Source organism: Serratia sp. CY33525 (assembly GCF_052169115.1).
In the GTDB taxonomy this organism is placed as follows: domain Bacteria; phylum Pseudomonadota; class Gammaproteobacteria; order Enterobacterales; family Enterobacteriaceae; genus Serratia; species Serratia sarumanii.
The window spans coordinates 1-56,542 of record NZ_JBJNLK010000005.1; the positions used below are offsets into that span (position 1 = coordinate 1).

Here is a 56,542-nt window from a genome sequence, read left to right on the forward strand (position 1 = left end):
CGGTGCGCGAAGCGGTGGTGGATGCACGGGCGGTGGGCGACGACAAACGGCTGGTGGCGTGGGTGGTGCCGGCCGCGGACGTGGCGGAAGAAACGCTGGCGGGCGCGCTGCGGCAGCATCTGAGCGCGGCGCTGCCGGACTATATGGTGCCGTCGGCCTGGGTGGTGGTGGCGGCGTTGCCGCTGTCGCCGAATGGCAAACTGGATCGGCGGGCGTTGCCGGAGCCGCAGGGGGCGCAGAGCCAAGCGGCGTACGAAGCGCCGCAGGGTGAACACGAAACGCTGCTGGCGGCGATCTGGCGCGAGCTGCTGAACGTGGAGCGGGTCGGGCGCCATGATAACTTCTTCGAGCTGGGGGGCCACTCGCTGTTGGCGGTACGTCTGACCAACCGTCTGCAGCAGATGGAATGGCAGCTGCCGTTGCAGGTCCTGTTCGCCAACCCGACGCTGCTGGCATTGGCGCAGCAACTGCGGAGAACCGATGAGGCGCTGCCGCCGATCGAGGCTATGCCACGCGGCGCCGCGTTGCCGCTGTCGTTTGCTCAGCAGCGTTTGTGGTTCCTGACGCAGTTGGAAGGCCTGAGTGAAACTTACCATATTCCCCTGGCGCTGAGCCTGCGCGGCGAGCTGGATCTGCCCGCCTGGCGGCAGAGCCTGGATGCGCTCTATGCCCGCCACGAAGCGTTGCGCAGCCGGTTTGTCACCGTCGAGGGGCAGCCGCAGGCGCACATTCTGCCGGCAGACGCGCTGCCGTTGACGGTTCACGATCTGCGTGGGCGGCAGGATGCTCAGAGCCAGGCGCGGAAACTGGCGCAGCGCCTGACGGAGGCGCCTTTTGATTTGACGCAGGGGCCGCTGGTGCGCGCCGCGCTGATCCGCCTGGCGGATGAGGAGCATCTGTTCCTGCTCACCTGTCATCACATCATTTCCGACGGTTGGTCGACCGGCATTCTGCTGCGTGAACTGGGGGCGTTGTACGGCGCATTGCGTCGCGGCGATGCCGATCCGCTGCCGCCGCTGCCGCTGCAATACGCGGATTACGCCGCCTGGCAGCGTCGCTATCTGACGCCGGAGCGGCTGGCGGCGCAGGCGCAATACTGGCGCGAAACGCTGAGCGATGCGCCGGCGCTGCTGACGCTGCCGACCGACCGGCCGCGTCCGACGGTGCAGTCTTTCAGCGGCGGGGAGGTGCCGATCGCGATCGACGCCGAGCTGACGCAGGCGCTGCGGCAGTTCAGCCGGCAGCATGGCGGCACGTTGTTCATGACGGTGCTGGCGGCCTGGAGCCTGGTGCTGGCGCGCATGGCCAGGCAGCAGGAGCTGGTGATCGGTACGCCGGAGGCCAACCGTGGCCGGCTGGAAACCGAATCGCTGGTCGGCTTCTTCGTCAGCACGCTGGCGCTGCGCATCGATCTTCGCGACGATCCGGATCTGCCGACGCTGATCGCGCGGATCCGCCACGCGGTGCTGGCGGCTCGGGAAAATCGCGATCTGCCGTTCGAGCAGGTGGTGGAGCTGGTCAATCCGCCGCGCCACCTGGGTTATACCCCGCTGTTCCAGGTGATGTTGGCCTGGCAGGACGGCTCGGTGCGCGATATCTCGCTGCCTGGGCTGCAGGCCGAGAGCGCCGAGTTGGGCTATCAGATCGCCAAGTATGATTTGACGCTCGATCTGGCGGAGCGCGACGAGCAAATCAGCGGTACGCTGAACTTCGCCACGGCGCTGTTCGACCGCGCTACCGCCGAACGTTACGGCGTTTACCTGGTGCAGGTGCTGCGGGCGATGGCGACAAATGCTACGCAGCCTGCGTCGCATCTCGATCTGCTGCCGGCTGCCGAGCGCGAACTGTTGTTGTACGGCTGGAACCGAACCGCGGAAGTTTATCCGGCGCAGAGCTGTGCCCACGTCCTGTTTGAACAGTGGGTGCAGCGCACGCCGGACGCCGTTGCGGTGGTGAACGATCGGGACAGCCTGAGCTACGCCCAATTGAACGCCCACGCCAACCAACTGGCGCACCAACTCATCGCACAGGGCGTGCGCCCGGGCGATCGCGTGGCCACGTCGCTTGAACGCAGCGTTTCTCTGGTCATCGCCCAGCTGGCGATCCTCAAGGCGGGGGCCGCTTATGTGCCGCTCGATCCGCACCTGCCCGTTGCGCGGCAGGCGTGGATCATCGGCGACAGCGGGGCGTCGTTGATCCTGTGCGATCGCGATATCGACCGCGAGATAGCCGGCGAGATCGCCTGCCTGCGTATCGATCGGCTGCGGCAGAATCCGACCCACGATCCGGCGGTGCCTCGCGCCGGCGGCGCGCCGGCCTACATCATGTATACCTCGGGCTCGACCGGTACGCCTAAAGGCGTCATGGTGACGCACCAAGGCATCCTCCGGCTGGCGATCAACAATCGTTTTGCGTCGTTTGAACGCGGCGATCGCTTCGCTTTCGCCGCCAATCCGGCGTTTGACGCCAGCACGCTGGAAATGTGGGGAGCCCTGTTGAATGGCGCCAGTCTGGCGATCATTGCGCCGGAAGTGTTGACGGAAGCCGAGGCGTTGGCGGCGGCGCTGGCGCGGCAAGGGATTAACGTCTTGTTCCTGACCACCTCGTTGTTTAACCAATATGCCCATAGCATCGCCGCGACGCTGGCGCAGTTGAAATATCTGCTGAGCGGCGGTGAAGCGGCGGATCCGCACGCCTTTGCCCGCATGCTGAAAGAGGCTGGGCCGGTACGGCTGATCAACGCTTATGGGCCGACCGAGTGTACGGTGTTCGCCACGACGGCCACGATCGAGCGAGTGGATCCCTGGCAGCGTTTGCCTATCGGGCGGCCGATCGGCAATACCCGGATTTATCTGCTGGATGAGCACGGGCAACCGGTGCCGCTCGGCGCGACCGGCGAGATCTACATCGCCGGCCCCGGGGTGGCGCTGGGTTATCTCAACCGCGCAGAGTTAACGGCAGAGCGATTCCTGGCGGATCCGTTTAACCCAGGCGAGCGGATGTATCGCACCGGCGATCTGGCGCGCTATCTGGCGGACGGTAATATCGACTACCTGGGACGCAACGATCGGCAGGTGAAAATTCGCGGCTTCCGCATCGAATGCGGTGAGATCGAGGCGCGAGTGGCCGGTCATCCGGCGGTGCGCGAAGCGGTGGTGGATGTCCTCGGCGAAGCGGACAATAAGCGACTGGTAGCCTGGGTGGTGCCGGAGGCTGACGCGGATCGCCAGACGTTGGCGGTGACGCTGCGACAGTATCTGGCGGGGATGTTGCCGGAGTTTATGCTGCCGGCGGCCTGGGTGGCGCTGGGTACGCTACCGCTGACGCCGAACGGCAAACTGGATCGGCGCGCGCTGCCTGAGCCGCAGGAGGACGCCTACGTGCGTGAGGTTTACGCCGAACCTGAAGGCGAACTGGAAACGCTGCTGGCGGGGATCTGGCGCGAGCTGCTGGGCATTGAGCGGGTCGGGCGCCACGATAACTTCTTCGAATTGGGCGGCCACTCGCTGCTGGCGGTGAAGTTGATGGCGCAGCTGCGCCGTGTCGGGCTGAGCGCCGGGGTGCAAACGCTGTTCACCGCGCCGACGCTGTCAACGCTGGCGCAGACGTTGGTCACGCAGCAGGAAGTGAGCGTGCCGGCCAACGGTATCCTGCCGGGCTGCGTAGCCATTACGCCGGAGATGTTGCCGCTGGCGACGCTGAGCCAGCCGGAGATCGACGCGGTGGTGGCGCAGGTGCCGGGCGGTGTGGCCAACGTACAGGATATCTACGCCTTGTCGCCGCTGCAGGAGGGGATTTTGTTCCACCATCTGCTGGCGGAACGGGGCGACCCGTACCAGCTGTCCGCGGTGCTGCGTTTCGACAGCCGTGCGCGCCTGGACGCCTGGCTGGCGGCGATGCAGCAGGTGATCGATCGCCATGACATTCTGCGTACTGCGTTCATCACGCAGGGCGTGTCATCACCGGTGCAGGTGGTGTGGCGCAAGGCCGAGTTGTCGCTGCGAGAACTGCGGCTCAATCCGGCAGAGGGCGAGATCGGTTCGCGGCTGACGGCGTTGTTTGATCCGCGCCGCGTGCGGCCTGATCTGACGCGCGCACCGTTGCTGAGCTTTGTCGCCGCACAGGGGGAAGAAGGCAGTTGGTGCGTGCTCCAGCAATGGCATCACCTGATCGGCGACCACTCGACCCTGGCGGTGATGCAGGAGGAGATCAACCTGATCCTGGCCGGGCGCGGGGACGAACTGGCCAAGGCACCGCCGTTCCGCAACGCGGTGGCGCAGGCAAGGCTCGGCGTCAGCAAGGCCGAACACGAACGGTTCTTCCGCACTATGCTGGCGGATATCGATGAACCGTCGTTGCCGTTCGGCCTGAGCGACGTGCATGGCGAAGGGCGGGATATCTCGACGGCGCACCTGGCTTTACCGCATGCGCTTAACCAACAGCTGCGGCGGCAGGCGCGGCGGCTGGGCGTCAGCCTGGCCAGCCTGTGCCACCTGGCCTGGGCGCAGGTGTTGGCGCGCGCTACCGGCCGCGATGAGGTGGTATTCGGCACCGTATTGTTGGGCCGCATGCAGGCCGGAGACGGGGCGGAACGGGCGCTCGGATTGTTTATCAATACGTTGCCGCTGCGGCTGGATGTCAACGAGGTCGGCGCGGAATCGGCGGTGTTGCAGGCGCACATCCGGCTGAGCGGGCTGTTGGCCCATGAGCATGCGCCGCTGGCGTTGGCGCAGCGCTGCAGCGGCGTCGCCGCGGGCACGCCGCTGTTCAGTGCCTTGCTGAACTACCGGCATAACAGCGGCGAGGACACCGCATTGCCGACCGGCGTGACGCTGCTCGATAGCCAGGAACGCACCAACTATCCGTTCGTGCTGTCGGTCGAGGACGGCGGTGATTCGCTGGGCCTGACGGCGCAGGTCAGGCAGCCGATTGAAGCGCAGCGCGTGTGTGGCTATATGGCGCAGGCGTTGAGCGCATTGGCGCAGGCATTGGAGCAGGCGCCTCAGACACCGGTCTGTGAACTGGAGGTGATGCCGGATGAAGAGTATGCGCTGCAGCTGTGCCGCTGGAATCATACGGCGGAAGCTTACCCGGCGGATACCTGTGTGCACGAACTGTTTGAACAGCAGGCGCGGCTGACGCCGCAGGCCATCGCTTTGATCCAGGATGCGCAACGGCTCAGCTACGCACAGTTGAATGCGCGCGCCAACCGGTTGACGCATCGGCTGATTGAGCGCGGCGTACAACCGGGCGACCGGGTCGCGGTGCGGCTGGCGCGCAGCATCGAACTGGTCTGCGCCCAATTGGCGGTAATCAAGGCCGGGGCGGCGTATGTGCCCATCGATCCGCAACTGCCGGCCGCGCGTCAGGCGTGGATCGCCGATGACAGCGGCGCCTGCCTGATGCTGACGGACGCCATCGGCGACGAGGAGATCCCGCAGCTGACGGTCGAGGATCGCGAAGCTGAAGATCATAACGGTAACCCGGCGTTGCGCGTGTCGAGCGGCGCGACGGCCTACATCATGTATACCTCCGGCTCGACCGGTACGCCGAAAGGCGTCATGACGCCGCACCAGGGGATCACGCGTCTGGTGCGCAACAACCGCTACGCCGCCTTTGACGCCGACGACCGCATCGCCTTTGCCGCCAATCCGGCATTTGATGCCAGCACGATGGAGGTTTGGGCCGCCCTGTTGAATGGCGGTGCGCTGGTGGTGATCGCGCCGGAGGTGATGATGGAGGCCGAGCGTCTGGCGGCCGAACTGCAACGCCATCGCATCACCACGCTGTTCTTGACCACTGCGCTGTTCAATCAGTATGTGCATAGCATCAGCGGCGCACTGGCGCAGTTGAAATATCTGATTAGCGGAGGGGAGAAAGAGGATCCGGGCGCTTATGCGCGGTTGTTGCAAGAGCGGGGGCCGGTGCACATGATCCATGCCTATGGGCCGACGGAGACCACCACCTTTGCGACAACGGCACGTATCGAGCGGGCTGAAGGGGAGGCGCGCTTGCCGATTGGGAAACCGATCGGCAATACCCGCGCTTACTTGCTGGACGCCCGCGGGCGCCCGGTGCCGATGGGAGCGGTGGGGGAATTGCATATCGGCGGCGTGGGGGTGGCGTTGGGCTACCTGAACCGACCGGAACTGACGGCACAGCGCTTCCTGAGCGATCCGTTCAATCCGGTCGGCGGCGGCCGCATGTATCGCACCGGCGATCTGGCGCGTTATTTACCGGACGGCAGTCTTGAATACCAGGGGCGATGCGATCAGCAGATCAAGCTGCGCGGGTTCCGCATCGAACCGGGCGAGATTGAGGTGCAGCTGGCGGCGAGCCCGTGGGTGCGGGAAGCGGTGGTGCAGGTTTGTTCGACGGAACATCATCCGCGCCTGGTCGCCTGGATCGTACCGACGGCCGACGTTGACCGCAGCGCGTTGCAGGGACAGCTACGGGCCTATCTGAGCGAACGTTTGCCGGAGTACATGGTGCCGTCGGCTTATGTTTGGCTGGATGCGCTGCCGTTGACCGCCAACGGCAAGCTGGATCGGCGCGCCTTGCCGGAGCCGGAGCGCGCGGCAGTCGGCATTCGGGAGTATGCGGCGCCTCAGGGGGAGACCGAAACGACGCTGGCGCGGGTATGGTGTGAGCTGCTCGAGATTGGCCAGATAGGGCGCCACGACAATTTCTTCGAGCTCGGTGGCCATTCGCTGCTGGCGGTACGTCTTTCCAGCCAGCTGCGTCAGCAAGGCATCACCTTGCCGGTACAGGCGATCTTCAACCATCCGATATTGACCGAGCTGGCCGAGCGGATAGATCGTCGCAACGCAGAGGCTCCGCTGCGCAAAGCGGTGCCGGCTCGCAGCAGCGGCAGCCGGCCGCCGCTGTTCTTCGTTCCGACCGGCTTTGGCGACCACTCCTACGCGTTTGAATTGGCCAAGGAGATCGACGAGACCTTCCCGGTCTACGCCGTGCCGTGGCCGGCGGTGGAGGAGAAGCCGGCTACCATGTCCGATATGGCCGCCAGCGCCGTGGCGTTGATTCGCGAGGTGCAGCCGCAGGGGCCATACCATCTGGCGGGGTACTCTTCCGGTGGGGTGTTGGCCTATGCCATCGCCGAGCAGCTGCAATCGGCCGGGGAAGCGGTCGCCTTCCTGGGGTTGATCGACACGTTGCGGCCGGTGGAGGCGATGCACAGCCCGGTCCAACTGTTGCTGAACTGGGTGGAGTCAACGCAGGAAAGGCCGGATCCGCAGTTCTGTCAGCAGTTGGCCGAGCTGCCGTTGCCGGAGGCGATCGCGGCCGTGCAACGCGCCGGGATCAAGACTCAGCGTGAGGAAGTGGCCGACGAGGCGGCGCTCTGGCAGCAGCGGCACCACTACGCCAAACTGGTGGAAGCGACCCTGGTGCAGCCCGCATCGCTGAAAATCCATCTGTTCAAGGCGAAGCAGGAGCAGGTTTCCGTCAATTCGCAGAACGCACAGTTCCAGGCGTATTGGCAGAGGATCAAGCAGGCGGGATATTGCCGCGAAGACGCTTCCGCGTTGGGATGGGATAAGCTGCTGCCGCCGGCGACCGTCCGCGTCAGCCAGGTCAACGGCGACCATGTGTCGATGATGGAGCATCCGGTTCATCGGCGTGAGCTGGGGCAACACTTCAATCTGGCGTTGCGCGAGCTCGGACAGGCGTAAGCCGGCGGGATGTATCCGATGAGAAAGCCCTCGCAAGAGGGCTTTTTTTTACCCGTTGGCGGCGGTTTTGACGAGTTCCACCACCAGCGGTGAAAGCTCGCCGCGCAGCGCGGCGCGTTCCGACTGGAACAGCGTGGCGACGTAAAAACGCCGGCCCGGCAGTTCGATGGCGCGCACGTCGCCTTCGGTGTCGTGGCCGCTGACGATCAGCGGGAAGCGCTCAAGATCGGCGACGAATTCCGGATTCACGCCGAAGTTGCAGTGGTAGCCTTCATGGGTGTTCAGGCTGCCGTAGGCCTGCGCGACGCGGGTGTCAGGCTGAAAAACGATGTCGCCGGTTTTTTCCACCAGCGAGCAGCTCAGCGGGGCGATCACCAATCGGCCGCCGCTGTCGGTTTCCGCATGGCCGGCGTCGTGCCAGCCCATCACGTTGCGGGCGTACTCGACGATGGCGTATTGAAAACCGCCGCAGGAGCCGAGGAACGGCACGTCGTTTTCCCGCGCATGGCGGATCGCCATAAAGGCGCCGTCGTCGTAACGATACGGGCTGCCCGGCACCACCCAGATGGCGTCGAAATTTTGCAGGACGTCGGGGGAGGTCAGGGTTTCTGTCGGTAGCCATTGGGGCTGCACGTCGATGTCGAGATGGGCGGCGGTGAGCTGGAGCGCCACGGGGATGGCCTGATGGGCCACGGCTTGCGGGTTGTAATCACCGACCAGAGCAATGCGAACTTGAGCTTTCATCATTTCCTTTCCTGTGCGGGTAAAAAAGGAGATTACAGGAAAGTAGAGTGTCGAGCCGCCGCTTTTTAAACGTGGCGCACAAAAAAGCCCGGCGTTGGCCGGGCTGGAAAAAAGAGGGTCAGTACAGCGAGGGCGCGCCGGCCGGTCGGGTTTTGAAGCGGCGGTGCAGCCACATGTACTGCTCCGGCGCCCGCATGATCTCTTTCTCGATCACTTTGTTCATGTAAGCCGCCGCCGCCTGTTCGTCGCTGAGCGGGTAGTCTTCCAGGGCCGGTTGAATCAGCAGGTCGTAGCCGCGGCCGCCTTCGCGGCGGATCAGCACCACCGGCACCAATGCCGGGTTGGCCATGCGCGCCAGCATGAAGGTGCCGCTGGTGGTGGCGGCCTGATCGACGGCGAACAGCGGCGCGAATACGCTGCCGCGCGGGCCGTAGTCCTGATCCGGCGCGAACCATACCGCCTCGCCGCGCTTGAGCGCGTGCACCATGCCGCGCAGATCCTTGCGATCGATCATCGCCTTGTTGGAGCGCATGCGACCCTTGGTCTGCGCCCACTCCATCGCCTTGTTGTTGTGCGGGCGGTACATCGCCATCATCGGCTGGCACAGGCCCATCGCCCGGCCGCCCAGCTCCAGCGACATAAAGTGCACGCCGATCACCAGCACGCCGCGATCGTCGCGCTGCGCCATTTTGAGGTGGTTGATGCCGGAGACGTTGAACCAGCGCTTGACGCGTTTATCCGACCAGAACCAGGCCATGCCGGTTTCCAGCAGGCCCATGCCGAGCGATTCGAAGTTGCCCACCACTTTGCGCTCACGCTGCGCTTCGTCCATCTCGGGGAAGCACAGTTCGAGGTTGCGGCGGGTAATGGTGACGCGACGCTTAAGAAAACGCATCGAGGTGCGCCCCATCCACACCCCCAGCCGATTGAGCAACGGGTAAGGGAGCTGTACCAGCAGGAACAGCAGGGCCAGGCCGAACCAGGTCAGCCAGTAGCGCGGGTGCAGCAAGGAAAGTTGAAATCTCTTTTGGCGTTTCATAGCAGCTCGTTTATGCGTTAGGGGGTAGCAACCTGTAACGCATAAAGGATCCACTCGATAGCGATACGACTACTCAGACACCCAAGTACGGCCAGGGTTTAGTCGGAATTCCATAATTGACTAAACATTTACATTCGAAGGGCGGTTTGCGCTGCTATCAGGCTTCGGAGGGATAGCTGTTGGCCAGCGGAGGCGGCTCTAGGAACGTGTATGTTAACACAGGGTACGGGGTGTGGCGGAAGAGGGGCATGCGAATATTCTCATTCGCGTTGCCCCCGAGTTGAAGATTGGCGCGTTTTATAGGCTGGGAATGATAATCGCGGCGAAAATCGCAGCGATCACCAGCCATTTCAGCAGGTAGTAACCGCGGCGGTTGCGCGCCTTCAGGCGCTGGCCGGCATCGCGCACCGCGTTGACGTATTTGAAGATGCGGTTGATGCCGCCGGTGCGGTCCTGATCGTCGTTTGGCGAGCTGGCCGCCGACATCAGCGTGGCGCCGACCCAGTGGTTGACCGCCTGCGCCCAGCGCCATTTCATCGGCCGCTCGACGTCGCAAAACAGAATGATGCGCGTCTGATCGGTGGCGTTCTGCGCCCAGTGCACGTAGGTTTCGTCGAAGATCACCGCCTCGCCGTCGCGCCAGCTGTGCTGCTCGCCGTCCACCTCGATGAAGCAGCGATCGTCGTTGGGCGTCATCAACCCCAGGTGATAGCGCACCGAGCCGGCGTAAGGATCGCGGTGTTTACCCAAATGGCTGCCGGGCGGCAGCTCGGCGAACATCGCGGCCTTGACCGACGGGATGCGGTTGAGCAGCTCGACGGTTTTTGGGCACAGCGTCTGCGCCGAAGGGTGGCTGTCGCTGTACCACTTCAGATAGAAACGTTTCCAGCCGCGTTTGAAGAAGGTGTTGAACCCCGCATCGTTGTGCGACTGCGCCTTTTTGATGTGATGCTGCAAGCGCACCGCTTCCTCGCGGATCACCTGCCAGTTGTCGGTCAGCGTCTGCAGCTCCGGGAAAACTTTTTCGTCGAAATAGGGCTGCCTGGCGGGCAAACGGGAGAAACCGGTCATAAACATATTGATCGGCCCCATAAAGGTGGAGTGATCGAACAGTTGGCGGGTAAGCTTTTGTTTCTCCTTGCCGCGGGAGTGTGCGTAAAGGAAGCTGACGATAAAAACGCCTATGATGATGACGGCAACCATAGAATCCATCCCTGTCATTACTGATTATTACGAGGTAAAAAACGTAAAAATTATAGTTTTGTGACAGATAAAATTTAACTTTTTCGTGCCATTTCGCCATTGTTGAACGTAGATGGCATGAAAAGTTAATAAAGATGTGAGTGCTGATATTTTATGTTGGTATTTTTGATTTTCGTACTATTCTTAGGTTTCTTTAACGGGATTGTGTGCCATCTTATTTCATGACGAATGGCACGTATCTGAGAAAAGAGGGACTTATGAAGAAATCAATCATTGCCTTGTCTGCACTGCTGCTCGCTTCCCCGGTGTTCGCCGCTGAGACCGCGACCGACACCGCCGCTCACGCCAGCAACGAGGTCGTTGCCGAAGCGCACAAAGGAGCGGATACCGCCAAAGAAAAGCTGCACCAGTCTCAGGACAAGGGTGAAGAGCTGAAGCTGAAAGCCAAGCACACCGCCGAAGGCAAGAGCGACAGCGTCGGCAGCAAAGTGAGCGAAGGCTCGCAAAAGGCCTGGCACTCCACCAAGCAAGGTTCGGAGAAGGCTTGGGACAAGACCAAGCAAGGCGCGGAAAGCCTCAAGAACAAAGTGACCGAATAAGGTCTCCGCTTTGCCACAAGGGCCGCGCTGCGGCCTTTTTTATTGCCCGCAAACCGGGGGCGCCCCAAAAGAAAAAGGCGCTTATCAAATGAGATAAAGCGCCTTTTCAACACGTTAACTGACTAGTATCAGTTCATGCCGTATTTTTTCAGCTTCTTGCGCAGCGTGCCGCGGTTGATGCCCATCATCAGGGCTGCGCGGGTCTGGTTGCCACGGGTGTATTGCATCACCATGTCCAACAGTGGCTGTTCAACTTCAGCCAGTACCAGCTCATACAGGTCATTTACGTCTTGACCGTTCAGTTGAGCAAAATAGTTCTTCAGTGCTTGTTTAACCGAGTCACGCAGAGGCTTTTGAGTCACCTGATCTTGTGAGTTAACGGTAGAAACGGTCAGTACGTCAGAATTTACGCGTTGTTCGAACATAGTTCTGTCAGCTCTTTTTTTACGCTAAGATTTTCGAAATATGCCTCCAACGCCTCCAGCTGTTCGCTGGCATCCTCTATGGCGTTGAATGTGCGCCGAAACTGGTCATTCGGAGCGTGTTCCTGGAGATACCAGGACACGTGCTTACGAGCAATCCGGAATCCCTTGCCTTGGCCATAGAAGCCGTGCAATTCCCGAATGTGCCCAATCAACAAGCGCTTCACCTCGCCAAGCGGCAGCGGCGGCAGCAACTCCCCAGTGTCCAGATAATGCTGGATTTCCCGGAAGATCCAGGGTCTCCCCTGAGCAGCGCGGCCTATCATCAGGGCATCGGCCCCGGTGTAGTCGAGCACTGCTCTGGCTTTATGCGGGTCAGTAATATCCCCATTCGCGATAATCGGAATGGAAACACTCTGCTTAACTGCCCGAATGCTGTCGTATTCCGCGTCGCCGTTAAACAGACAGGCGCGGGTTCGGCCGTGAATCGTCAGGGCCTGAATACCACAGTCTTCGGCCAGTTGGGCAATCTCTACACAGTTACGATGCTCTGGCGCCCAGCCGGTGCGAATCTTCAGCGTTACCGGCACATCCACCGCGTCAACCACCGCGTGGAGGATCCGTTTAACCAGATCCGGGTACTGCAACAAGGCGGACCCGGCAAGCTTCCGGTTCACTTTTTTGGCAGGGCATCCCATATTGATGTCGATGATCTGCGCGCCGCTGGCCACGTTGATACGCGCGGCGGCGGCCATATCATCAGGATCGCATCCGGCAATCTGCACGGAGCGGATCCCTGGTTCATCGCTATGCACCATACGCAGACGCGACTTATCCGTCCGCCACACCTCCGGGTTGGAGGAGAGCATCTCGGATACAGCCATCCCAGCACCCATTGCATGACAGAGGGTTCTGAACGGGCGATCTGTAATACCGGCCATCGGGGCCGCAATCAGGCAATTAGTAAGCTGGTGGTGTCCAATGCGCATAGACAAAGAGTGACCATACTGTGTCCGCAAGGGCGCGTATATTACGCATTTTTGCGCCGAGATGAAAGGCCAAACTTTAACCAATTGGCGCGATATTAGGGCAAAAAATGCGCTGTGCAGTGATTCATAAAAATATTGTATATATTTTACAATGAGTTGACGAAAAGTGCTTATTTTGTGTGCGGTAAAATATTCGCCTTTGCGCAGAATATTATCTGCATTCACCCGCGTTTTTTGCCGGGATAGCCTGCCTGGAAGGCGCATTGTCAGGGCGATCCGTCGTTGAACGGCGAAAAATTGCATAAAATTTTGTCTCGCCCGCGGGCCGATCGCCAGGCAAAAAAAATCCACCGGCGCAGGGCCGGTGGATGAGGGAGCAATAGACCGTGACGCTTACTTGCGGCGGCCGGTGATGCGGCACCACTCTTCACGCTCGGCGACCGGGTCGAGCGTGAACTTCTCTTCGTAGGCTTGCGCAACGCTGCTCGCCTGGCTGGCCAGCACGCCGGACAGCCCCAGATGGCCGCCGGCCTTCGGCAGGCAACCGATCAGCGGCGCCAGCTCGCGCAGCGGGCCGGCGAGGATGTTGGCGACCACCACGTCCGCCAGCAGGTCCGCCGGCTGGTCTTTCGGCAGATACAGCTCCAGACGCTCTGAAACGCCGTTACGCTGCGCGTTGTCGCGGCTGGCCTGAATGGCCTGGGGATCGATGTCGATGCCGATAGCGCGCGCCGCACCCAGCTTCAGCGCGGCGATTGCCAGGATGCCGGAACCGCAACCGAAGTCGATGACGGTTTTGCCGGCCAAATCGAGGCCGTCCAGCCACTGCAGGCACAGCGCGGTGGTCGGGTGGGTGCCGGTGCCGAACGCCAGGCCCGGATCGAGCATCACGTTGACCGCGTCGGGATCCGGCACGTCGCGCCAGCTCGGGCAGATCCACAAACGCTCGCCGAAGCGCATCGGGTGGAAGTTGTCCATCCATTCGCGCTCCCAGTCCTTATCTTCCAGCTGCTCTATCTTGTGGCGGAAACCGGCGCCCAGCAGCGGGTGCTGTTCCAGCATCGCCACCACCTCGGCCATATCGGTTTCCGCGTCGTACAGGCCGATCACGTCGGTATCGCCCCACAGCAGGGTTTCACCCGGCAAAGGTTCGAACACCGGGTTGTCGTGGGTGTCCTGGAAGGTCACCGACACGGCGCCGCTTTCCACCAGCGCGTCGCTCAGGTCTTCTGCCTGGCTGCCGGTGGTGTTCAGTTTGAGTTGGATCCAAGGCATAGCAATTCTCTTCAAGAGGGTAATGATGACGCCGTCCGGCGCTTTTCGCCGACGACGTTACCGAGATAAAACGCCAACAGGCTGAGCAACAGCGAAGGCACGATAGGGTGCAGCCCCGCCGGCTGCAGGTTGAAGCTGGCCAATAGCGTATAGCATACCGCACCCGACACCATTGAGCTAAGCGCTCCCTGAGCATTGGCGCGTTCCCAGTACAGGCCCAGCACCAGCGGCCACAGGAACACCGCCTCCAACCCGCCGAAAGCCAGCAGGTTGAGCCAGATGATCATCTCCGGCGGCCGCCAGGCCGCCAGCAGCACCAACAGACCGAGGATCAGCGTGGTCAGGCTGGAGAAGCGCTTGATCAGCCGCTCGTTGTGGATCTGCTGTGGGCGTACGCCAAGATAGAGATCCTTGATGATGGTGGCGGAGGATTGCAGCAGCTGGGCGTTGATGGTCGACATGATCGCCGCCATCGGCGCCGCCAAGAAAATCCCGGCGGCATACGGCGGCAGCACGGTGATCATCAGCGTCGGGATCACCTGATCGGGGATCTTGAGATCCGGCAACACCGCGCGGCCGAGCGCGCCGGCCAGGTGCATGCCGAACATCAGCACCGCCACCACCACGGTGCCGAGCAGAATGCCGCGGTGCACCGCCTTGCTGTCCTTGTAGGAGATACAGCGCACGGCGGTGTGCGGCAGGCCGATCACCCCGAAGCACACCAGGATCCAGAACGAGGCCATCAACGGCAGGCTGAGGATCTGATCGCCGCCCTGCGGCGACACCAGCGCCGGATCAATCTGCTGCAGTTTGCTGACTGCGCTGTCCAGTCCGCCGGCGGCATGGATCACCGCCACCAGCAGCAGCACGGTGCCAAGCAGCATCACCAGCCCCTGCATGGCGTCGTTCAGCACGCTGGCGCGGAAGCCGCCGAAGGCGGTGTACAGCGCGATGCTGATGCCGAAGATCAGCAGGCCGGTGTCGTAAGGAATGCCGGCGGCGGTTTCCAGCAGGCGTGCGCCGCCGATAAACTGCACCGTCATGGCGCCGAGGAACGCCACCAGCAGGCTGAGGCTGGCCAGCCACACCAGCAGGCGGCTTTGGTAGCGGCCATACAGCATGTCATTGAGGGTGATAGCGTTGTAGCGCCGCGCCAGGATGGCGAATTTCTTGCCCAGCACGCCGAGCGACAGCCACACCGCCGGCAGCTGGATCATCGCCAGCAGCACCCAGCCCAGGCCGTATTTGTAGGCGGCGCCGGGGCCGCCGATAAACGAACTGGCGCTGATGTAGGTGGCGGTCAGGGTCATCGCCAGCACAAAGCCGCCCATCGAGCGGTTGCCGAGGAAATATTCGCTGAGGAAATTTCCATTCTGACGGCGGCGATAGGCGTATACCGACAGGCCGAATACCAGCAACAGGTAGGCGACCAGCGGCAGGATCACTTCAGTTTGCATCGCTGTCCTCCAGCGAAATGTCGCGGAACACCGTGCGCACCATCAGCCAGCACAGGCCGATGAACAGCAGCGGCACCAGCAGGCAGGCCATTTCGAACCAGTGCGGCAGGCCGGTGACGCCGACAGCGCTGTCTGGCAGATAGGCCGCCAGCCCCCAGGCCAGCAGGTAGAGCAGCGTCAGCCCCAGCGCCCAGCGCGCTTCGCGGTGCGCCTGAATAAAGCGTTTGTCCATCCGTGTCTCCCATAGGTTTACGGTGATGGATTCATCAAAGGTAGGGAATTTTACGGCATGACGGCGTTTTGCCAAGCCGTTACTGGCGGCAACGCCAAAGAAAAAGGCCGGTGATTAACCGGCCTTTCGTCAGACGATGCTGCGTGCTGCCTTAGGTTTCCTGCAGACCCAGCTTCTTCTCCAGATAGTGGATGTTGGTGCCACCGTGCTGGAAGTTTTCGTCGTTCATGATCTTCTGCTGCAGCTCAACGTTGGTTTTGATGCCGTCGATGATCAGTTCAGCCAGGGCGTTTTTCATGCGGGCAATCGCCACGTCACGGTTTTCGCCGAAGGTGATCAGTTTGCCGATCATGGAGTCATAGTACGGCGGTACGGTATAACCGGCGTAGATATGAGATTCCCAACGCACGCCGAAACCGCCTGGCGCGTGGAAGCGGGTGATCTTGCCCGGGCTCGGCAGGAAGGTGTTCGGATCTTCGGCGTTGATGCGGCATTCTACCGCGTGGCCGTGGATCTTCACTTCTTCCTGTTTGATCGACAGCGGCTGACCGGCAGCGATGCGCAGCTGCTCTTTGATCAGATCCACGCCGGTGATCATTTCGGTAACCGGGTGCTCTACCTGAATACGGGTGTTCATTTCGATGAAATAGAACTCGCCGTTTTCATACAGGAACTCGAAGGTGCCCGCGCCGCGGTAGCCGATTTCCACGCAGGCTTTCGAGCAGCGCTCGCCGATGTAACGGCGCATTTCGCTGGTGATGCCCGGCGCCGGCGCTTCTTCGACCACTTTCTGGTGGCGGCGCTGCATGGAGCAGTCGCGCTCGGCCAGATAGATGGCGTTGCCCTGGCCGTCGGCCAATACCTGAATCTCGATGTGGCGCGGATTCTCCAGGTATTTTTCCATGTACACCATGTCGTTGTTGAAAGCCGCTTTGGCTTCCGCTTTCGTCATGTTGATGGACTGCTCAAGGTCTTTGTCGCTGCGCACCACGCGCATGCCGCGACCGCCGCCGCCGCCGGAGGCCTTGATGATCACCGGATAACCGATGCGCTTGGCGAAGGCACGGTTTTTATCCATGTCGTCGGTCAGCGGGCCGTCGGAGCCAGGTACGCACGGCACGCCGGCTTTCTTCATGGCGTTGATCGCGGAAACCTTGTCGCCCATCAGGCGGATGGTCTCGGCTTTCGGGCCGATAAAGATGAAGCCGGAGCGTTCAACCTGCTCGGCGAAGTCGGCGTTCTCGGACAGGAAGCCGTAGCCCGGGTGAATCGCCACGGCGCCGGTGATTTCCGCCGCCGAGATGATGGCCGGGATGTTCAGGTAGCTTTTTACCGATGGCGCAGGACCGATGCAGACGGTCTCGTCGGCCAGCAGCACGTGTTTCAGATCGCGGTCGGCCGCGGAGTGAACCGCAACGGTCTTGATGCCCAGTTCTTTACAGGCACGCAGGATGCGAAGCGCGATCTCGCCGCGGTTGGCGATAACAATTTTATCAAGCATGGGGGCGCCTCGTTATTCGATGACGACCAGCGGCTCGTCATATTCGACCGGCTGGCCGTTTTCCACCAGGATGGCTTTCACGACGCCGGACTTGTCCGCTTCGATCTGGTTCATCATTTTCATGGCTTCAACGATGCACAGGGTATCGCCGGCGTTCACTTTCTGGCCCACTTCCACGAAGGCTTTCGCGTCCGGGCTTGGGGTGCGGTAGAAGGTGCCTACCATTGGGGAACGAACGACGTGGCCACTCACGGCCGCCGGTGCTGCAGGGGTTTCTGCCGCAGGCGCGGTGGCAACGGCGTTAGCCAGGGCTGGCTGCTGCTGTGCCGGCATCGCGTAGGCCTGCTGCATGACGGGATAAGCCTGCGCCGGTGCGGCACGGCTGATGCGAACCGATTCTTCGCCTTCAGAGATTTCCAGTTCAGAAATGCCTGATTCTTCAACCAGTTCGATCAGTTTCTTGATTTTACGAATATCCATGAGTGTGATTCCGTACTCTTTTTGTGGAGCAATTAGTGGGTTTTCGACAGACGGTTAACCGCTGCCTGTAAAGCGAAAGCGTAGCCATCCGCGCCGAGGCCGCAAATCACGCCTACCGCTACGTCCGAGAGATAAGAGTGATGGCGGAAAGGTTCGCGGGCGTGCACGTTGGACAGGTGGATCTCGATGAACGGGATCTGCACCGCCAGCAACGCATCGCGCAGCGCCACGCTGGTGTGCGTGAACGCCGCCGGATTTATCAGAATGAAATCGGTGTTGCCGCGCGCCTGATGGATGCGATCGATCAGCTGATGCTCGGCGTTGGACTGCAGATGGCTCAGGGTAATATCCAATGCGGATGCCTGGTTTTCCAATCCGTTAACAATCTCTGTCAGCGTCGTGCTGCCGTACTTCTCCGGCTCACGCGTCCCCAGCAGATTGAGATTGGGGCCGTTCAGAAGCAAAATGTGAAACTTATCCGCCATTGTGCTGGTATCTCCGGCAATAAAACCATCATCGTAGAAAATAACCCGATGTTATCGATTTGTCACCTGTTAAGGGGCAAATTCACCCTGAGAACAGAAACAAGGTCGGGCATTATAACGATATCGTAGCAATTCGCAGCTAAATACTGGTCTTATCAGCGAAGATATTCAACCCCAAATCGACGAACTCGGGGATCCGTGACAGGAATATGAGCGCTGGAACACAGAAAAAGTTCCCGCCGGCGGCGCGCGTTTTTCCGTACCAATAACGCGCGCCGCCGCGTAGTTCAGCGCCACCAGGCGCGGAATTTCTTGTAACGCAGGCCCAACAGCGCCACCGCCAGCAGCGCGTAGATGAACGGCTGAGGGGAAAACGTTTTGACCGACCACAGGTAGTGGATGGGGGCGAGGATCGCCGCCAGATAGACGAAGTTGTGCAACAGTTGCCATTTGGCGCCCAGTTTGCGCATCGCCCACAGCGTCGAGGTGGCCGCCAGCGCCAGCAGGATCAGCCAGGTGAGGATGCCGAGCGTCAGATAAGGGCGGTTCACCAGCTCGCTGCCCAGCAGGCCGAGGTTGCTCAGCCCCAGCTCCAGCGTGGAGTAGCTTATCAGGTGCAGCGTGCCCCAGGCAAAGCACCACAGCCCCACCAGGCGGCGGCAGCGGATCAGCAGCGGCTGGCGGGCGTAGCGCGCCAGCGGGGCGATAGCCAGCGTGGCCAGCAGCAGTTTCAGCGTCATCCTGCCGGTAAAATGCTGGATGTCCTTGGACGGATCGGCGCTGAACCAGCCTTGATCCACCGCCAGCACCAGCCAGAGAAAGGGCAGAAACGCCGCCAGATGCAGGGCGGCTTTCAGCCATTTGATATGAACAGGCGTCAGTCGCACTTAGAAATTCTCCCGCAGATCCATGCCGCGATACAGCGACGCCACCTGGTCGGCATAGCCGTTGAACAGCAGCGTCGGCTGGCGTTTGACGTCGAGAATGCCGCCGGAGCCGATGAAACGCTCGGTGGCCTGCGACCAGCGCGGATGATCGACGTGCGGATTCACGTTGGCGTAAAAACCGTACTCGTTCGGCGCGGATTGGTTCCAGGTGGTCGGCGGCCGATCGCGCACCAAACGGATATGCACGATCGATTTGATGCCTTTGAAGCCATATTTCCACGGCGTGATCAGCCGCAGCGGCGCGCCGTTTTGCGGCGGCAGGGTTTTGCCGTACACGCCGACGGTCAGCAGCGCCAGCGGATGCATCGCCTCGTCCAGCCGCAGCCCTTCGACGTAGGGGTATTTCAGGCCGCCGCCGATAAAGCGATCTTTCTGGCCGGGCATCTGCTCCGGATCGTACAGCGTCTGGAAGGCCACGTAGCGCGCGTTGCCGTTCGGTTCGGCCAGCTTGATCAGCTTGCCCAGTTCGAAACCGATCCACGGCACCACCATCGACCAGGCCTCGACGCAGCGCATGCGGTAAATGCGCTGTTCCAGTGGGAAACGCTTCATCAGATCGTCGATATCCAGCGTTATCGGCTTCGCCACTTCGCCGTCGATGCGCACTTTCCAGCCTTCGGTTTTCAGCCCGCCGGCGTTGGCGGCCGGATCGGCCTTGTCGAGGCCGAACTCATAGAAGTTGTTGTAGCCGGTGACCTTGTCTTCCGGCGTCATCGCCAGCTGCGCCTGCCAGGCGGCCGGTTTGCTGAATTCCAGCGCTTTGCCCGGCGGCGCCTTGGGGCGATCGTTGCCCTTGAACCACGACAGCAGGTCCGCCTGTGCGCCGGTGGGCAGCGCCAGCGAAGCGGCGGTGATGCCGAGCGCCTGCAGCACCTTGCGCCGCTGGTGGAATACGCTCTCCGGCGTGACGTCGGCCTCGGTCAATTTCGGGTGTTTGTTCATGCTTATGTTCTCCGCGACTGATTCCCGCCGCCTGCGAGCGGCTAACGGGTCTCCATGAAATAAGCATGGCGCTAAAGGCGGCCGGAAGCGAGGGGACGCAGGAAAATATGAAATTTCGCAGAAGCGGGCGATCCCCCCGTCGCCGGGGGGAGAAGGTCAGCGGATTTTCACCAGGGTGCGGCCGGTGATTTGGTTGTTCAACAGCGCGGCGGCGGTGGCCGGCGCCTGCTCGAGGGAGATTTCGTGCGTGGCCTGCTGATAGAAGCTGTCCGGCAGAATGCCGGCCAGCCGTTCCCAGGCGGTTTGGCGGCGATGCAGCGGCGTATGCACCGAATCCACGCCCTGCAGGCGCACGTTGCGCAGAATGAACGGCATCACGGTGGTCGGCAGTTGATAACCGCCCGCCAGGCCGCAGGCGGCGACGGTGCCGTTATAGTTCATCTGCGCCAGCACCCGCGCCAGCAGTTTGTCGCCGACGGTGTCCACCGCGCCGGCCCACAGCTGTTTCTCCAGTGGACGCGGCATGTCGATATAGCCATCGCGCGGCATCACCTCTTTGGCGCCGAGCGCTTTCAGGTAGTCGGTATTGCTGTCGCGGCCGCTGATGGCGGTCACCCGGTAACCCAGCGCCGCCAGCAGGGCGATGGCGGTGCTGCCCACGCCGCCGCTGGCGCCGGTGACCAGGATATCGCCGTCGTCCGGGTGCACGCCGCCTTCCTCCAGCGCCATCACGCACAGCATGGCGGTAAAGCCGGCGGTGCCGATGATCATCGCCTTGCGCTCATCCAGGCCGTTCGGCAGCGGCACCAGCCACTCACCGGAGACGCGCGCCTGCTCGGCCAACCCGCCCCAGTGGTGTTCGCCCACGCCCCAGCCGGTGAGCACCACGCTTTGCCCCTCTTTAAAGCGATCGTCGCGGCTGTGGCGCACGGTGCCGGCGAAGTCGATGCCCGGCACCATCGGGAAGTTGCGCACGATCTTGCCTTTGCCGGTGATCGCCAGCGCGTCCTTGTAGTTCAGGCTGGACCAGTTGATGTCGACGGTGACATCGCCTTCCGGCAACCGATCGCTGTCGATATCTTTGATATGAGCCAGAGTTTGGTCGTCTTGTTGTTCCAATAACAGTGCACGCATGTCACTCTTCCTCTCGTTTACACTTTTCTATTCAATGGCTGAATCACAGTTATTTGACTATATGCATAATAAGCGGCCCAAGTCCTGATAAAGGACAAAAATGGCGCTTGCAGGTTTAATTCCTCGGCAAGGCTTGTTAGGGTTGGACGGCCCCTTTTAGCTAAAGGGTGAACACTCACTTAACCATAGCGGACAAGGCACAGGGATGCGATTTACCACCAAACTCTCTGCATTGATCACTCTGTTGGTCGCGCTGGCGATGTTTTTGATGCTGATGGGATGCTCATACAGCTTCTTTTACGTTACCCAGGATCGCCAGGAGCGCCGCTTGGATTCGCTGGTCACCACTCTCGATCAAGCCATGCTGAGCGAGCCGCCGCAGGAGCAGGAAAAATGGTTGCCGATCGTCATGCGCACGCTCGGCATCGTGTCGATCCGCATAGAGGCCGGTAGCAGCCAACTGCTCGACTATCAATTGCCGACGCAGGAAAAAGAGCACTGGGATGCGCTGAACGGCTATCGTCAGGTCTCGCGTCCCCTGTTGCAGCATCCGGGCAGCACGCTGCACATCACCTACCGCGACCCCTTCGCCAGCGACGTGCGCACGCTGCAATCCACCGCCGCCGTCACGCTGTCGATCGTTGTGATGGTGGTGGTTTTGCTGTTCAGCCTGCGCTGGCTGCGTGAGCAGGCCGACGGCGAAGATCGTCTGGAACGCCGCGCGCGGCGCATTCTGAACGGCGAGCGTGAAAACGTCATGCAGGGCGACGTGCGTGAGTGGCCGGCCAACGTCAGCGGCGCGCTCGACCGCCTGCTGGCCGATCTGGCGGAAGCGCGGGAAGAGCGCAGCCGGGTCGATACGCTGATCCGCGCCTTTGCCGCGCAGGACGCCAAAACCGGGCTGAATAATCGCCTGTTCTTCGATAACCAGTTGACCACTCAGCTGGAAGACGAAGGCTCGCACGGCATCGTGATGATGGTGCGGCTGCCCGATTTCGAGACCCTGCGCGAGACGCACGGCAGCGTGGCGGTGCAGGAGCTGATGTATTCGCTGGTCAATCTACTGTCTACCTTCGTGATGCGCTATCCGTCGGCGCTGCTGGCGCGCTACTTCCACAGCGATTTTACCGTGTTGTTGCCGCATCGAACCCTGAAGGAGGCCGACGGCATCGCCTCACAGCTGGTCAACGCCATCGATGCCTTGCCTTCCACGGCGCTGATCGACCGCGAGGCCTTCCTGCACATCGGCATCGTGGCGTACCGCAGCGGTCAAACCACCGAGCAGGTGATCGATTATGCGGAGCAGGCGACGCGCCACGCTACGCTGCAGGGCGAAAACGGGTGGTATGTGTACGACAGCCAGGTGCCGGAAAAGGGGCGCGGCAGCGTCAAATGGCGCACGCTGCTGGAACAGGTGCTGGCGCGCGGCGGCCCGCGGCTGTATCAGAAACCGGCGGTGACCGTGGGGGGCGAGGTGCACCATCGCGAGATAATGAGCCGGATCTATGACGGCACCCAGGAATTGCTGCCGGCGGAATATATGCCGCTGGTGCAGCAGCTCGGGCTGGCGGAAAGTTACGATCGCCAACAGGTGAGCCGCATCATTCCCTTGTTGACGCAGTGGCCCGAGGAAACGCTGGCGTTTCCGCTGTGCGTGGACTCGATTTTGCAGCGCTCTTTCCAGCGCTGGCTGCGCGATACATTGCTGCAGTGCGAAAAAAGTCAACGTCGGCGAATTCTGATTGAACTTGCGGAGGCAGATGTGTGTCAACATATCGACCGTTTGCGTCCGGTGCTGAGGCTGTTGTCAGGGCTGGGCTGCCGCCTCGCGGTATCCAAAGCGGGTTTAACCGTGGTCAGTACGTCCTATATCAAGTCGCTGCAGGTGGAGATCGTCAAGCTCCACCCGGGATTGGTGCGGAGCATCGATAAGCGGGACGAAAACCAGCTGTTCGTGCAGAGCCTGACCGGCGCCTGCGCGGGCACGCGCGCGCAGGTGTTCGCCGCCGGCGTACGCACGCGCAACGAGTGGCAGACGCTGAAAGAGCGAGGGATCCACGGCGGGCAGGGCGACTTTTTCGCGCCGCCGGAACCGATCGACGCGGGGCGTAAAAAATATTCACGTCGTTATCGCGTTTAAGCTGATTGCCGGACAGAAATTGACGTAGAATGAGCGCCGGATCCATCTGGGCCATGTCACCCGTCATTTTGGAGTTTTCTCCAATCTGCCTGCGACAACGACGCCTATTTGAGATAGGCTCTTGTCAGCTTTTATCTGGTTGGCGTTGGTAGGTGCTTACCATCGGCGGCAATCAGGGAATATGTTAGATTTTATGAGCTGTGTTACGCCGTTTCGTGCGTTGACAGGGTGGTAAACTGAGCCTTTGTTCAGGGAATTCAGGCCTCATCCAATTTCCGTGCATTCGAGCAGAAACAATACAGACTATTTTTCACCGAAGTAGAACGTTTTTGCGCCTTGTCGCTGCTTCGTGTGGTTGGTAAAGTAGGCGGATTTTATTTTCCGCCCCCAGCTTGCAGGATTATCCTTTCGTTATGTTTAAGAAATTTCGTGGCATGTTTTCCAACGACTTGTCCATCGACTTGGGTACCGCCAATACCCTGATTTATGTTAAAGGGCAAGGCATCGTACTGAATGAACCTTCGGTGGTTGCCATTCGTCAGGATCGTGCCGGCTCCCCAAAGAGCGTCGCGGCCGTCGGTCATGACGCCAAACAGATGCTGGGCCGCACCCCCGGCAACATCGCGGCTATTCGCCCGATGAAAGACGGCGTGATCGCCGATTTCTTCGTGACCGAAAAAATGCTGCAGCACTTTATCAAACAGGTTCACAGCAACAGTTTCATGCGCCCAAGCCCGCGCGTGCTGGTCTGTGTGCCGGTCGGCGCGACCCAGGTTGAACGCCGCGCTATCCGCGAGTCCGCCCAAGGGGCCGGCGCGCGTGAAGTGTTCCTGATTGAAGAGCCGATGGCGGCGGCGATCGGCGCTGGTCTGCCGGTCTCCGAAGCGACCGGTTCCATGGTGGTGGATATCGGTGGCGGTACCACTGAAGTGGCGGTGATCTCGCTGAACGGCGTGGTGTACTCCTCTTCCGTGCGCATCGGCGGCGACCGCTTCGATGAAGCCATCATCAATTATGTGCGCCGCAACTACGGCTCGCTGATCGGCGAAGCGACCGCCGAGCGCATCAAGCACGAAATCGGTTCTGCCTATCCGGGCGATGAAGTGCGCGAAATCGAAGTCCGCGGCCGTAACCTGGCCGAAGGCGTACCACGCGGCTTTACCCTGAACTCCAATGAAATCCTCGAAGCCCTGCAAGAGCCGCTGACCGGCATCGTCAGCGCGGTGATGGTTGCGCTGGAGCAGTGCCCGCCAGAATTGGCCTCCGACATTTCCGAACGCGGCATGGTATTGACCGGCGGCGGCGCGCTGCTGCGCAACCTCGATCGCCTGCTGATGGAAGAAACCGGCATCCCGGTCGTGGTGGCGGAAGATCCGCTGACCTGCGTGGCGCGCGGCGGCGGCAAGGCGTTGGAAATGATCGACATGCACGGCGGCGATTTGTTCAGCGAAGAATAGTCAGCCCCTGGAAGGAGGAATCGTATCGGATGAATGCGCACAGCGAGAGTCGGGTACGGTTCCTCTTTCTGTTGTCGAGGAACTCGCATAATTTATGAAGCCGATTTTTAGCAGGGGGCCTTCCCTGCAACTGCGACTTTTTTTGGCGGTGATCGCGGCCATTGGCCTGATCGTTGCCGACAGCCGGCTCGGCACGTTCGTGAAGATACGCAACTACATGGACACCGCAGTCAGCCCTTTCTATTTTCTGGCCAACGGGCCGCGTAAAGTTTTGGACAGCGTGTCAGAAACGCTGGCCACCCGCCAACAGCTGGAGCTGGAAAACCGTGCTCTGCGGCAGGAACTGCTGCTGAAAAACAGCGATATTCTTCTTCTTGGCCAATTCAAGCAGGAAAACGCCCGCTTGCGCGAGCTGCTGGGTTCTCCGCTGCGCCAGGACGAACACAAGATGGTCACCCAGGTGATCTCCACCGGCTCCGATCCTTACAGCGATCAGGTGGTGATCGACAAAGGGTCGGACAACGGCGTCTATGAAGGCCAGCCGGTGATCAGCGACAAGGGCGTGGTCGGTCAGGTGGTGGCGGTGGCGAAAGTCACCAGCCGCGTGCTGCTGATCTGCGACGCCTCGCACGCGCTGCCGATCCAGGTGCTGCGCAACGATATTCGGGTGATCGCCGCGGGCAGCGGCTGCGCCGACGATCTGCAGCTGGAGCACCTGCCGAACAACACCGATATCCGCGTTGGCGACGTGCTGGTCACCTCCGGCCTCGGCGGCCGCTTCCCGGAAGGCTATCCGGTGGCGGTGGTTTCCTCGGTCAAGGTCGATAACCAGCGCGCTTACACCGTGATTCAGGCGCGGCCGACCGCCGGTCTGCAGCGCTTGCGCTACCTGCTGCTGCTGTGGGGCGCCGATCGCAACGGCGACATGCCGCTGCCGCCGGACGAAGTGCACCGCGTGGCCAATGAACGCCTGATGCAGATGATGCCGCAGGTGCTGCCGCCTGCCGGCTCCGTCGGGCCGCAGCTGCCGGCTCCGGCCACCGGGGTGGCGCCGCAAACCGCGGCTCCGGCCTCTGTCCAGCCCCAAGCTCAGCCTGCCGCGGCGGGAGTGGTGCCATGAACAGCTACCGCAGCCACGGGCGCTGGATAATCTGGCTGTCGTTCCTGGTGGCGTTGGTGCTGCAAATCATGCCGTGGCCGGAGCAGATCTACATGTTCCGGCCTTCCTGGCTGGTGTTGATCCTGATCTACTGGGTGATGGCCTTGCCGCACCGGGTCAACGTCGGCACCGGCTTCGTGCTGGGGCTGATCATGGATCTGATCCTCGGCTCCACGCTGGGCGTGCGCGCGCTGGCGCTGGGCATCATCGCCTACCTGGTGGCGTTCAAATTCCAACTGTTCCGCAATATGGCGCTGTGGCAACAGGCGCTGATCGTCGTGCTGCTGTCGCTGTCGATGGACGTGGTGGTGTTCTGGGCTGAGTTTTTAGTGATCAACGTCTCTTTCCGCCCAGAGGTGTTCTGGAGTAGTGTGGTAAACGGCATTTTGTGGCCGTGGTTATTCCTGTTGATGCGCAAAATCCGCCGTCAGTTCGCCGTACAGTAAGGGTATCTCAATGACTTCGCTTTATCTGGCCTCCGGCTCCCCACGTCGACGTGAACTGCTGACCCTGCTCGGCGTGTCGTTCGACATTTTGCTGACGCATACCGAAGAGCAGCGCCGGGAAGGCGAAGCCGCCGAAGCCTATGTGCGCCGCCTGGCGCAGGACAAGGCCAAAGCCGGCGTAGCGCTGGCGCAGGAAGATCGGCCGGTGCTGGGCGCCGACACCATCGTGGTGCTCAACGGCCGGGTGCTGGAGAAGCCGCGCGACGAAGCCCATGCGGCGGAAATGCTGGCGGCGCTGTCCGGCAAGCAGCATCAGGTGATGACGGCGGTGGCGATCGCCGATCGCGACGACGTGCGCTGCCAGCTGGTGGTGACCGACGTGACGTTCCGCAGCCTGTCACAACAGGATATCCGCGACTATATTGCTACGGGCGAACCGATGGATAAGGCGGGCGCCTATGGAATTCAAGGAAAGGGTGGTTGTTTCGTCAGAACGATAACCGGGAGTTATCACGCGGTGGTTGGTCTGCCGCTGGTCGAAACACATGAGCTGCTCAGTAATTTTGTCGCATTACGTGATGTAAGAACCGGTTGATGGGCGCTGCCATTATCGACCGGCTCTGAGGAGAAGGCATGACAGCTGAGCTACTGGTTAATATCACACCGTCTGAAACGCGGGTCGCCTATATCGATGGCGGCATTCTGCAAGAGATCCATATCGAACGCGAATCCAAACGCGGCATCGTCGGCAATATCTATAAAGGGCGCGTCAGCCGCGTCCTGCCGGGGATGCAGGCGGCGTTCGTCGACATCGGCCTGGACAAGGCCGCCTTCCTGCACGCCTCCGACATCATGCCGCATACCGAATGCGTCGCCGGCGACGAGCGGAAAAACTTCCACGTGCGCGACATCGCCGAGCTGGTGCGCCAGGGGCAAGACCTGATGGTGCAGGTGGTGAAAGATCCGCTCGGCACCAAGGGCGCGCGCCTGACCACCGACATCACGCTGCCTTCGCGCTATCTGGTCTTCATGCCGGGCGCGGCGCACGTCGGCGTTTCGCAGCGCATTGAAAGCGAAGCCGAGCGCGAGCGCCTGAAAGCCATCGTTGCGCCGCACTGCGACGAGCTGGGCGGTTTTATCATCCGCACCGCGGCGGAAGGTATCGGCGAGGAAGAGCTGGCGCAGGACGCCGCGTTCCTCAAACGCCTGTGGACCAAGGTGATGGAGCGCAAGAAGCGCAACCAGACCAAATACAAGCTGTACGGCGAGCTGGCGCTGGCGCAGCGCATCCTGCGCGATTTCGCCGGCGCGGCGTTGGATCGCATCCGCGTCGATTCGCGGCTGACGCACGATCTGCTGGTGGAGTTTACCGGCGAGTACATTCCGGACATCACCAACAAGCTCGAGCTCTATACCGGCAGCCAGCCGATTTTCGATTTGTACGATGTGGAAAACGAGATCCAGCGCGCGCTGGAGCGTAAGGTGGAGCTGAAGTCCGGCGGCTATCTGATCATCGATCAGACCGAGGCGATGACCACCGTTGACATCAACACCGGTGCCTTCGTCGGCCACCGTAACCTCGACGAAACCATCTTCAATACCAACATCGAGGCGACGCAGGCCATCGCGCGCCAGCTGCGGCTGCGTAACCTGGGCGGCATCATCATTATCGACTTTATCGATATGAACAACGAAGAGCATCGCCGCCGGGTGCTGCACTCGCTGGAGCAGGCGTTGAGTAAAGATCGGGTAAAAACCACGATCAACGGCTTCTCTCAGCTAGGCTTAGTTGAAATGACGCGTAAACGCACGCGTGAAAGCATTGAACATGTGCTCTGTCACGATTGTCCTACTTGCAATGGGCGCGGCACCGTGAAAACGGTGGAAACCGTGTGCTACGAGATCTTGCGCGAGATTGTGCGCGTGCACCATGCTTACGATTCCGATCGCTTCCTGGTGTACGCCTCCGCGGCGGTCGGCGAAGCGTTGAAGAGCGAAGAGTCGCATGCGCTGGCCGAAGTGGAGATCTTCGTCGGCAAACAGGTGAAGGTGCAGATCGAACCGTTGTACAGCCAGGAGCAGTTCGACGTCGTCATGATGTAGCCCGTCCGACATCGTAAGGGCCCGGCATGCCGGGCCCGTCAGTGCATAGATATTCCCGTTGCCAGGCAGCGGAGCAAGGAGAACTGCGTGAGGCGACTGCCTGGGATTCTGTTAGCAACAGGCGCCACCCTAATCGTGATTGTGGCGCTGCTGATCAGCGGGCTGCGCCTGATGCTGCCGAAGCTGAACGACTACCGTCCCCAACTGCTGGCGCAGGTGGAGAAGCTGTCCGGCGTGCCCGTGCAGATGGATTTCCTGCAGGGCAGTTGGGAAACGTTCGGCCCACAGCTTGAAATGCGCAACCTGAGCGCTACGCTGCCCAAAAGCGATGTGCATATCGAACGCGTGACGCTGGCGCTGGACGTGTGGCAATCGCTGCTGCACTGGCGCTGGCAGTTCCGCGATCTGACCTTCTATCAATTCCGCCTCGATCTGAACGCCACGCTGGGCGGCGACCGGCAGGGCGAAGGCCTTGAGCCGGGCAAAATCGGCGATCTGATGCTGCGCCAGCTCGACCATTTCGATCTGCGCGACAGCCGTATCTCATTCCTGACGCCTGCCGGCGCGCGCGCCGAATTCGACATTCCCCAACTGACCTGGCTCAACGGCCGCGAGCGCCACCGCGCCGAGGGACAGATCAGCCTGTCGACGCTGAACGGCCAGCACGGCGTGGTGCAGCTGCGCATGGACCTGCGCGATAATCAGGGCCTGCTGGACACCGGCACGGTCTATCTGCAGGCCGATAACATCGACATGAAACCCTGGTTTACCCGCTGGCTGCGCGCCAACACCGGGCTGGAAAGCGCCGACTTCAGCCTGGCGGCCTGGCTGCAGGTGCAGAACGGCGAGATTGCCGGCGGCCATGCGTTGCTCAAGCAGGGGGCGGCCAACTGGGATACCGGCGCCGCGCAGCACCGGCTGGACGTGGACAATCTGGCGTTGTCGCTGCGCCGCCAGGGCACCGGTTGGCAGCTCGACGTGCCGCAGCTGCGGTTGAGCACCGACGGCCAGGCCTGGCCGCAGGGCGCGCTTTCCGCCCTGTGGCTGCCGGAAAACACCGAGTTCATGGGGCCGGCGCAGAATGAAGAGCTGCGGGTGCGCGCGACTAACCTTCAGCTGGAGCGCCTGTCGGCGCTGCTGCCGACCTTCTCGTTCCTCAGCCCGGACGTGCTCGATCGCTGGAACGATCTGCAGCCGCAGGGGAAGATGGAAGCCTTGGCACTGGACATCCCACTGAAGCAGCCGGAAAAGAGCCGTTTCCAGGCGCTGTGGCGCGATGTCAGCTGGCAGCGTTGGGAGCTGCTGCCCGGCGTCAACCACTTCTCCGGCGCGTTGAGCGGCGGGGTGGAGAACGGCCGCCTGACGCTGGGGCTGGCAGGCAGCACCTTGCCTTACGGCGATATGTTCCGTGCGCCGCTTGAAATCAGCAGCGCGCGCGGCGCGCTGACCTGGCGTTACAACGATCAAGGCTGGGAGCTGGCGAGCCAGGGGCTGGACGTCAAGGCGAAGTCGCTGTGGGTCAACGGCGATTTCCGTTATCAGCAGCCGGCCAAGGGCGATCCGTGGCTGAATATCCTGGCGGGCATCCGCCTGTATGACGGCGCCGAGGCCTGGCGCTATTTCCCGGAACCGCTGATGGGCAAGCATCTGGTGGACTACCTGAGCGGTGCCATTCAGGGCGGCCGGGTGGATAACGCCACGCTGATTTATTCCGGCGATCCGCAGCACTTCCCGTACCGTAAGAACGAAGGGCAGTTCGAAGTCTTCGTGCCGCTGCGCCACGCCACCTTCCAGTTCCAACCGGGCTGGCCGGCGCTGACCGATTTGGCGATCGACCTCGATTTCGCCAACGAGGGATTGTGGATGCATGCGCCGCAAACCCGGCTGGGCAAGGTGGCGGGCAAAAATATCAGCGCGGTGATCCCGGATTACCTGAAAGAGCGGCTGCTGATCGACGCCGAAGTCGCGGGTGCGGGCAGCGACGTGCACGACTACTTCATGCAGACGCCGCTGCACGATTCGCTGGGGGCGGCGCTGGATCAACTGCAGATTGGCGGTGATGTCAGTGGGCGCTTACATCTCGATATTCCCCTGGACGGCGAGCAGGTCAGAGCCACCGGTGAAGTGGCGCTGAACAACAATTCGTTGCTGATCAAGCCGCTGGACAGCGAACTGCAAAAGCTCAGCGGCAAGTTCCGCTTCGACAACGGCAACCTGCAGAGCGACCCGCTGTCGGCCAACTGGTTCGGGCAGCCGGTGGCGGTCAACTTCACCACCCAGGAAGGCGAGCGTGACTACAAGGTCAACGTCGGCCTGAAGGGCGACTGGCAGCCGGGCAAGTTCCCCGGCCTGCCGAAAGAGGCCGCCGATGCGCTCAGCGGCAGCGCGCCCTGGCAGAGTCAGGTGGCCATCACGTTGCCGCATCAGGGCTCGGCCAGCTACGATATCGGCCTTGACGCAGACCTAAGGAAAGTGAGCAGTCACTTACCTTCGCCGCTGGACAAGGCGCCGGGCGAAGCCTTGCCGGTGAGCGTCAAGGTCAAAGGCGGTCTTAACGGCTTCATGTTGACCGGCAGTGCGGGCAAGCAGAACCGCTTCAACAGCGAATGGAACTTCGACAAAAAACAGGTGAATCTGGCGCGCGCCGCCTGGCAAACCAACGGTGGCGGCACGCCGCCGCTGCCGGCCGGCAAGTCGATGACGCTGAATCTGCCGGCGCTGGACGGCGAGCAATGGCTGGCGCTGCTGGCGCCGGCGCTGAAACAGGGCGGCGGCAGCGGTCAGGTGGGCGGTTTCAGCTTCCCCACCACCGTGGCGCTGACCACGCCGCAGCTGCTGTTGGGCGGCCAGGCCTGGCATAAGCTGACGCTGTCGGCCGAAAAACAGCTGGGTGCCACCGTGGTGAGCGCCAAGAGCGATGAAGTGGACGGCAGCCTGCGGGTGGCCGATCGCGGGCCGTGGCGCGCCGATATCAACTACCTGTACTACAACCCGCAGTTCGCCGAGACGAAAAGCGCGGCGGGTTCGCCGCCACCGCCGCCGGAGAAAGTCAGCTTCCGCGACTGGCCTTCGCTGATGCTGCGCTGCAAGTCGTGCTGGGTGCTGGGGCAGAACCTCGGCAAGGTCGAGGCGGATCTGAGCAATCGGGGCGATACCCTGACGCTGGATCACGGCCTGGTCGATACCGGCAAAGGGCGCATGAGCGCCACCGGCCTGTGGAAGCAGAACGCGCAGGAAGAGCGCAGCTCGCTGAAAGGCAAGCTGCTCGGCGGCAAGATCGATGAAACCGCCGCCTTCTTCGGCATCACCATCCCGCTGAAAGGCGCGCCTTACGACGTGGACTTCGATTTGTACTGGCGCGGCGCGCCGTGGCAGCCGCAGGTCAATACGCTGAGCGGTGCGCTGCAGGTTAAAATGGGCAAGGGCGAGATCGACAGCATGGGCGGCGGCCGCGCCGGCCAGCTGCTGCGACTGGTCAGCTTCGACGCCTTGCTGCGCAAGCTGCAGTTCGATTTCAGCGATACCTTCGGCAAAGGCTTCTACTTTGATTCCATCCGCAGCACCGCCTGGCTGAAAGATGGCATAATGCATACTGATAATCTATTGATCGACGGCCTGGCGGCGGATATCGCCATGAGTGGCCAGATCGATCTGGCGCGCCGCCGCATCGATATGGAAGCGGTGGTGGCGCCGGCGATTTCGGCGACGGTCGGCGTGGCCACGGCGTTTGTCGTTAACCCGATCGTCGGCGCGGCGGTGTTCGCCGCCTCGCAGGTGCTGGGGCCGCTGTGGAGCAAGATTTCGCTGATTCGTTACCATATCAGCGGCGATCTCGACCAGCCGAAGATCAATGAGGTACTTCGTAAGGCAAAGGAGGATAAGGCGTCATGAGGAATGCTAACGTTGCGTTGTTGCAGTTGTGCAGTGGCGATCAGGTGCGCGATAACCTGGCCCAGATTGAACAGCAGATCAAGCAGCTCAATGCCGGGGTAAAACTGGTCATGACGCCGGAGAACGCGCTGCTGTTCGCCAACTCCGCAGCCTATCGCCAACAGGCGGAAAAACAGGGCGATGGCCCGCTGCAGAACGCGGTGCGCGAACTGGCGCGCCGCTATGGCGTGTGGTTGCTGGTGGGTTCGATGCCCTTGATCAGCCGCGAAAACCCGGAGCTTATCACCACCAGCAGCCTGTTGTTCGACGATCAGGGCGAGATCCGCGCCCGCTACGACAAGCTGCACATGTTCGATGTGGATATCAACGACGCGCACGCCCACTACCGCGAGTCGGATACCTACCAGCACGGGCAGCATCTGACGGTGGTGGATACGCCGGTCGGGCGTTTGGGTATGACCATATGCTACGATCTGCGCTTCCCCGCGCTGTTCCAGGCGCTGCGGGCGCAGGGCGCTGAACTGATTTCGGTGCCGGCGGCCTTTACCCGGGTCACCGGCGAGGCGCATTGGGAAATCCTGCTGCGCGCCCGGGCGATCGAAAACCAGTGCATGATCCTGGCGCCGGCGCAGGTGGGGCGCCACGGGCCGACCCGCCGCACCTGGGGCCACACGCTGGCTGTCGACGGCTGGGGCAAGGTGCTGGCCGAGAACCCGGACGCCGTGGCGGCGCTGAAGGTGCGCGTGGACACCACAAGCCTGCAGCCCCTGCGGCAACAGATGCCGGTGCTGCAGCACAACCGATTCCAGACGTCGCTGACGGCGCCGTCTGACACGTTATCCTCCAATCAAGAGTGAAACCATTATGAGCCTGACGTTTGTCAGTGAGCAGTTACTCGCTACCAACAAGCTGAGTCATCAAGACCTGTACTCGGTACTGGGTCAACTGGCAGAACGCCGTATCGACTACGCCGATCTCTATTTCCAGTCCAGCTATCACGAAGCCTGGGTGATCGAGGACGGCATCATCAAGGATGGCTCTTACAATATCGACCAGGGCGTCGGCGTGCGCGCCGTCAGCGGCGAGAAAACCGGTTTCGCCTATGCCGATCAGATCACCCTGAATGCGCTGCAGCAGAGCGCCCAGGCGGCGCGCAGCATCGTGCGCGAGCAGGGCGACGGGCGGGCGTACACCCTGGGCGAAATCGGTTACCGGGCGCTGTACCCGCTGCTCGATCCGCTGCAAAGCCTGCCGCGCGAAGAGAAAATCGCCCTGTTGCACCGCGTCGATAAAGTGGCGCGCGCCGCCGATGCGCGGGTGCAGGAAGTGAACGCCAGCATCACCGGCGTTTATGAGCAGGTGTTGGTGGCCGCCACCGACGGCACGCTGGCGGCGGACGTTCGTCCGCTGGTGCGGCTCTCCGTCAGCGTGCTGGTGGAGCAGGACGGCAAGCGTGAGCGCGGCTCCAGCGGCGGCGGCGGCCGTTTCGGTTACGACTATTTCCTGGAAATAGTCGACGGCGACGTGCGCGCCGATGCCTATGCCAAAGAAGCGGTGCGCATGGCGCTGGTCAATCTCGGCGCGGTGGCGGCGCCGGCCGGCAATATGCCGGTAGTGTTGGGAGCCGGCTGGCCTGGGGTGCTGTTGCACGAGGCGGTGGGGCACGGCCTGGAAGGCGATTTCAACCGGCGCGGCACCTCGGTGTTCAGCGGCCATATGGGCGAGCTGGTGGCTTCCGAGCTGTGCACCGTGGTGGATGACGGCACCCTGCAAGGGCGCCGCGGCTCGCTGGCGATCGACGACGAAGGCGTACCGGGCCAGTACAACGTGCTGATCGAAAACGGCGTGCTGAAAGGCTACATGCAGGACAAACTCAACGCGCGGTTGATGGGCGTCGCGCCGACCGGCAACGGCCGCCGCGAGTCCTACGCGCATCTGCCGATGCCGCGCATGACCAATACCTACATGCTGGCGGGCCAATCGACGCCGGAAGAGATCATCGCCAGCGTCGAATACGGCCTGTACGCGCCGAACTTTGGCGGCGGCCAGGTGGACATCACCTCCGGCAAGTTCGTGTTCTCCACCACCGAAGCCTACCTGATCGAGAAGGGCCGCATCACCAAACCGGTGAAAGGGGCGACGCTGATCGGCTCCGGCATCGAGGCGATGCAGCAGATCTCGATGGTCGGCAACGATCTGGCGCTCGATAAAGGCGTGGGCGTGTGCGGCAAGGAAGGCCAGAGCGTGCCGGTGGGCGTCGGCCAACCGACGCTGAAACTGGATACGCTGACCGTCGGCGGCACGGCGTAATCTTTCCTCAAGGGGCCACGCGCTGGCTCCTTTATCCATTCCCCATGTTGCGGCCCTTGCAGGCGCGCCTGCGCCCAGTGATGGAATGAAATTGACGTGGCGAAAAAACGGAACAATACGAGGATGGCGCGTTGGGCTTTCTCCGCCCGGCGTTGGCTGCTGTTGCTGGGCGTTCTGTCCCTGACGGGCTGCGCCCGTTCCGATGCGCTGTGGGGCGTGGTCGATAAGCTCTGCATGGCCAACTATCAGCAAAAGCGCGATCCGACCCCGTGTGAGCAGATTTATATGCCGCAGGGTAAAGCGCAGGGCCTTAGCGTGCTGCAAAACCCGCGTTATCCCTATCATTTCATTCTGGTGCCGACGGCGCCGCTTTCCGGCATTGAAAGCCCGCTGCTGCTGGCCGGAGAACGAACGGACTATTTTGGCTATGCATGGCTGATGCGTTACCGGCTGGCCGCCGAGTATGGCGGGCCGGTGCCGGACGACAGTCTGGGCATGGCGATCAACTCCGCTTACGGCCGCAGCCAGAACCAATTGCACATTCACCTGACCTGTCTGCGCGAGGATGTGCGGCGCCAGCTGCAGGCGGAACGCCCCTACATACAGGAACAATGGCGCCCCTTGCCGGATAAACTATTGCGCCACACCTACTATGCCCGCCGCGTGATGCAGCCGACCGCGATGGGCATCTACCCGATTAGGGATCTTGCGGATTATTTTCATCTGTCGCCGCCGCAGCTGGCGGAGTATGGCGTGGCCGTCGTCCCGACCACGTTTGCCGGCCAACGGGGTTTTATCTTGCTGGCCTCGAAGCGCGGCTGGGATGTCGGCAACCGCGCCTCGGTAGAATCGCTGCTGGACAAAACGTGCGCGATTTTGCCGCGTTAATCTTAAGACGGCAGGTGAGAGCGACGCGCTCTCACCTTATTCTTCCTACCTAAACCGCGCATCCCGCGCAAACAGGAAAGCGGCTTCCCGCTGGCGGGCGTCTGCTTCCGCCTGAGCGCCCTGATAACGCAAAATCATGATCAGCGTGGCATAGACGTTGGCGTCGATACGGCGCTGCAGGTAGGCATTGGCCCACTGCCGATAGCCGGTCAGCAGGGCATCATCGCGCGTTTGGTTATAGACCAGCAGCGCGTGAGATTGCTCGTCGAAGGTTTTGCGCTCCCGGTAGATCCAGGCGGCCGGCGGCGGCATCTGCTCGATGCTGTCGATGGAGGCCAGCATGGTGCGTTCCGATTGGGTGAGCGCCATGCGCCCTTGCCAGGCGAAGATCGCCATCACCAACATGCCGATTGCCGCCATCGCCACCGGCAGGCTCAGGGCTTTGGCGAACGGCAGTGGGCGGGGCTCGCCGGTTTGGCCGTCCAGCAGCGCCAGCAGCAGCAGAAACGCCAGCCAATGCGGCGCAGACAGATAGAAAGGGTATTCCAGCTGGGTGTGCACCAGCATTGGCAACAGCACCAGAAACAGCCCGACGCGCGCACCGCCCGGCTGTTCGCGATCCCGTTGCCAGGCGCGTTTCAGCAGCAGCGCGCCGGCGACGAGGACGATAACGATCCCCGCCAGCGCCGGCAGGCCGCCCTCAACCCACCACAGCAGGATTTCATTGTGCGGATGCCCGGCGACTTCCAGCACTTCTCGCCAGGGCATTTCCTGCAGACGGAAGTGCGCGAAGCTGTATTCAAAGCCGCCGTAGCCCCAGCCCAGCAGCGGTTTGGCCAGGATCATGGCGCCGACGTCATGCAGCATGGTCAGGCGCGCGCTGTTGGAAAGCTCCCGCCCGATCAGGCCGGTGCGGCTATCCAGGCCAAGGCCGGTGAACAGCACCGTGAGACCGGCCGCCATGCCCAACAGCAGCGCGCCGCCGGCCCAGCGGCTTGCGGCCGGGCGTTGACGGGCAAAACGCCACAGTAGCAGCGCCGCCGCCAGGGTGCCGCCCAGCCAGGCGGCGCGCGACTGGATCAGCACCAGCAGGGCGGAGAAAGCGGCCAGCAGGGCGAGCAACGGGAGTTGCCGCCGCCGCGTCGGCGTGGAGAGGGGGGCAAGCAGCAGCCAGAGCGCCAAAGCCAGCCCGGTGGCGATAAAGCTGCCCAGCACGTTCGGCTGTTGGAAGACGCCATAGACCCGGCGGCCGTTGGGGGCCACCCAGGCCAGCGCGGGGGCGAACAGCTGCAGCGCCGCCAGCAATGCCTGAACGCTTACGGCGAACAGCAGGCCGTACAGCAACAGATCGCGTTGCCGGGCGGTGAGGCGCAGCTGCAGGCAGGCGACATAGAACAGCCAGCCACCGAGCAAACCGGCGCAGCGCCACAGGGCGTCTTCGCGCCACTCGGCGCGGGTATACAGCAGCGGCAGCGCCAGTACGGCGATGCCGAGCAGCAACAGGCGTGCGGTAGGGGTCAGCGAAAGCCGGGCACGGCCAACACAAACGGTGGCGGTCACGAGCAGCGTGGTCAGCGCCATGGCGCTCCAGGCCAGAATGTTTTGCGGCAGCGCCAGGCCGCCGCCGCCCATGTTGGGGTGATAAAACGGCAGGATCGCCGCCATCCAGATCAGCAGCAGGGGCAGCACGGCGATAGCCGGTGCGTTAATGGCGGTTTTATCGGTCATGGTGAACCTGCCATGTTTCGATATCGATCATTGAATGCATATTATTAGGATTCCCTATCCTTATCCTGGTGTTTAAATTCGCTGAAGCTTCAATACCTAAAATTTTTTATGGAAATTGAAAAGACTTCCTGTTGAAGCGATAAATAAGTTTTTCCCCTGTGAGCACGGGGACGGTTTATATAAAAAGGGGTAAGCCGTATTTCAGTTGCCTGCAAAGGGTGTTTTATTTGTTTGAAAAAACAGGGTTGTCATTTTCTCAAATTCACCTTGCTCCAGTCAATTTTTAATCTTTTATTTTATTTTTGTATTTAAATCAAAATATTGAGATTTTTTGTACGTAGTAAAACGCCGTGTGTGCGACAACGAACGCTTGGGCCGACAGGCGATGTAGCCAATGAGATAAGCATTTTCTTGTTAAATCGTTGTTGCCAATGACGGCACGGCGATCGTGGTTTTATTTATCGCTGTTTTTTATTTTTATTTTATATTTTCTTTATTTAACCTGTATTTACTTTCATTAAGATTCTTCTTGTTTTTTATAGGTTGTTTTTAAATTTTATTTAACTCCATTTTATTAAGATTGTTCTGTTACTGTGGAAATAAAGGGGTGATGATCCCCCTATCCCTGTTGCCGTGCCGCAAGACGGATTAACGCGCCTGTAAAAGCGCGTTAATCCACGCTTCACAGACCTCACTCCACTTCGCCAATCCGTTCCAGCGCATCCACCACCAGATCCCAGAATTTATCCTGATCCAGTTTGACCGCCACCTGAGTGTGGCAGTCCGGCGGCGGCGGCGCGCGGAAATCCGCGACCGTCATGCCCAACGTTAGGGTGCCGGTGAGTTCGATATCCACCGGCGCTTTGCGCACCGTCATCACGCTCGGATCGATCACGTAGGCGACGGCGCAAGGATCGTGTACCGGCGGGGCGCTGAAGCCCTGCGCCTGTTGGTACATACGGCCAAAGAATGCCAGCAGTTCGCCGACGAAGGCGGCCGGCCGGGTGCCGAGGGCGGCGATACGCGCGCAGACTGCCGGCGTGGCCAAAGCCTGGTGGGTAAGATCCAGCCCGACCATGGTCAGCGGCCATTTTTCGTTAAACACGATGTGCGCCGCCTCGGGATCGATTTTGATATTGAACTCCGCCACCGCGCTCCAGTTGCCCACATGGTAGCCGCCGCCCATCAGCACCACTTCCTTGACCCGCTCGGCAATGCGCGGCTCTTTGCGCACCGCCATGGCGATATTGGTCAGGCCGCCGGTCGGCACCAGCGTTACGCTGCCGGGCGGGTGGGCCATCACCGTATCGATGATCAGATCCACCGCGTGGCGCGAGTCCAGCTGCAGGTGAGGTTCCGGCAGCACCGGGCCATCGAGGCCGGAATCGCCGTGGATATCGGGCGCCACTTCGATATTGCGCACCAGCGGGCGCGGGCAGCCGGCGGCGAAGGGCACGCCGGTGATATTGGCGATGCGCGCCACCGCCAGCGCGTTGCGCGTCACTTTGTCCAGCGTCTGATTACCCACCACGGTGGTGACCGCCAGCAGGTCGATCTGCGGATTGCCCCAGGCCAGCAGCAGGGCGATGGCGTCGTCATGCCCCGGGTCACAGTCCAGTATGATTTTTTTCATGGTTATTCCTGATGCAGGGAGAGGTTCCCGCAGCATAACGCAGCGTGGCGGCGTGGGATAATGCCGATGGTGCTTTTGTTAGCAGCATCAAAGCCTTGCCACTTTTACGATGTAATGAAACGTAAAGCCTGCTCGCCGGGCTTTACCCTGGAGGTTACTCCAGGGTTTACAGTGAGGGTCAGCGTCAATGCACAGAGGAGAGGCGGGATGAGCTTACTGAAAAGGTTGTTGGGGCAAGGCGGTATTAACCGCGGTCATCAGCGCGCGGGCCACGGCGGCGGGCATCATGGCAACCGCTATAACCAGCATGGCGAGCCGGGGCCGCAGTGTCCGGAATGCCAGGCGGTGAATAAATCGGGCGCGCGTTATTGCCACCGCTGCGGTCAGCCGTTTGCCGCGCTGAGCGCCACCTGCGGCCAGTGCGCCGCGCCGCTGCCGTCGGGCAGCCGCTTTTGCCCGCAGTGCGGCGGCGGTGTGCCGTGAACCGGGGCGGTTGGACGCTAGCGCTGCTGCTGGGCGCCATGGCGCTATGGACGCTGCTGGCCTGGGGCGTAGCCGGCGTGCTGGCCTGGCTCCCGGCGTTGGCGGAAGCGGCCGGCGGCGCATCGCTGCCGGTGAACGGCGCGCTGAGCCTGGTGCCGCAGGCAGTGCTGGACGCCTGGCTGCCGTGGCTGAAACAGCTGGGTAGCGGGCTGGCGAGCTATTTTCCTCTGCTGCTGAACTGGGCGGGCTACGCCGTCTGGCTGCTGTGGGGCCTCGGCATGCTGGCGCTGATGCTGCTGGGCGCGCTGGCGCACCGCTATTTGGGCGCCGCTCAACGATAGCCCTGATAGACCGCCGCCACGCGTTCGAAATAGTCGGTTAGGTAGTTGATGCACACCTGCACCTTCAGCGGCAGTTTGTCCTTCTCGGTATAGAGCGCGTAGATCGGCCGCGGATCCGAATGGTAGCTTTTGAACAGGATCTCGATCTCGCCGCGCTTGATCTCTTCGATCACCCACATCAGCGGGGCGTAGGCGATGCCGGCGCCGTTTTTCAGCCAACGGATCATGGTGGAGGAGTCGTTGGTGACGAAGCGCCCCTGCGGGGAAATGCGCGTGGTGATGCCCTCCGGCGACATCAGTTCAAATTCGCTGTCGGGCCGCACGCTGTACTCCAGCCAGGAAAAGTTGACCATGTCGCTCGGCTTCTGCGGCGTGCCGTGCTGGCTGAGGTAGCTTTTGGCGGCGCACACCACCATCGGCATCTGCCCCAGGCGGCGGGAGAACAGGCTGGAGTCCTGCAGCGCGCCGGTGCGGATCACCAGATCCAGCCCGTCGGTGATCAGATCCGGCGCCGGAATGCCGGTCACCAGGTTGACCGTCAGGCCAGGGTACTCTTTCATCATCTCGGCGGTCATGTTCGCCAGCACGTTTTGCGCCATGGTGGATGAGCTGCCGATGCGCAGCGTGCCGGCGGGGGTATTGTTAAACGCATACAGCTGCTCATGCACTTCGCTGACTTCCTGCAGCATGCGTCGGCAGCCCTGATAGTAGATTTTGCCGGCCTCGGTCAGGCCGATGCTGCGCGTGCTGCGGTTCAACAGCTTGACCTGCAGCTCATTTTCCAGTTTCGAGACGGTTTGGCTGATCGATGAAACGCTCATGCCGAGTTGGCGCGCGGCCGCGGTAAACGACCCGAACTCAACCACTTTGGCGAATACCGACATCCGTTTTAATCTTTCCATTATTCACTCTGGCTTAAAAGTGATTTAGATCACAGATTGTTGATGCCTTGATAGTAAGCAGGCTAATATAACGTGGTCGGGTGAATAGACCTTACCAACGTGCGAGAGCGATCGGCAACGCAATCCTGCCGCTCCTCCGGCACCCTCGCAATCCCTGTCGTGGATGTCTGCCCCAAAGTTTAACCTTTTTTCGGGTTCGTGACCTGGACAAGCTGCCTGGTCAAGATTTGTGGCGCGCGCACGCTAAAATGTAAAGAGAATGTGAATGGCGAGACCTGTCTTTCCCCGGCGCAGTGAACAATAAGGAAAAAGTGATGAGTTTGCTTCCGGTTATGGTCATCTTCGGACTGTCGTTTCCGCCGGTGTTTTTCGAGCTGCTGGTGTCGCTGGCGCTGTTTTTCCTCATGCGCCGCCTGCTGCAGCCGACGGGGATTTACGATTTTGTCTGGCATCCGGCGCTGTTTAACACCGCGCTGTATTGCTGCTTGTTTTATCTGATTTCATGTCTTTTTGTTTGAGGTCGCTGTGAAAAATTTTTCGATAAAAATAACCCGAATCGCGATCACTTTGATTCTTGTGCTGCTGGGCATCGTCGCGGTATTCAAGGCCTGGGTGTTTTACACCGAGTCGCCGTGGACGCGTGACGCCAAGTTTACCGCCGACGTGGTGGCGATCGCGCCGGACGTCAGCGGCCTGCTGACCGATGTGCCGGTGGTGGATAACCAATTGGTGAAGAAAGGGCAGGTGCTGTTCGTGGTCGATCGGCCGCGCTATGAGCAGGCGCTGGCGGAAGCCAGTGCCGACGTCGCCTACTATCAGACGCTGGCGGCGGAAAAGCGGCGCGAGGCCGGCCGCCGCGTGAAGCTGGGCGTGCAGGCGATGTCGCAGGAAGAAATCGACCAGTCGAACAACTCGCTGCAGACCGTGCAACACCAGCTGGCGAAGGCCGTGGCGACGCGTGAGCTGGCGCAGCTGGATCTGGAACGCACCACGGTGCGCGCTCCGGCCGATGGCTGGATCACCAACCTCAACGTACACGCCGGCGAATACATCACCCGCGGTTCGGTGGCGGTGGCGCTGGTGAAGAAAGACTCCTTCTACATCCTGGCGTACCTGGAAGAAACCAAGCTGAACGGCCTGAATAAGGGCGATCGCGCGGAGATCACCCCGCTCGGCAGCAACCGCATCATGCACGGCACCGTCGACAGCGTGGCGGCGGCGGTGAACAACAGCAGCAGCACGGTGAACAACAAAGGATTGGCCTCGATCGACAGCAACCTGGAGTGGGTGCGCTTGGCGCAGCGCGTGCCGGTGAAGATCCTGCTGGACGCCAAGGACCAACAGCATCCGTACCCGGCCGGCACCACCGCCACCGTGGTGATCGTCGGCAAGAACGATCGCAATGCCGACAGCGGCTCGCCTTTTGTGCGCCTGATGCACCGGCTGCGTGAGTTCGGCTAATGAACAGCCCAACCTTTATCCGGCTGAGATTCGCCTTCAAGCTCAGCTTCGCGATTGTGTTTGCGCTGTTCGTCGGCTTCCATCTCAATCTGGAAACCCCGCGCTGGTCGGCGATGACCGCCGCCATCGTCGCCGCCGGCCCGGCCTTTGCCGCCGGCGGTGAACCCTTCTCCGGCGCCATCCGCCACCGCGGCTGGCTGCGCATCATCGGCACCTTTATCGGCTGCTTCGTCGGCCTGCTCATTATCATCACCACCGCCCGCGCGCCGGTGGTTATGCTGCTGTTGTGCTGCATCTGGGCCGGTTTCTGCACCTGGCTCTCTTCACTGATCAAGGTCGAGAACTCCTACGCCTGGGGCCTGGCCGGCTATACCGCGCTGATCATCATCGTGACGGTCGCCACCAGCGAGGCCCATCTGCTGGAGGCGCCGCAGTTCGCCATCGAGCGTTGCAGCGAGATCGTGCTGGGCATCGTTAGCGCCGTATTGGCGGATCTGCTGTTCTCGCCGCGTTCGATCAAGCAGGATATCGATCGGGCGGTGGATCAGCTGCTGGTGGATCAATATCGCCTGATGCAGATGTGCATCAGCAACGCCGACAAAGAAGACATCGACCGCGCCTGGAGCAATCTGGTGAAGAGCACCACGGCGCTGGACGGCATGCGCAACAACCTGATGATGGAGTCTTCGCGCTGGCAGAAGGTCAATCGCCGGGTGAAGGCGCTGCATACCCTGTCGCTGACGCTGATTACCCAGGCTTGCGAAACCTACCTGATCCTGTTGAATCACCCGGACGCGCTGCAAGCGAGCCTGCGGGAACAGCTGATGGTGCCGGCGGAAACCCCGCAGGAGATCCACAGGCGCATGAAGCTGTTGCGCCAGGTGCTGACCACGCATCGCTCCGAAGAAACGCTGCCGACCCTCACTGGCTGGGTCGGCGCGGCAACGCGCTACCTGCTGCTGTCGAAGGGCGTACACACCAACGGCAGCATCAGCGCGGTGGAAGAGGACGTGTTGAGCAATGAAACCGTGGTCAAGCCGACCTCGGCGGAAGGGCATCATGCGATGATCAACGGCCTGCGCACCTTTGTGGCCACGGCGTTCGGCTGCCTGCTGTGGCTGTGGACCGGCTGGACGTCCGGCAGCGGCTTTATGGTGATCATTGCGGTAATCACCTCGCTGGCGATGCGCACCCCGGCGCCGCGCATGGTGGCGATGGATTTCGTGCTGGGCATGCTGGCGGCGATCCCGGTCGGCTCCCTGTTCTTCATGGTGATCCTGCCGGCGACGCAGCAGAGCATTTTGCTGCTGTGCCTCAGCCTCGGCCTGCTGGCGTTTTTCATCGGCATCGAGGTGCAGAAGCGGCGGCTCGGTTCGCTGGGGCTGCTGGCAGGGACCATCAACATTCTGGTGCTGAGCAACCCGATGGAGTTCAACGTCACCCAGTTTCTCGACGGAGCGCTCGGCCAGTTCCTCGGCAGCTGCGTCGGGCTGATGGTGCTGCTGCTGATCCGCGACAATTCGCGCGAACGTACCGGCCGCACGTTGCTCAACCAGTTCGTCAGCAGCGCGGTGTCGGCGCTGACCACCAAGGCGGCGCGCCGTCGGCAGAACCACCTGCCTGCGCTGTATCAACAGCTTAACCAGCTGCTGATGATGTTCCCGAACGACATCGCCAAGTATCGTCTGGCGCTGAACCTGATCATCGCCCACCAGCGGATGCAGCGGGCGGAGATTCCGGTCAGTGAAGAGCTGTCGGCTTTCCACCGCCAGATCCGCAGCACCGCCGATCGGGTGGTCTCGGCCAAAAACGACGTCAAGCGCGCCTATTACTACGATCGCTTGCTGGGTGAAATGAACGAGTACCAGCAAAAATTGGTAGACAATCAGGCGCCGCTCAGCGTCACCGGGCCGGTGAAGCGCCTGGCCGACATGCTGCATCGCTATCGCCACGCCTTGATCGATTGATGCGTTCCCGCCTGTTGCGCCGCGTTGTGCGGCGCCTTCCCCGACTATACTGAAAGCAGCGCCTGGCACGGCGGGCCGTCTCATGTGGGGCGGCCCGTTTTCAGAGCGACTCCGAGTGCCAGAACGGCTGGAAAGTGGCATCATTGTCATGAATGGATGAAACTCTTACCGCCGCGAAAATGTGACGTGCCGGTCATCTTAGTTTCATCCAGGTCGACTATATAGCTAACTAGCCTGGGGGCGCTGTGGCGCCTTCGGCGGCATAATTTCAGGGAATGTCATGAACAAGCGGATTCTGTTGGCGATTGTCATCGCCGTGGTCATCGCCGTCTTCAGCGCGCTGCGCGGCAACGAGCACCGTGCGATCGACGGCAACGCAGCGGTGGCGCCGGCGGGGCAGCAGCAGAGCATCGATCGGCTCACGCAGCAGCAAACGGTGGTGAGTTACCTGCAGCAGCATCAGCGGCTGCCGGGCTATTACGTCACCAAGAAGCAGGCGCGCGAGCAGGGCTGGGATCCGCGTTCAGGCAACCTCTGTGCGGTATTGCCGGGCAAGGCGATCGGCGGCGATCGGTTCTCTAACCGTGAAGGGCAACTGCCGAGCGCCGGCGGCCGGGTCTGGCGCGAAGCGGACATCAATTATCAGTGTGGCCGGCGCGGCGCCGATCGCCTGCTGTATTCGAGCGACGGTCTGATCTTCGTCACGCGCGACCATTACAAAAACTTCATTCGTGTGGAGTGAGTTTGATGGCAAAAGTAGAGTTTGATTTCGAACAGATCCAGGATGTGCCGACCTTCTACCGCGATTTTGCGCACAAGTTTGCGCTGGACGAGGGGTTTGGCGCCAACCTCGACGCGCTGTGGGACGTGGTGACCGGCGATATCGGCCTGCCGGTGGAAATCGAGTTCACTCACCTGAATGCCCGCAGCAAGCGTCGTTTCGGCGCGATCATTCTGCTGTTTGAAGAGGCGGAAGAAGAGCTGGAAGGCAGCCTGCGTTTCAATATCCGCGAAAGCAGCGGCGAACCGGCCCATCACCGGGGATGAAACGGGTTCATCCCGGGATGGCGGCGGCGCTTAGTCGGCCGCTTCGGCCAGCTCGCGCAGGTATTGGAAGATCTGGCGGTAAGCCTTAGGCGGCTTGTTGGCGGCCTTCTCTTTCTGCGCGTTGCGCACCAGTGAACGCAGCTGTTGGCGATCGGCGGCCGGATACAGATCCAGGATCGACGGAATCACGTCATCGCCTTCTTCCACCAGACGGTCGCGCAGCGCTTCCAGCTTGTGGAACAGCGAAACCTGCTGGTTGTGGCGGTTTTTCAGCTTGTCGAGCGCGGTCTGGATCGGCTCGATATCGCGGGCGCGCAGCATCTTGCCGATCAGCTGCAGCTGACGGCGACGACCCTCTTTCTTGATCTTCTGCGCCAGCTCGATGGCGGCGCGCAAATCTTCGTCCAACGGGATGCGATCCAGCGCGTTTTTGCCCAGATCGACCATTTCGGCCCCCAGGTCTTTCAGCGCTTCGGCATCACGTTTAATCTCACTTTTACTGACCCAGATAATCTCGTCATCGTCCTCGTTTTCATTCTCCGGGACATCGTCGAGCCAGTCTTCAGGCTGTTTGTTCATGGTAGGCTCCGTTAAAAAGAGGCTAATCCTAACAGGTTGTCCGGCAACCCGCCAATTGCGTGCCTTGAGCAAACTGAGTATAGCTGCCACGTTGGGGGATTATCGCGCCTGGCTGCCCGTCTTGGGAATTTGCACGGTTGTTTTTATCACCCTGTCTGTATAAAATTTTATACAAAAGGAGGTGATATTCATGGATGATGGCATCGAGAAAGCCATTGATTGGCGTGGCTCATCGCTAGAGGATTTGCTGGCCTTCCCAATCGATGCGCGAAAAGCGGCAGGATTTGAACTGAGTAAAGTGCAAAGAGGTCTGGAACCCGGTAATTGGAAGCCGATGGCCAACTGCGGAAGCGGCGTTATCGAAATCCGTTTATATGCCATCGGTGGGGCATTCAGGGTGGTCTATGTGGCAAAGTTCAGCGAAGCGATCTATGTCTTGCACAGCTTTCAGAAGAAGGCGGAGAAAACCAGCCGCCACGATATTCAGATAATCAAAGCGCGTTATGACGCGGTCATTAATGAGCGGAGTAAAGGTCATGACCAAGCCGATTGATATCGATTCGCGCCACGTTACGCCCGCAGGCGGCAATGTGTTTGCGGATCTGGGATTTTCCGCCGACGAGGCTCGGCAATTGCAAGCGCAGTCCAATGCGGAAATTGCGCAGCTTATCGCACTGAAAAAACAGCTGATGGGTGAGATCAGCGCGTGGATTGAGGAAGAAGGTTATCGCCAGGAGGAGGCGGCGCGTTATCTGCACACTTCCCGGCCGCGCGTGTCCGACGTGGTGAATCAGAAAACCGAGAAGTTCACGCTGGATGCGTTGGTCAACATGATGGCGAATATTGGCAAGTCGGTAAAACTGATCGTCGAGTGATGCACGGCTTTTGCATGTTATCCCCGCTTTGCCGTTCGGCTTTATGCGAAATTCAACGCGGTTCCTGTTAGACTCAACGGCAGAGATCTCAGGATTTTTGCGCGCCGCTCCGCGTGCACAACTACGCCGCTCCGGCACTTTTCTCAACGATTTTCTGATTAATTATGGCAGATTGATGAAAGTAGTCACTCAAGTTGCAGAACAGCGCAAGGCGCTGGAACAGGCCGTCTCTCAGGCGCTGGAGCTGGCCCGCGCCGGTTCCGACGCGGCGGAAGTCGCGGTCACCAAATCGACCGGCATCAGCGTCAGCACCCGCTTCGGCGAGGTGGAAAACGTCGAGTTCAACAGCGATGGCGCGCTGGGCATCACCGTGTATCACCGCCAGCGCAAAGGCAGCGCCTCTTCCACCGATCTCAGCCCGGACGCCATCGCCCGCACCGTACAGGCGGCGCTGGATATCGCGCGCTACACCTCTGAGGATCCTTGCGCCGGCCCGGCGGAGAAAGATCTGCTGGCGTTCGAGGCGCCGGATCTCGATCTGTTCCACCCGATCGAGCTGGACGCCGAGCGCGGCATCGAGATGGCGGCGCGCGCCGAGCAGGCTTCGCTGGCGGCGGACAAGCGCATCACCAACACCGAAGGCGGCAGCTTCAACAGCCACTACGGCATCAAGGTGTTCGGCAACAGCCACGGCATGCTGCAAAGCTACTGTTCCAGCCGCCACTCGCTGTCCAGCTGCGTCATTGCTGAGCAGGACGGCGATATGGAGCGGGATTACGCTTACACCATCGGCCGTGCGATGGGCGATCTGCAAAGCCCCGAGTGGGTGGGGCAGGAGTGCGCCCGCCGCACGCTGGCGCGTCTCGCGCCGCGCAAACTGTCGACCATGAAGGCGCCGGTGCTGTTCGCCTCCGAGGTGGCCACCGGGCTGTTCGGTCATCTGGTGGGCGCCATCAGCGGCAGCAGCGTTTACCGCAAATCGACCTTCCTGCTGGACTCGCTCGGCAAGCAGATCCTGCCGGCGTGGCTGACCGTCGAAGAGCATCCGCACCTGCTGAAAGGGCTGGCGTCGACGCCGTTCGACAGCGAGGGCGTGCGCACCCAGCGGCGCGATATCGTCAAGGACGGCGTGCTGCAAACCTGGCTGATGACCAGCTACTCGGCGCGCAAGCTGGGCCTGCACAGCACCGGCCATGCCGGCGGCATCCATAACTGGCGCATTGCCGGGCAGGGCGCCGACTTCGCCGGCATGCTGAAACAGCTTGGCACCGGCCTGGTGGTCACCGAGCTGATGGGCCAGGGCGTCAGCGGCGTCACCGGCGATTACTCGCGCGGCGCCGCCGGTTTCTGGGTGGAAAACGGCGAGATCCAATATCCGGTCAGCGAGATCACCATCGCCGGCAACCTGAAAGACATGCTGCGCAACATCGTCAGCGTCGGCAGCGATATCGAAACCCGCAGCAATATCCAGTGCGGTTCGGTGCTGCTGCCGGAAATGAAGATCGCCGGTCAGTGATCCTCTGCGCGATCGGTACCCGCCGGTCGCGCGTTATCCAGTCTTAACCTTGCTTACAAATCTCCGGTTTCGGTTTTGCCCGGTCTTGCCTATGGTAACGGTGGGTTAATTAAAACAATAACTGGAAGGTGAGCAAACATGCAGAATACCCTGAAAGCGCTGGCGGCGTTGACGCTGCTGGCAGCCAGCTCGCTGGCGGTCGCCGCCGATCTGGGCGACGATATGGACACCCTGGCGGAAAACTACAAAACGGTGCTGAATACCGATTCCGCCGCCACCCTCAAACAGAGCCTGCAAAACATGCGCGCCGCCGCGCAGGACGCCAAACAGGGCACTCCGCCGAAGCTGGAAGACAAAGCCGCCGACAGCCCGGAGATGAAAGATTTCCGCAGCGGGTTGGATATCCTGATCGGCCAGATCGATCAGGCGCTGGCGCTGGCCAACCAGGGCAAAGTCGCCGAAGCGAAGCAGCTGGCGCAGGGATTCAAACAGACCCGCGACGCCAACCACAAGAAATTCCGCTAACCCGTCAACCGTCGCGCCCGTCTTCCGTCAGATAGGAGGAGGGCGCCTGCCCCAGCACGCGGCGAAACATGGTTGAAAACGCCGCGCTGCTGTCATATCCCATCTCCATCGCCACCTGCGTTACGCTGCGCCCTTCGGCCAGCAGCGCCAACGCCAGCACCACGCAGGCGCGCTGGCGCCATTGCGAAAACGGCAGGCCGGTCTGCGCGCGAAAGAAACGGCTGAAGGTGCGAATACTCATGTACAGACGAGGGGCCCACCGCTGCGCGGAGTCGTGGGCGTCGGGGTGCTGCAAAAAGGCACGGCACAGCTCGCCCAGCCGGGGATCGGCGGGCAGCGGGATGTGCAACGGCAAGGGTTGCAGCCGGGCCAGCTCATGCAGCAGCAGCGTTGCCAGCGCTCCGTCGCGCCCCTCTTGTTCATACTCCAGCGGCATATCCACCGCTGCCATCAACAGCTGGCGCATCAGCGGAGTGACGCTGACCACCTGACAGACCTGCGGCCGTTCGGCGGGCAACGCGCCGGGTTCGAGATACAGGCTGCGGGTGGTGACGCCGACCATCCTCACCGCGTGCGGCATCTGCGGCGGCAGCCACACCGCGTGCTGCGGCGGGACGACCCAATTGCCTTGCTGCGTGAAAACGTGCATGACGCCGGTGGCGCCGTACAACAACTGCGCGCGCCGGTGGCTGTGCATCGGCAGCAGGTGCCCCGGCGGATAATCGGTGCCGATGGCGATCACCGCGCGCGTTACGTGGTCGATGTCATCAATGCGGACGTTGCGCATGTGTTCCCTTTGGCGGGCAGATTGGCCGAAACGCAATGATAGTTGGCCCTTCATATAAAGCAAGCCAACGGCCGTCGCCCTACTATCGGAGCAGAAAAATAACGCTTGTTCGGGACGCCGCTATTTTATCGGCCATATAGCCCGTGCAAGTTTTCACACCGGGGTGGGACGAAGATTTTCGTTCTCGCAATACAAGAAGTTAATAAGGAATAAAGCGTCTTTTTATTCCAACACCTGAAGCAATAGTTCTTAGCGCAGTTCAATGACTATAAGGTGATATTTCATGTATAAGTTCGGTGTGGTTGGCGGCGGAGCCGCCGGGATCGCTTTTGCGTATAACTTTATAAAAAATAAGTCGGTTAATCATTGCAAAAGGCCGCTTTCCCTGACGGTGTTCGACAAGCAGGGCTTCAAGGGCGGTATGGCATACAGCAGCGATTTTGACAGCCATATATTAAATATGACGCCGGAAAATATGTCGGCGGATATTTTCGACGATGCGCACTTCGTCGATTGGATCGCCATGCATTTCCCACAGTTTTGCCAGGATCGTTATCCGCCGCGCTGGCTGTATCGGGAATATCTCGATTTTATTCGCGACATGACGATTTATATGGCGGCGGACAGCAACGTAGCGCTGAATTTCGTGACCGCCGAAGTGAATGCCATCGCGCCGCTGGAAGCCGGCTACCGGCTGACCACCACCTGTGGCGGTGCCGAACAGATGAACGCGCTGGTGCTGTGTTCGGGGCACAACCCGCCGGAATGTCTCTATCCGGTGGATGGGGTGATCGCTTATCAGGCCCACCAGGATCTGCCGCCGATCAACCCTTATTCGAGCATCGGCGTGATCGGCTGCAGCCTGACGGCGATTGACGCCATCGTTGAGCTGATGGAGCGCCTGGGGGCGACCGACATCTGCGCCCTGTCGCGCTCGGGCCTGTTCCCCAGCGTGCAGCCGGCGCTGATGCGTCCGCCGCCGGAGGCGTTTGTGGAGGGGGTTCGGCGCTTTGTCGCCGGCCGCGATTTCATTGACGCGCATCAACTGGTGCATGCGATCAACGCCGCGCTGGCGCGCCACTATCCGGGGCCGGAGCGGTTGACGGTGCTCTCGGCGCTGGGGGAAAGGCGCGATTGTTACCGCGATCTGGCGGAAAGCCTCGATCGCGCGCGTTTTGCCCGGGAGCATATCTGCAGCTATCTGGCGGCGATCCACCCGGCGGTGTGCGCCGCCTGGGTCAAGATGGATGCCAACAACCGGCAGGTCTTCATGCGCTTTTACAACTCCTCCTGGATGCGCAATCGGCACGCCATGCCGATCAAGAACGCCAACAAGATCGTAGCGGCGTTGGAGAGCCAACGCCTGCGCGCCTGTGGCGGCCTGGCGGATATCAGCAAGGGAACGGACGGGTTTATCCTTCGTTGCCATGAGGCGCGGGTACATGCGCAGTATCTGTTCAACTGCACCACGCCGTCCTATCAACTGCCGCCCAACCGTCTGAGCCAGCAACTGCTGCAAGACGGGCTGGTGCAAGAGAACCTGTTCGGCGGCGTGAAGTGCAACCCGCACACGCTGAAAATCGCCGACCGACGCGGCCGCGAGCAGCATCTCTACTCGCTCGGCGCGCCTGCCAAGGGCGATCTTTTTTACACCTCGGCGATGGAGTCCATCACGCGAGATATCAGCAAGATCGTGTTCAACAACCCTATTTTCAACGCAAAGAAGGCTGAAGCATGAAAAACGTAGCGCTCTTTGTCGGCAACGACATTTTCTCCTGGCTGGTGTGTCAGGATCTGACCGCCACCCTGAAGGGCGAGTGTGCCTTTACGGTGTATTTCCCCCTGGCGAAAAGCGCCGGGCGCACGCAGGAGCCGGCGGTTCGCCGCCTGGGGCTGTATGAGCGCGAAGTGCTGAACGATTTCGTGTTCCCGTTCGTTGGCCGCAACGCCGCCGCCTGCGAGGGGGCCTATCAGCCGCCGGCCCTGTTCCTGGCCGCCGCCGGGGTCAAAGCGCATCGCGTTCTCGACATCAATGACGCCGCGTTTATCAGCAGCCTGGGGCATATGGATGGGGTGATCTCCCTGCGCTGTTATCAGAAATTCTCCGCCGACTATGTGCGCGCCTTCAGCCGACGCGGCAAGCTGCTGTGGAACCTGCATCCGGGGGACTTGCCGCGTTATCGCGGGGTGATGACGCTGTTCCGCGCGTTGATGAACGGTGACAGGGACTGTGCGGTAACGCTGCATGAAATGGATGAGCACTGGGACGCCGGCCCGGTTATCGCCCGCCTGCCCGCCGAGCTGCGTCACGATCTGTCGTTCCTGGAAAACATGATGCTGTTGGGCGTGCAGAGTGGCTCTTTCCTGGCGCGCCGGCTGATGTTGGCGGAGCACAGCGAAGCGATCGCGGCGGAAAAGCAGGGCGATTCGCGCTATTGGGGCTTCCCGGACGCGCAGACGCTGGCGCAGGCGGAACAGGCGGGCATTGAGCTGGTGGACCATGACGCCGTGCGCGAGCAGTATCTGGGGCTGTTCGTCGGCGATCGTTTTCACCCGCTGGCGGGGCAGTTCTGCGCCGGGTTCGACGACTTCGTGCGGGCGCACGGCCATGATTGAAACCTTGATTGTACTGGGTGCCGGTTTTCTGACCGGCATCACCACCATTCTGTTCGGCTTCGGCGGCGGCTTTGTGGTGGTGCCTTTCGTCTATCACCTGATCTCCGCGTCGGGCGAGCAGCCCGGCCAGGCGATGCATATCGCGGTGGCGACCTCGACGGCGGTGATGATCCTCAACGCGAGTTACGCCACGCTGACCAACTGGCGCAGCGGCAACCTGCTGCGTGAAACCATCGTGCCGCTGATCTTTTTCATCGGCATCGGCGCGGCGCTGGGCGCGTTCGCCTCCTCGCTGCTGGCGGACGGCGTGATCCGCGGGCTGTTCGTGGCCTATATGGCGGTGACCATCGCCGACTGTCTGTTCCGCCGGGGTTTTTTGATCAAACCGGCGCGCGCCGAACTTTCCCCCGCCACGCTGTGGGGCGGCGGGCCGCTGATCGGCGGCATCGCCACCCTGCTGGGGGTGGGCGGCAGCGTGATGACGGTGCCGCTGCTGCGCCGCCATGGTTACGACATGAAGTATTGCGTCAGCGCCGCCAACCCGCTGTCGATCCCGGTGGCGGTGATCGGCGCGCTGATGTATATCGTGTTGGGGTGGCGCGAGATGAGCGGGCCGCAGTATCTGGGCTACGTCAATCTGAACGTTCTGGGGCTGCTGGTGGTGGCGGGGATTGCGGGGATCGTATTTGCCAGGCGCTGTTTGCCTAAGGTGAGCGATGCGCTGCATGCCAAAATCTACGTGCTGCTGCTGATCGCCGTGCTGATCGCTATCTGCGTCTGAAACAGAAAGGGCGGCCGGATGCCGCCCTGAGAACCGCTTAACGGTGGTATTCGCCCGCCGCTTCCGGCTGGTACAGCAATTCCAGCACTTCAATCCGCGCTTCTTCACCGTTCGGCAATTGCCAGGAAATCTGCTTGCCGACGTGCATGCCGAGCAGCGCTGCGCCCAGCGGCGCCATCACCGACAGCTGATCGTGGCTGTCTTTCAGCGATGCCGGGTAAACCAGCGTGCGCACGTGCTCTTCATCGGTGTGCAGATCGCGAAAACGCACGCGGCTGTTCATGGTCACCACGTTGGCCGGCATTTTCTCCGGCGGCAGGATTTCCGCGCGATCCAACTCGTCGTTCAGCGCGGCGGCGACGTCGGTGTTGGCAAAGGCCGGTTGTTCCAATAGCGCATCCAGGCGTTCCGCATCCAGCTCATTAATAGTAATGATGGGTTTGGTCATTCCACTCTCCAGTCAAATCAAAGGGTGCCAGTCTGTGCACCCATAAATTCGGAAAAACAACACAAAGCAACACCCCCGCGCCAGAGGAGCGGGGGTGTGGGTAATGTCGATTTGTCCCATTGATAGTAGGCGGTTGGGACGAGAAAAGAAAGAGATCCCGATCACGAAGGCTTTTATCGTCAATTGTGGCGAAAGAAACGGTTAGCCCGGTTATCTATTTGTTATCTCATTAACTTTTTCACCGCAGCGCCGTTTTGCGAAATGGATCCCCGCGCGTCATGCGATTTCCACTTCGAACTGGAAAAAACCGGTCTACACAGAAAATCCTACCGGGGGTAGGGTAAAGACATCACAGAAAGCGGGTTATTCAGGTGATGCGCTTTACGGCTTACTGATTAATGTGGGATCTAGGGGTACTGAAAAGTGAATGATGGATCTGCTTCGATAAAAGAAATTGAACAATCCGATGTCAGCGCAGCCGGTGAGATCACCGCTCGGGTGTTGGCGGATATTGCCGCGATGCTGAATGCTGAAAATATTTATACCAATGCGGTGCAGCAACAGATGCTGGAATCACATATTCGCGCCATGGTGCTGCGTTCAATAACCGGCGAGCCGTTGCCGGAGGTGGATAAATCGTTGTTCGACGAAATCTCCGCCGAATCCATGCAAATGGCGGAGCGCGTGGTGAATCAGTTTGGCACATTGCCTATCGAAGAAGCCTATTTATTGTCAGTGCACTTCGAAGTGGCGAAAGATAATAACGCATAGCGGTTAACGCATCGATTTCAATCAGGAGAATATACCATGGGTCAAATTACCGTAGTGATCGGCGATCGTTTGGGTAAAGGGCAAAAAGTCGGCCAGGGCGTTGAAAACGCAGGCGGAAAAGCGGTGGTTATCCCCGGCGTGGCGGCGGATATGAAGCTGGGTGACGTCATGAAAGCGGAAAACGCGCAGCTGGGCATCTCTTTTTGCGGCAGCGGCGGCGCCGGCGCGATTACCGCGCAAACCAAACACGGCTACAAAGCCAAATACGGCATGCGTTCGGTGGAAGAGGGCGTGACGGCAATTAACGAAGGCTGCAACGTGCTGGGCTTCGGCTTTATGGATAAAGAAGAGTTGGGCCAGAAATTGGTGGAAGCCTACATCAAAAAACATGGCAATCCATAATGAAAGAGCAATATACCACATCGGTAAAGGTGGAGGGTAAAGGCGACAGCAAAGCGAAAGCTTTTGCTTCCGCCTTGGCTAATGTGCAGGGTGCGGTATTAAAGTCCACCAACAATATTCTGCTGCGTATCGAGCCGCAGGACGTCAGCGTCGTGAGAGCGGAAGAGAAAATAACTAAAGAGAAATTTCTTTTCTTCTTTTTGCCGCGTGAAAGAAAGAGCTATGCCGTTTCTCTGGAAATAACCGTGAACGTAACCATTATCAATACCGAGAAGGTTGTCTTCGTCACGAAATAAAAACGTTAGCATAAATGAAAGGGTATACTGATGTTTTTAATCATCTTATTTAAATCGATTATTATCGGTGGGCTGGTGGGGGTCGGCGTAGGGGCCGGCGCCGCACGCATGTTCCACGCGCCGACAACACAGGGCATGGGGGCGTTTCGCACCCTGGGCGAGCTGAATTCCTGCGAGGGCGATCCGGCTTCCCACTTCTCATTCGGTCTGGGCTTCTTCTTCAACGCCTGGGCGTCTTCCGTGGCGGCGGGTTCCTTCACGCAGGACGTCGACCACCGCATCATCCCGCACTGGGGCGCGGCGGCCCTGATGGTCAAGAACCGCAATCTGGCGCAAACGCTGCACGATCCGAAAAAAATGGCTATTGCCTGCGGCATCATCGGCATGCTGGTGGTGGCGTTCCTCAATACCACCGCTTCCGCCGTGCCTGCCGCGCTGCAGGTCACCGCGATCAAGGTGTTGGTACCGGCGGCCAACCTGCTGGTGAACACCGTGATGCCAGTGATCTTCTGGCTGGCGGCGATCGACGCCGGGCGCCGTTCCGGCTTCTGGGGCACCATCTTCGGCGGCCTGGCGCAGCTGATCATGGGCAACGCCGTGCCGGGCCTGGTGCTGGGCATTCTGATCGGCAAAGGCGTGGAAGAGAGCGGCTGGAACAAGATCACCAAGATCATGATGGCGGTGATCGTGCTGCTGTTCGTGCTGAGCGGCTTCTTCCGCGGCTTCGACATGAAAGTTCTCGAGTCCTTCAGCCTCGGCGTGCCGGGCTGGCTGGACGCCATTCACAACACCCTGAGCGGTAAATAAGGAGCGGGATGATGGAAGAGCAAACCCAAAAAGGCTTCTGGTACGCCGACTGGTCATTCCCGATTTTTGTTGGCCTGTTGTCCTCCGGCGTGTTCGCCGGGACGCACATGTACTACCTGTACGGCATCGGCGCCTTTAACGAAGTGGCGTTCGTTTCCATGCTGCGGGCGGGGATGGATACCGGCGTATACGGAGCGGTGGCGGCGTTCGGCGCCAGCTTCCTGTTCGCGCGCATCATCGAAGGCTCGCTGGTGGGCATCCTGGACATCGGCGGCGCGATCCAGACCGGCGTTGGGCTGGGCGTGCCGGCGCTGCTGCTGGGGGCCGGCATCGTGTTCCCGGTCGCCAACTTCGCCGCTTCGCTGGTGACCGGCCTGGTCATCGGCCTGGCGATCGGTTACGTGATCATTCTGGCGCGCAAATTCACCATCAATCAGAGCAACTCCACCTACGGGGCGGACGTGATGATGGGCGCGGGCAACTCGTCGGGCCGTTTCCTCGGGCCGTTGATCATCCTGTCGGCGATGACCGCCTCGATCCCGATCGGCATCGGTTCGCTGCTCGGCGCGCTGCTGTTCTATATCTGGGGTAAACCGATCACCGGCGGAGCGATCCTCGGCGCGATGATCCTGGGGGCGATCTTCCCGGTAGCCATTTCTTGAGAGGCCTGCGCCAGGCGCCGCCCGATGCGGCGGCGCCCGGGCTAACAGGAGCAATGCGGTATGTATGACTTAGTAATCAGAGGCGCCAGACTGGCGGACGACACGCTGATCGATCTGGCGGTGAAAGACGGCAAAATCGCCTCGGTCGGGCGGCTGGCGGCGGACGTCAGCGCCGTTCGCCAACTGGATCTGGCGGGCAACTGCCGCCTGAGCGCCGGTTGGATCGATGCGCACGTGCACTGCTATCCCGACTCGCCGATTTACCATGACGAGCCGGATCGGGTCGGCGTCGCCAGCGGCGTCACCAGCGTAGTCGATGCCGGCAGCACCGGCGCCGACGATATCGACGCCTTTTATCAGCTGACGCGCAGCGCCAAAACC

Annotated in this window: 52 protein-coding genes (1 of these 52 cut by a window edge); 32 read left to right on the top strand and 20 right to left on the bottom strand. The window is 61.1% G+C overall.

Features of this window, described 5'->3' with window-relative positions; all coding sequences use genetic code 11:
- Positions 1–17 precede the first annotated feature (17 nt).
- Complete coding sequence (locus ACJ8IM_RS13875; RefSeq protein WP_442516237.1) at positions 18–7,691, top strand: amino acid adenylation domain-containing protein; 7,674 nt, start codon at positions 18–20, stop codon at positions 7,689–7,691.
- Between the two features lie 48 nt (positions 7,692–7,739).
- Here the strand turns inward: ACJ8IM_RS13875 and ACJ8IM_RS13880 are convergent, their stop codons facing one another.
- The 3 genes from ACJ8IM_RS13880 to lpxO form a co-directional block, all read right to left on the bottom strand.
- Positions 7,740–8,438 (bottom strand): CTP synthase C-terminal region-related (seleno)protein, encoded by a 699-nt coding sequence (locus tag ACJ8IM_RS13880; RefSeq protein ID WP_223182021.1) that lies wholly within the window; start codon positions 8,436–8,438, stop codon positions 7,740–7,742.
- A 115-nt stretch (positions 8,439–8,553) separates the two neighbouring features.
- A complete protein-coding gene (lpxP, locus tag ACJ8IM_RS13885) occupies positions 8,554–9,474 on the bottom strand; it encodes a kdo(2)-lipid IV(A) palmitoleoyltransferase (RefSeq protein WP_033648968.1) in 921 nt (306 codons plus the stop codon).
- Positions 9,475–9,771: 297 nt separating this feature from the next.
- Entirely contained in the window at positions 9,772–10,677 is a 906-nt protein-coding gene (gene lpxO / locus ACJ8IM_RS13890) for a lipid A hydroxylase LpxO (protein ID WP_049212963.1), read from the bottom strand.
- A 257-nt stretch (positions 10,678–10,934) separates the two neighbouring features.
- Between lpxO and ACJ8IM_RS13895 the strand changes: the two genes are divergently transcribed.
- Positions 10,935–11,276 carry a hypothetical protein gene (locus tag ACJ8IM_RS13895; RefSeq protein WP_101455692.1) on the top strand — a complete coding sequence of 114 codons (342 nt, stop codon included), beginning with the start codon at positions 10,935–10,937 and terminating at the stop codon, positions 11,274–11,276.
- A gap of 128 nt (positions 11,277–11,404) precedes the next feature.
- Here the strand turns inward: ACJ8IM_RS13895 and fis are convergent, their stop codons facing one another.
- From fis to acuI, 11 genes are all read right to left on the bottom strand, one after another.
- A complete protein-coding gene (fis, locus tag ACJ8IM_RS13900; protein WP_000462905.1) occupies positions 11,405–11,701 on the bottom strand; it encodes a DNA-binding transcriptional regulator Fis in 297 nt (98 codons plus the stop codon).
- Positions 11,683–12,687 (bottom strand): tRNA dihydrouridine synthase DusB, encoded by a 1,005-nt coding sequence (gene dusB, locus ACJ8IM_RS13905; RefSeq protein ID WP_004936856.1) that lies wholly within the window; start codon positions 12,685–12,687, stop codon positions 11,683–11,685. The genes fis and dusB overlap by 19 nt, the downstream gene beginning before the upstream one ends.
- A gap of 393 nt (positions 12,688–13,080) precedes the next feature.
- Positions 13,081–13,962 (bottom strand): 50S ribosomal protein L11 methyltransferase, encoded by an 882-nt coding sequence (gene prmA, locus ACJ8IM_RS13910; RefSeq protein WP_033636181.1) that lies wholly within the window; start codon positions 13,960–13,962, stop codon positions 13,081–13,083.
- Positions 13,963–13,973: 11 nt separating this feature from the next.
- Positions 13,974–15,419, bottom strand: a complete 1,446-nt coding sequence (gene panF, locus ACJ8IM_RS13915) for a sodium/pantothenate symporter (protein WP_101455691.1) — start codon at positions 15,417–15,419, stop codon at positions 13,974–13,976.
- Positions 15,409–15,651 (bottom strand): YhdT family protein, encoded by a 243-nt coding sequence (locus ACJ8IM_RS13920; protein ID WP_033636179.1) that lies wholly within the window; start codon positions 15,649–15,651, stop codon positions 15,409–15,411. The genes panF and ACJ8IM_RS13920 overlap by 11 nt, the downstream gene beginning before the upstream one ends.
- Positions 15,652–15,802: 151 nt before the next feature.
- A complete protein-coding gene (gene accC / locus ACJ8IM_RS13925; RefSeq protein WP_004936886.1) occupies positions 15,803–17,152 on the bottom strand; it encodes an acetyl-CoA carboxylase biotin carboxylase subunit in 1,350 nt (449 codons plus the stop codon).
- A gap of 12 nt (positions 17,153–17,164) precedes the next feature.
- Entirely contained in the window at positions 17,165–17,632 is a 468-nt protein-coding gene (accB, locus tag ACJ8IM_RS13930; protein ID WP_033636178.1) for an acetyl-CoA carboxylase biotin carboxyl carrier protein, read from the bottom strand.
- 32 nt (positions 17,633–17,664) lie between these two features.
- Positions 17,665–18,117: a type II 3-dehydroquinate dehydratase gene (gene aroQ, locus ACJ8IM_RS13935; RefSeq protein ID WP_004936891.1), complete on the bottom strand. Its 453-nt coding sequence runs from the start codon at positions 18,115–18,117 to the stop codon at positions 17,665–17,667.
- A gap of 287 nt (positions 18,118–18,404) precedes the next feature.
- Complete coding sequence (gene msrQ, locus ACJ8IM_RS13940) at positions 18,405–19,004, bottom strand: protein-methionine-sulfoxide reductase heme-binding subunit MsrQ (protein ID WP_041036869.1); 600 nt, start codon at positions 19,002–19,004, stop codon at positions 18,405–18,407.
- Positions 19,005–20,006 (bottom strand): protein-methionine-sulfoxide reductase catalytic subunit MsrP, encoded by a 1,002-nt coding sequence (gene msrP / locus ACJ8IM_RS13945; protein WP_033636176.1) that lies wholly within the window; start codon positions 20,004–20,006, stop codon positions 19,005–19,007. It abuts the gene before it with no gap.
- A gap of 156 nt (positions 20,007–20,162) precedes the next feature.
- On the bottom strand, positions 20,163–21,140 hold the full coding sequence (gene acuI, locus ACJ8IM_RS13950) for an acrylyl-CoA reductase (NADPH) (RefSeq protein WP_047570383.1): 978 nt from the start codon (positions 21,138–21,140) through the stop codon (positions 20,163–20,165).
- Between the two features lie 205 nt (positions 21,141–21,345).
- Between acuI and csrD the strand changes: the two genes are divergently transcribed.
- From csrD to ACJ8IM_RS14000, 10 genes are all read left to right on the top strand, one after another.
- Positions 21,346–23,280: an RNase E specificity factor CsrD gene (gene csrD, locus ACJ8IM_RS13955; RefSeq protein WP_033636174.1), complete on the top strand. Its 1,935-nt coding sequence runs from the start codon at positions 21,346–21,348 to the stop codon at positions 23,278–23,280.
- Positions 23,281–23,693: 413 nt separating this feature from the next.
- Entirely contained in the window at positions 23,694–24,737 is a 1,044-nt protein-coding gene (gene mreB / locus ACJ8IM_RS13960) for a rod shape-determining protein MreB (protein ID WP_003855260.1), read from the top strand.
- A 94-nt stretch (positions 24,738–24,831) separates the two neighbouring features.
- Positions 24,832–25,857 carry a rod shape-determining protein MreC gene (gene mreC, locus ACJ8IM_RS13965; RefSeq protein WP_033636173.1) on the top strand — a complete coding sequence of 342 codons (1,026 nt, stop codon included), beginning with the start codon at positions 24,832–24,834 and terminating at the stop codon, positions 25,855–25,857.
- The gene (gene mreD / locus ACJ8IM_RS13970) at positions 25,854–26,342 is read left to right on the top strand and encodes a rod shape-determining protein MreD (RefSeq protein WP_004936918.1); all 489 of its coding nucleotides are present in this window, start codon (positions 25,854–25,856) and stop codon (positions 26,340–26,342) included. Before mreC ends, mreD begins: the two co-directional genes overlap by 4 nt.
- A gap of 10 nt (positions 26,343–26,352) precedes the next feature.
- The gene (locus tag ACJ8IM_RS13975; protein ID WP_041036858.1) at positions 26,353–26,937 is read left to right on the top strand and encodes a Maf family protein; all 585 of its coding nucleotides are present in this window, start codon (positions 26,353–26,355) and stop codon (positions 26,935–26,937) included.
- 38 nt (positions 26,938–26,975) lie between these two features.
- Positions 26,976–28,445: a ribonuclease G gene (gene rng, locus ACJ8IM_RS13980; protein ID WP_016930237.1), complete on the top strand. Its 1,470-nt coding sequence runs from the start codon at positions 26,976–26,978 to the stop codon at positions 28,443–28,445.
- A gap of 87 nt (positions 28,446–28,532) precedes the next feature.
- Positions 28,533–32,336, top strand: coding sequence for an AsmA2 domain-containing protein YhdP (gene yhdP, locus ACJ8IM_RS13985; protein WP_060453147.1), 3,804 nt, complete (start codon positions 28,533–28,535; stop codon positions 32,334–32,336).
- Positions 32,333–33,193, top strand: a complete 861-nt coding sequence (gene nit1 / locus ACJ8IM_RS13990) for a deaminated glutathione amidase (protein WP_033636170.1) — start codon at positions 32,333–32,335, stop codon at positions 33,191–33,193. Before yhdP ends, nit1 begins: the two co-directional genes overlap by 4 nt.
- Before the next feature lie 7 nt (positions 33,194–33,200).
- On the top strand, positions 33,201–34,646 hold the full coding sequence (tldD, locus tag ACJ8IM_RS13995) for a metalloprotease TldD (protein ID WP_101455689.1): 1,446 nt from the start codon (positions 33,201–33,203) through the stop codon (positions 34,644–34,646).
- Between the two features lie 123 nt (positions 34,647–34,769).
- Positions 34,770–35,534, top strand: coding sequence for a CDP-diacylglycerol diphosphatase (locus tag ACJ8IM_RS14000; protein ID WP_101455688.1), 765 nt, complete (start codon positions 34,770–34,772; stop codon positions 35,532–35,534).
- Between the two features lie 45 nt (positions 35,535–35,579).
- Here the strand turns inward: ACJ8IM_RS14000 and ACJ8IM_RS14005 are convergent, their stop codons facing one another.
- Positions 35,580–37,262, bottom strand: a complete 1,683-nt coding sequence (locus ACJ8IM_RS14005) for a PglL family O-oligosaccharyltransferase (protein ID WP_101455687.1) — start codon at positions 37,260–37,262, stop codon at positions 35,580–35,582.
- Between the two features lie 691 nt (positions 37,263–37,953).
- The gene (gene uriH, locus ACJ8IM_RS14010) at positions 37,954–38,895 is read right to left on the bottom strand and encodes a uridine-preferring nucleoside hydrolase UriH (RefSeq protein ID WP_033636166.1); all 942 of its coding nucleotides are present in this window, start codon (positions 38,893–38,895) and stop codon (positions 37,954–37,956) included.
- 207 nt (positions 38,896–39,102) lie between these two features.
- On the opposite strand from uriH, the gene ACJ8IM_RS14015 reads away from it, so the two are divergent.
- Together ACJ8IM_RS14015 and ACJ8IM_RS14020 are read left to right on the top strand one after the other, a co-directional pair.
- Entirely contained in the window at positions 39,103–39,378 is a 276-nt protein-coding gene (locus ACJ8IM_RS14015) for a zinc ribbon domain-containing protein (protein WP_033636165.1), read from the top strand.
- Positions 39,375–39,719, top strand: coding sequence for a hypothetical protein (locus tag ACJ8IM_RS14020; RefSeq protein WP_060429136.1), 345 nt, complete (start codon positions 39,375–39,377; stop codon positions 39,717–39,719). Before ACJ8IM_RS14015 ends, ACJ8IM_RS14020 begins: the two co-directional genes overlap by 4 nt.
- Here the strand turns inward: ACJ8IM_RS14020 and aaeR are convergent.
- On the bottom strand, positions 39,710–40,621 hold the full coding sequence (aaeR, locus tag ACJ8IM_RS14025; RefSeq protein ID WP_025304394.1) for an HTH-type transcriptional activator AaeR: 912 nt from the start codon (positions 40,619–40,621) through the stop codon (positions 39,710–39,712). The two genes, ACJ8IM_RS14020 and aaeR, sit on opposite strands and share 10 nt — an antisense overlap.
- 314 nt (positions 40,622–40,935) lie before the next feature.
- On the opposite strand from aaeR, the gene aaeX reads away from it, so the two are divergent.
- The 5 genes from aaeX (at position 40,936) to ACJ8IM_RS14050 (ending at position 45,096) form a co-directional block, all read left to right on the top strand.
- Positions 40,936–41,139 (top strand): p-hydroxybenzoic acid efflux pump operon protein AaeX, encoded by a 204-nt coding sequence (aaeX, locus tag ACJ8IM_RS14030; protein WP_039569422.1) that lies wholly within the window; start codon positions 40,936–40,938, stop codon positions 41,137–41,139.
- Positions 41,140–41,146: 7 nt separating this feature from the next.
- A complete protein-coding gene (aaeA, locus tag ACJ8IM_RS14035; RefSeq protein WP_074026964.1) occupies positions 41,147–42,082 on the top strand; it encodes a p-hydroxybenzoic acid efflux pump subunit AaeA in 936 nt (311 codons plus the stop codon).
- Positions 42,082–44,049, top strand: coding sequence for a p-hydroxybenzoic acid efflux pump subunit AaeB (gene aaeB, locus ACJ8IM_RS14040; protein ID WP_039569416.1), 1,968 nt, complete (start codon positions 42,082–42,084; stop codon positions 44,047–44,049). The genes aaeA and aaeB overlap by 1 nt, the downstream gene beginning before the upstream one ends.
- A 280-nt stretch (positions 44,050–44,329) precedes the next feature.
- A complete protein-coding gene (locus tag ACJ8IM_RS14045; RefSeq protein WP_047570407.1) occupies positions 44,330–44,791 on the top strand; it encodes a ribonuclease in 462 nt (153 codons plus the stop codon).
- 5 nt (positions 44,792–44,796) lie between these two features.
- Positions 44,797–45,096, top strand: a complete 300-nt coding sequence (locus ACJ8IM_RS14050) for a barstar family protein (RefSeq protein WP_004936963.1) — start codon at positions 44,797–44,799, stop codon at positions 45,094–45,096.
- A gap of 30 nt (positions 45,097–45,126) precedes the next feature.
- Here the strand turns inward: ACJ8IM_RS14050 and yjgA are convergent, their stop codons facing one another.
- Positions 45,127–45,675: a ribosome biogenesis factor YjgA gene (yjgA, locus tag ACJ8IM_RS14055; protein WP_004936968.1), complete on the bottom strand. Its 549-nt coding sequence runs from the start codon at positions 45,673–45,675 to the stop codon at positions 45,127–45,129.
- 190 nt (positions 45,676–45,865) lie between these two features.
- On the opposite strand from yjgA, the gene ACJ8IM_RS14060 reads away from it, so the two are divergent.
- The 4 genes from ACJ8IM_RS14060 to cybC all read left to right on the top strand — a co-directional run bounded on the left by ACJ8IM_RS14060 (position 45,866) and on the right by cybC (position 48,591).
- Positions 45,866–46,228: a type II toxin-antitoxin system RelE/ParE family toxin gene (locus tag ACJ8IM_RS14060; protein ID WP_033648984.1), complete on the top strand. Its 363-nt coding sequence runs from the start codon at positions 45,866–45,868 to the stop codon at positions 46,226–46,228.
- Entirely contained in the window at positions 46,212–46,550 is a 339-nt protein-coding gene (locus tag ACJ8IM_RS14065; RefSeq protein ID WP_047570411.1) for a helix-turn-helix domain-containing protein, read from the top strand. The genes ACJ8IM_RS14060 and ACJ8IM_RS14065 overlap by 17 nt, the downstream gene beginning before the upstream one ends.
- Before the next feature lie 175 nt (positions 46,551–46,725).
- Complete coding sequence (pmbA, locus tag ACJ8IM_RS14070) at positions 46,726–48,066, top strand: metalloprotease PmbA (protein WP_041036841.1); 1,341 nt, start codon at positions 46,726–46,728, stop codon at positions 48,064–48,066.
- 138 nt (positions 48,067–48,204) lie between these two features.
- Positions 48,205–48,591: a cytochrome b562 gene (cybC, locus tag ACJ8IM_RS14075; protein WP_101455686.1), complete on the top strand. Its 387-nt coding sequence runs from the start codon at positions 48,205–48,207 to the stop codon at positions 48,589–48,591.
- A 4-nt stretch (positions 48,592–48,595) separates the two neighbouring features.
- Here the strand turns inward: cybC and ACJ8IM_RS14080 are convergent, their stop codons facing one another.
- Positions 48,596–49,378, bottom strand: a complete 783-nt coding sequence (locus tag ACJ8IM_RS14080; protein ID WP_025304388.1) for an AraC family transcriptional regulator — start codon at positions 49,376–49,378, stop codon at positions 48,596–48,598.
- A 283-nt stretch (positions 49,379–49,661) separates the two neighbouring features.
- On the opposite strand from ACJ8IM_RS14080, the gene ACJ8IM_RS14085 reads away from it, so the two are divergent.
- Genes ACJ8IM_RS14085 through ACJ8IM_RS14095 form a run of 3 tightly spaced genes read left to right on the top strand, consistent with a single transcriptional unit; the run spans position 49,662 to position 52,775 of the window.
- A complete protein-coding gene (locus ACJ8IM_RS14085; protein ID WP_101455685.1) occupies positions 49,662–51,116 on the top strand; it encodes an FAD/NAD(P)-binding protein in 1,455 nt (484 codons plus the stop codon).
- Positions 51,113–51,994, top strand: a complete 882-nt coding sequence (locus ACJ8IM_RS14090; RefSeq protein WP_101455684.1) for a formyltransferase family protein — start codon at positions 51,113–51,115, stop codon at positions 51,992–51,994. Before ACJ8IM_RS14085 ends, ACJ8IM_RS14090 begins: the two co-directional genes overlap by 4 nt.
- Positions 51,987–52,775, top strand: coding sequence for a sulfite exporter TauE/SafE family protein (locus ACJ8IM_RS14095; protein ID WP_033636153.1), 789 nt, complete (start codon positions 51,987–51,989; stop codon positions 52,773–52,775). The genes ACJ8IM_RS14090 and ACJ8IM_RS14095 overlap by 8 nt, the downstream gene beginning before the upstream one ends.
- A 37-nt stretch (positions 52,776–52,812) precedes the next feature.
- Here ACJ8IM_RS14095 and rnk read toward each other — a convergent pair whose 3' ends face one another.
- The gene (gene rnk / locus ACJ8IM_RS14100) at positions 52,813–53,223 is read right to left on the bottom strand and encodes a nucleoside diphosphate kinase regulator (RefSeq protein WP_004936993.1); all 411 of its coding nucleotides are present in this window, start codon (positions 53,221–53,223) and stop codon (positions 52,813–52,815) included.
- A gap of 444 nt (positions 53,224–53,667) precedes the next feature.
- Here rnk and ACJ8IM_RS14105 point away from each other — a divergent pair, with 444 nt between their 5' ends.
- The 6 genes in view from ACJ8IM_RS14105 to ACJ8IM_RS14130 are tightly spaced (at most 60 nt apart) and all read left to right on the top strand, a layout consistent with a single transcriptional unit that may run on beyond the window.
- Positions 53,668–53,994 carry a glycine dehydrogenase gene (locus ACJ8IM_RS14105; RefSeq protein ID WP_089185451.1) on the top strand — a complete coding sequence of 109 codons (327 nt, stop codon included), beginning with the start codon at positions 53,668–53,670 and terminating at the stop codon, positions 53,992–53,994.
- 36 nt (positions 53,995–54,030) lie between these two features.
- Positions 54,031–54,396 (top strand): glycine-rich SFCGS family protein, encoded by a 366-nt coding sequence (locus ACJ8IM_RS14110; RefSeq protein ID WP_033636151.1) that lies wholly within the window; start codon positions 54,031–54,033, stop codon positions 54,394–54,396.
- The gene (locus ACJ8IM_RS14115) at positions 54,396–54,692 is read left to right on the top strand and encodes a DUF4312 family protein (protein ID WP_033636150.1); all 297 of its coding nucleotides are present in this window, start codon (positions 54,396–54,398) and stop codon (positions 54,690–54,692) included. Before ACJ8IM_RS14110 ends, ACJ8IM_RS14115 begins: the two co-directional genes overlap by 1 nt.
- A 30-nt stretch (positions 54,693–54,722) precedes the next feature.
- Positions 54,723–55,499: a DUF4311 domain-containing protein gene (locus ACJ8IM_RS14120; RefSeq protein WP_004937006.1), complete on the top strand. Its 777-nt coding sequence runs from the start codon at positions 54,723–54,725 to the stop codon at positions 55,497–55,499.
- A gap of 11 nt (positions 55,500–55,510) precedes the next feature.
- On the top strand, positions 55,511–56,161 hold the full coding sequence (locus tag ACJ8IM_RS14125) for a DUF4310 family protein (RefSeq protein ID WP_033636148.1): 651 nt from the start codon (positions 55,511–55,513) through the stop codon (positions 56,159–56,161).
- Between the two features lie 60 nt (positions 56,162–56,221).
- Positions 56,222–56,542, top strand: partial view of an amidohydrolase/deacetylase family metallohydrolase gene (locus ACJ8IM_RS14130; protein ID WP_033654806.1) — the 5' end (the start) only. The gene runs 819 nt beyond the window's last position; 321 of the gene's 1,140 nt are visible here — the first part of the coding sequence; its start codon is at positions 56,222–56,224; the stop codon falls past the right edge of the window.

Excerpts from the sequence above, each read along its gene's own strand:
- ACJ8IM_RS13880 (WP_223182021.1), bottom strand. The coding sequence starts at position 8,438 with ATGATGAAAGCTCAAGTTCGCATTGCTCTGGTCGGTGATTACAACCCG.
- lpxP (WP_033648968.1), bottom strand. The coding sequence starts at position 9,474 with ATGAAACGCCAAAAGAGATTTCAACTTTCCTTGCTGCACCCGCGCTAC.
- lpxO (WP_049212963.1), bottom strand. The coding sequence starts at position 10,677 with ATGGTTGCCGTCATCATCATAGGCGTTTTTATCGTCAGCTTCCTTTAC.
- ACJ8IM_RS13895 (WP_101455692.1), top strand. The coding sequence starts at position 10,935 with ATGAAGAAATCAATCATTGCCTTGTCTGCACTGCTGCTCGCTTCCCCG.
- fis (WP_000462905.1), bottom strand. The coding sequence starts at position 11,701 with ATGTTCGAACAACGCGTAAATTCTGACGTACTGACCGTTTCTACCGTT.
- dusB (WP_004936856.1), bottom strand. The coding sequence starts at position 12,687 with ATGCGCATTGGACACCACCAGCTTACTAATTGCCTGATTGCGGCCCCG.
- prmA (WP_033636181.1), bottom strand. The coding sequence starts at position 13,962 with ATGCCTTGGATCCAACTCAAACTGAACACCACCGGCAGCCAGGCAGAA.
- panF (WP_101455691.1), bottom strand. The coding sequence starts at position 15,419 with ATGCAAACTGAAGTGATCCTGCCGCTGGTCGCCTACCTGTTGCTGGTA.
- ACJ8IM_RS13920 (WP_033636179.1), bottom strand. The coding sequence starts at position 15,651 with ATGGACAAACGCTTTATTCAGGCGCACCGCGAAGCGCGCTGGGCGCTG.
- accC (WP_004936886.1), bottom strand. The coding sequence starts at position 17,152 with ATGCTTGATAAAATTGTTATCGCCAACCGCGGCGAGATCGCGCTTCGC.
- accB (WP_033636178.1), bottom strand. The coding sequence starts at position 17,632 with ATGGATATTCGTAAAATCAAGAAACTGATCGAACTGGTTGAAGAATCA.
- aroQ (WP_004936891.1), bottom strand. The coding sequence starts at position 18,117 with ATGGCGGATAAGTTTCACATTTTGCTTCTGAACGGCCCCAATCTCAAT.
- msrP (WP_033636176.1), bottom strand. The coding sequence starts at position 20,006 with ATGAACAAACACCCGAAATTGACCGAGGCCGACGTCACGCCGGAGAGC.
- acuI (WP_047570383.1), bottom strand. The coding sequence starts at position 21,140 with ATGCGTGCACTGTTATTGGAACAACAAGACGACCAAACTCTGGCTCAT.
- csrD (WP_033636174.1), top strand. The coding sequence starts at position 21,346 with ATGCGATTTACCACCAAACTCTCTGCATTGATCACTCTGTTGGTCGCG.
- mreB (WP_003855260.1), top strand. The coding sequence starts at position 23,694 with ATGTTTAAGAAATTTCGTGGCATGTTTTCCAACGACTTGTCCATCGAC.
- mreC (WP_033636173.1), top strand. The coding sequence starts at position 24,832 with ATGAAGCCGATTTTTAGCAGGGGGCCTTCCCTGCAACTGCGACTTTTT.
- mreD (WP_004936918.1), top strand. The coding sequence starts at position 25,854 with ATGAACAGCTACCGCAGCCACGGGCGCTGGATAATCTGGCTGTCGTTC.
- ACJ8IM_RS13975 (WP_041036858.1), top strand. The coding sequence starts at position 26,353 with ATGACTTCGCTTTATCTGGCCTCCGGCTCCCCACGTCGACGTGAACTG.
- rng (WP_016930237.1), top strand. The coding sequence starts at position 26,976 with ATGACAGCTGAGCTACTGGTTAATATCACACCGTCTGAAACGCGGGTC.
- nit1 (WP_033636170.1), top strand. The coding sequence starts at position 32,333 with ATGAGGAATGCTAACGTTGCGTTGTTGCAGTTGTGCAGTGGCGATCAG.
- tldD (WP_101455689.1), top strand. The coding sequence starts at position 33,201 with ATGAGCCTGACGTTTGTCAGTGAGCAGTTACTCGCTACCAACAAGCTG.
- ACJ8IM_RS14000 (WP_101455688.1), top strand. The coding sequence starts at position 34,770 with ATGGCGCGTTGGGCTTTCTCCGCCCGGCGTTGGCTGCTGTTGCTGGGC.
- ACJ8IM_RS14005 (WP_101455687.1), bottom strand. The coding sequence starts at position 37,262 with ATGACCGATAAAACCGCCATTAACGCACCGGCTATCGCCGTGCTGCCC.
- uriH (WP_033636166.1), bottom strand. The coding sequence starts at position 38,895 with ATGAAAAAAATCATACTGGACTGTGACCCGGGGCATGACGACGCCATC.
- ACJ8IM_RS14015 (WP_033636165.1), top strand. The coding sequence starts at position 39,103 with ATGAGCTTACTGAAAAGGTTGTTGGGGCAAGGCGGTATTAACCGCGGT.
- aaeR (WP_025304394.1), bottom strand. The coding sequence starts at position 40,621 with ATGGAAAGATTAAAACGGATGTCGGTATTCGCCAAAGTGGTTGAGTTC.
- aaeX (WP_039569422.1), top strand. The coding sequence starts at position 40,936 with ATGAGTTTGCTTCCGGTTATGGTCATCTTCGGACTGTCGTTTCCGCCG.
- aaeB (WP_039569416.1), top strand. The coding sequence starts at position 42,082 with ATGAACAGCCCAACCTTTATCCGGCTGAGATTCGCCTTCAAGCTCAGC.
- ACJ8IM_RS14045 (WP_047570407.1), top strand. The coding sequence starts at position 44,330 with ATGAACAAGCGGATTCTGTTGGCGATTGTCATCGCCGTGGTCATCGCC.
- ACJ8IM_RS14050 (WP_004936963.1), top strand. The coding sequence starts at position 44,797 with ATGGCAAAAGTAGAGTTTGATTTCGAACAGATCCAGGATGTGCCGACC.
- yjgA (WP_004936968.1), bottom strand. The coding sequence starts at position 45,675 with ATGAACAAACAGCCTGAAGACTGGCTCGACGATGTCCCGGAGAATGAA.
- ACJ8IM_RS14060 (WP_033648984.1), top strand. The coding sequence starts at position 45,866 with ATGGATGATGGCATCGAGAAAGCCATTGATTGGCGTGGCTCATCGCTA.
- ACJ8IM_RS14065 (WP_047570411.1), top strand. The coding sequence starts at position 46,212 with ATGACCAAGCCGATTGATATCGATTCGCGCCACGTTACGCCCGCAGGC.
- pmbA (WP_041036841.1), top strand. The coding sequence starts at position 46,726 with ATGAAAGTAGTCACTCAAGTTGCAGAACAGCGCAAGGCGCTGGAACAG.
- cybC (WP_101455686.1), top strand. The coding sequence starts at position 48,205 with ATGCAGAATACCCTGAAAGCGCTGGCGGCGTTGACGCTGCTGGCAGCC.
- ACJ8IM_RS14080 (WP_025304388.1), bottom strand. The coding sequence starts at position 49,378 with ATGCGCAACGTCCGCATTGATGACATCGACCACGTAACGCGCGCGGTG.
- ACJ8IM_RS14085 (WP_101455685.1), top strand. The coding sequence starts at position 49,662 with ATGTATAAGTTCGGTGTGGTTGGCGGCGGAGCCGCCGGGATCGCTTTT.
- ACJ8IM_RS14090 (WP_101455684.1), top strand. The coding sequence starts at position 51,113 with ATGAAAAACGTAGCGCTCTTTGTCGGCAACGACATTTTCTCCTGGCTG.
- ACJ8IM_RS14095 (WP_033636153.1), top strand. The coding sequence starts at position 51,987 with ATGATTGAAACCTTGATTGTACTGGGTGCCGGTTTTCTGACCGGCATC.
- rnk (WP_004936993.1), bottom strand. The coding sequence starts at position 53,223 with ATGACCAAACCCATCATTACTATTAATGAGCTGGATGCGGAACGCCTG.
- ACJ8IM_RS14110 (WP_033636151.1), top strand. The coding sequence starts at position 54,031 with ATGGGTCAAATTACCGTAGTGATCGGCGATCGTTTGGGTAAAGGGCAA.
- ACJ8IM_RS14115 (WP_033636150.1), top strand. The coding sequence starts at position 54,396 with ATGAAAGAGCAATATACCACATCGGTAAAGGTGGAGGGTAAAGGCGAC.
- ACJ8IM_RS14120 (WP_004937006.1), top strand. The coding sequence starts at position 54,723 with ATGTTTTTAATCATCTTATTTAAATCGATTATTATCGGTGGGCTGGTG.
- ACJ8IM_RS14125 (WP_033636148.1), top strand. The coding sequence starts at position 55,511 with ATGGAAGAGCAAACCCAAAAAGGCTTCTGGTACGCCGACTGGTCATTC.